62 protein-coding genes and 1 other RNA gene (1 of these 63 running past the window's edge) are annotated in these 54455 nt (G+C 49.4%); 29 read left to right on the top strand and 34 right to left on the bottom strand.

Going from position 1 to position 54455, the window contains the following annotated elements:
• A protein-coding gene (locus tag ACSHWX_RS05535; protein ID WP_435667283.1) for an NAD(P)(+) transhydrogenase (Re/Si-specific) subunit beta crosses the window boundary here: on the top strand, positions 1 to 359 show its final stretch. It extends 1045 nt beyond the left edge of the window; the window shows 359 of its 1404 coding nt (coding positions 1046-1404); its start codon lies off the left edge, out of view; the stop codon is at positions 357 to 359.
• Positions 360 to 413: 54 nt separating this feature from the next.
• Here ACSHWX_RS05535 and ACSHWX_RS05530 read toward each other — a convergent pair whose 3' ends face one another.
• Entirely contained in the window at positions 414 to 950 is a 537-nt protein-coding gene (locus ACSHWX_RS05530) for a cytochrome b (protein WP_435667196.1), read from the bottom strand.
• Between the two features lie 98 nt (positions 951 to 1048).
• Here ACSHWX_RS05530 and ACSHWX_RS05525 point away from each other — a divergent pair, with 98 nt between their 5' ends.
• From ACSHWX_RS05525 to ACSHWX_RS05510, 4 genes are all read left to right on the top strand, one after another.
• Entirely contained in the window at positions 1049 to 1501 is a 453-nt protein-coding gene (locus ACSHWX_RS05525) for a MarR family winged helix-turn-helix transcriptional regulator (RefSeq protein ID WP_435667195.1), read from the top strand.
• A gap of 93 nt (positions 1502 to 1594) precedes the next feature.
• Positions 1595 to 3238 carry a hypothetical protein gene (locus ACSHWX_RS05520; protein ID WP_435667194.1) on the top strand — a complete coding sequence of 548 codons (1644 nt, stop codon included), beginning with the start codon at positions 1595 to 1597 and terminating at the stop codon, positions 3236 to 3238.
• A 30-nt stretch (positions 3239 to 3268) separates the two neighbouring features.
• Entirely contained in the window at positions 3269 to 4081 is an 813-nt protein-coding gene (locus ACSHWX_RS05515) for an alpha/beta hydrolase (protein ID WP_435667193.1), read from the top strand.
• A gap of 65 nt (positions 4082 to 4146) precedes the next feature.
• The gene (locus ACSHWX_RS05510) at positions 4147 to 4788 is read left to right on the top strand and encodes a DsbA family oxidoreductase (RefSeq protein WP_435667192.1); all 642 of its coding nucleotides are present in this window, start codon (positions 4147 to 4149) and stop codon (positions 4786 to 4788) included.
• 82 nt (positions 4789 to 4870) lie between these two features.
• Here the strand turns inward: ACSHWX_RS05510 and rpsU are convergent, their stop codons facing one another.
• The 3 genes from rpsU to purE all read right to left on the bottom strand — a co-directional run bounded on the left by rpsU (position 4871) and on the right by purE (position 6834).
• The gene (gene rpsU / locus ACSHWX_RS05505; protein ID WP_435667191.1) at positions 4871 to 5092 is read right to left on the bottom strand and encodes a 30S ribosomal protein S21; all 222 of its coding nucleotides are present in this window, start codon (positions 5090 to 5092) and stop codon (positions 4871 to 4873) included.
• Positions 5093 to 5258: 166 nt separating this feature from the next.
• The gene (locus ACSHWX_RS05500) at positions 5259 to 6350 is read right to left on the bottom strand and encodes a 5-(carboxyamino)imidazole ribonucleotide synthase (protein WP_435667190.1); all 1092 of its coding nucleotides are present in this window, start codon (positions 6348 to 6350) and stop codon (positions 5259 to 5261) included.
• Positions 6340 to 6834 carry a 5-(carboxyamino)imidazole ribonucleotide mutase gene (purE, locus tag ACSHWX_RS05495; RefSeq protein WP_435667189.1) on the bottom strand — a complete coding sequence of 165 codons (495 nt, stop codon included), beginning with the start codon at positions 6832 to 6834 and terminating at the stop codon, positions 6340 to 6342. The genes ACSHWX_RS05500 and purE overlap by 11 nt, the downstream gene beginning before the upstream one ends.
• A gap of 91 nt (positions 6835 to 6925) precedes the next feature.
• On the opposite strand from purE, the gene ACSHWX_RS05490 reads away from it, so the two are divergent.
• Complete coding sequence (locus ACSHWX_RS05490) at positions 6926 to 7834, top strand: aminoglycoside phosphotransferase family protein (protein ID WP_435667188.1); 909 nt, start codon at positions 6926 to 6928, stop codon at positions 7832 to 7834.
• Here the strand turns inward: ACSHWX_RS05490 and ACSHWX_RS05485 are convergent.
• On the bottom strand, positions 7831 to 8046 hold the full coding sequence (locus ACSHWX_RS05485; RefSeq protein WP_435667187.1) for a YdcH family protein: 216 nt from the start codon (positions 8044 to 8046) through the stop codon (positions 7831 to 7833). The genes ACSHWX_RS05490 and ACSHWX_RS05485 overlap by 4 nt on opposite strands.
• 181 nt (positions 8047 to 8227) lie before the next feature.
• Between ACSHWX_RS05485 and ACSHWX_RS05480 the strand changes: the two genes are divergently transcribed.
• Positions 8228 to 8404, top strand: coding sequence for a YdcH family protein (locus ACSHWX_RS05480; protein WP_435667186.1), 177 nt, complete (start codon positions 8228 to 8230; stop codon positions 8402 to 8404).
• Between the two features lie 71 nt (positions 8405 to 8475).
• Here ACSHWX_RS05480 and ACSHWX_RS05475 read toward each other — a convergent pair whose 3' ends face one another.
• Positions 8476 to 9246, bottom strand: coding sequence for a sulfite exporter TauE/SafE family protein (locus tag ACSHWX_RS05475; RefSeq protein WP_435667185.1), 771 nt, complete (start codon positions 9244 to 9246; stop codon positions 8476 to 8478).
• A gap of 106 nt (positions 9247 to 9352) precedes the next feature.
• On the opposite strand from ACSHWX_RS05475, the gene ACSHWX_RS05470 reads away from it, so the two are divergent.
• Positions 9353 to 9880 (top strand): 2'-5' RNA ligase family protein, encoded by a 528-nt coding sequence (locus ACSHWX_RS05470; RefSeq protein WP_435667184.1) that lies wholly within the window; start codon positions 9353 to 9355, stop codon positions 9878 to 9880.
• Between the two features lie 111 nt (positions 9881 to 9991).
• Here the strand turns inward: ACSHWX_RS05470 and ACSHWX_RS05465 are convergent, their stop codons facing one another.
• The 3 genes from ACSHWX_RS05465 to ACSHWX_RS05455 form a co-directional block, all read right to left on the bottom strand.
• Complete coding sequence (locus ACSHWX_RS05465) at positions 9992 to 11860, bottom strand: monovalent cation:proton antiporter-2 (CPA2) family protein (protein WP_435667183.1); 1869 nt, start codon at positions 11858 to 11860, stop codon at positions 9992 to 9994.
• A gap of 129 nt (positions 11861 to 11989) precedes the next feature.
• Positions 11990 to 12721, bottom strand: coding sequence for a DUF1013 domain-containing protein (locus ACSHWX_RS05460; protein WP_435667182.1), 732 nt, complete (start codon positions 12719 to 12721; stop codon positions 11990 to 11992).
• A 117-nt stretch (positions 12722 to 12838) separates the two neighbouring features.
• Positions 12839 to 13858, bottom strand: coding sequence for an NAD(P)H-quinone oxidoreductase (locus tag ACSHWX_RS05455; RefSeq protein WP_435667181.1), 1020 nt, complete (start codon positions 13856 to 13858; stop codon positions 12839 to 12841).
• A gap of 132 nt (positions 13859 to 13990) precedes the next feature.
• Here ACSHWX_RS05455 and ACSHWX_RS05450 point away from each other — a divergent pair, with 132 nt between their 5' ends.
• From ACSHWX_RS05450 to rcdA, 5 genes are all read left to right on the top strand, one after another.
• Positions 13991 to 14173 carry a DUF1192 domain-containing protein gene (locus tag ACSHWX_RS05450; RefSeq protein WP_435667180.1) on the top strand — a complete coding sequence of 61 codons (183 nt, stop codon included), beginning with the start codon at positions 13991 to 13993 and terminating at the stop codon, positions 14171 to 14173.
• Between the two features lie 55 nt (positions 14174 to 14228).
• The gene (locus ACSHWX_RS05445; RefSeq protein WP_435667179.1) at positions 14229 to 14450 is read left to right on the top strand and encodes a hypothetical protein; all 222 of its coding nucleotides are present in this window, start codon (positions 14229 to 14231) and stop codon (positions 14448 to 14450) included.
• Positions 14451 to 14481: 31 nt separating this feature from the next.
• A complete protein-coding gene (locus ACSHWX_RS05440) occupies positions 14482 to 15357 on the top strand; it encodes an AraC family transcriptional regulator (RefSeq protein ID WP_435667178.1) in 876 nt (291 codons plus the stop codon).
• 63 nt (positions 15358 to 15420) lie between these two features.
• Positions 15421 to 16806, top strand: a complete 1386-nt coding sequence (locus ACSHWX_RS05435) for an amidase (RefSeq protein WP_435667177.1) — start codon at positions 15421 to 15423, stop codon at positions 16804 to 16806.
• Positions 16807 to 17175: 369 nt separating this feature from the next.
• Positions 17176 to 17700, top strand: a complete 525-nt coding sequence (gene rcdA / locus ACSHWX_RS05430) for a protease adaptor protein RcdA (protein WP_435667176.1) — start codon at positions 17176 to 17178, stop codon at positions 17698 to 17700.
• Positions 17701 to 17789: 89 nt separating this feature from the next.
• Here rcdA and rpmE read toward each other — a convergent pair whose 3' ends face one another.
• Positions 17790 to 18014, bottom strand: coding sequence for a 50S ribosomal protein L31 (gene rpmE / locus ACSHWX_RS05425; protein ID WP_435667175.1), 225 nt, complete (start codon positions 18012 to 18014; stop codon positions 17790 to 17792).
• A gap of 231 nt (positions 18015 to 18245) precedes the next feature.
• Here rpmE and ACSHWX_RS05420 point away from each other — a divergent pair, with 231 nt between their 5' ends.
• The gene (locus ACSHWX_RS05420; RefSeq protein WP_435667174.1) at positions 18246 to 20102 is read left to right on the top strand and encodes an ABC transporter transmembrane domain-containing protein; all 1857 of its coding nucleotides are present in this window, start codon (positions 18246 to 18248) and stop codon (positions 20100 to 20102) included.
• 579 nt (positions 20103 to 20681) lie between these two features.
• Here ACSHWX_RS05420 and maiA read toward each other — a convergent pair.
• From maiA to ACSHWX_RS05395, 5 genes are all read right to left on the bottom strand, one after another.
• Positions 20682 to 21308 carry a maleylacetoacetate isomerase gene (gene maiA, locus ACSHWX_RS05415; protein ID WP_435667173.1) on the bottom strand — a complete coding sequence of 209 codons (627 nt, stop codon included), beginning with the start codon at positions 21306 to 21308 and terminating at the stop codon, positions 20682 to 20684.
• A 22-nt stretch (positions 21309 to 21330) separates the two neighbouring features.
• Positions 21331 to 22347 (bottom strand): peptidoglycan -binding protein, encoded by a 1017-nt coding sequence (locus tag ACSHWX_RS05410; protein ID WP_435667172.1) that lies wholly within the window; start codon positions 22345 to 22347, stop codon positions 21331 to 21333.
• Between the two features lie 3 nt (positions 22348 to 22350).
• Complete coding sequence (locus ACSHWX_RS05405) at positions 22351 to 23376, bottom strand: flagellar motor protein MotA (protein ID WP_435667171.1); 1026 nt, start codon at positions 23374 to 23376, stop codon at positions 22351 to 22353.
• Positions 23377 to 23510: 134 nt separating this feature from the next.
• A complete protein-coding gene (locus tag ACSHWX_RS05400; RefSeq protein ID WP_435667170.1) occupies positions 23511 to 24287 on the bottom strand; it encodes a class I SAM-dependent methyltransferase in 777 nt (258 codons plus the stop codon).
• A gap of 60 nt (positions 24288 to 24347) precedes the next feature.
• A complete protein-coding gene (locus ACSHWX_RS05395; RefSeq protein ID WP_435667169.1) occupies positions 24348 to 24875 on the bottom strand; it encodes an MgtC/SapB family protein in 528 nt (175 codons plus the stop codon).
• Between the two features lie 140 nt (positions 24876 to 25015).
• Here ACSHWX_RS05395 and ACSHWX_RS05390 point away from each other — a divergent pair, with 140 nt between their 5' ends.
• Entirely contained in the window at positions 25016 to 25636 is a 621-nt protein-coding gene (locus ACSHWX_RS05390; protein ID WP_435667282.1) for a YdeI/OmpD-associated family protein, read from the top strand.
• A 198-nt stretch (positions 25637 to 25834) separates the two neighbouring features.
• On the top strand, positions 25835 to 26677 hold the full coding sequence (yghU, locus tag ACSHWX_RS05385) for a glutathione-dependent disulfide-bond oxidoreductase (RefSeq protein WP_435667168.1): 843 nt from the start codon (positions 25835 to 25837) through the stop codon (positions 26675 to 26677).
• Positions 26678 to 26793: 116 nt separating this feature from the next.
• Here yghU and ACSHWX_RS05380 read toward each other — a convergent pair whose 3' ends face one another.
• The 5 genes from ACSHWX_RS05380 to fba form a co-directional block, all read right to left on the bottom strand.
• Positions 26794 to 27585: an inositol monophosphatase family protein gene (locus ACSHWX_RS05380; protein ID WP_435667167.1), complete on the bottom strand. Its 792-nt coding sequence runs from the start codon at positions 27583 to 27585 to the stop codon at positions 26794 to 26796.
• 40 nt (positions 27586 to 27625) lie between these two features.
• A complete protein-coding gene (gene efp / locus ACSHWX_RS05375; RefSeq protein WP_435667166.1) occupies positions 27626 to 28189 on the bottom strand; it encodes an elongation factor P in 564 nt (187 codons plus the stop codon).
• A gap of 147 nt (positions 28190 to 28336) precedes the next feature.
• Complete coding sequence (locus ACSHWX_RS05370; protein WP_435667165.1) at positions 28337 to 29347, bottom strand: tetratricopeptide repeat protein; 1011 nt, start codon at positions 29345 to 29347, stop codon at positions 28337 to 28339.
• 4 nt (positions 29348 to 29351) lie between these two features.
• Complete coding sequence (locus tag ACSHWX_RS05365) at positions 29352 to 29960, bottom strand: thiamine phosphate synthase (RefSeq protein ID WP_435667164.1); 609 nt, start codon at positions 29958 to 29960, stop codon at positions 29352 to 29354.
• Between the two features lie 146 nt (positions 29961 to 30106).
• Entirely contained in the window at positions 30107 to 31174 is a 1068-nt protein-coding gene (fba, locus tag ACSHWX_RS05360; RefSeq protein ID WP_435667163.1) for a class II fructose-bisphosphate aldolase, read from the bottom strand.
• Positions 31175 to 31483: 309 nt separating this feature from the next.
• On the opposite strand from fba, the gene ACSHWX_RS05355 reads away from it, so the two are divergent.
• Complete coding sequence (locus ACSHWX_RS05355; RefSeq protein WP_435667162.1) at positions 31484 to 32461, top strand: NAD(P)-dependent alcohol dehydrogenase; 978 nt, start codon at positions 31484 to 31486, stop codon at positions 32459 to 32461.
• Positions 32462 to 32497: 36 nt separating this feature from the next.
• Here the strand turns inward: ACSHWX_RS05355 and ACSHWX_RS05350 are convergent, their stop codons facing one another.
• The 7 genes from ACSHWX_RS05350 to ACSHWX_RS05320 all read right to left on the bottom strand — a co-directional run bounded on the left by ACSHWX_RS05350 (position 32498) and on the right by ACSHWX_RS05320 (position 37593).
• Positions 32498 to 33226 carry a DUF4386 domain-containing protein gene (locus ACSHWX_RS05350; protein WP_435667161.1) on the bottom strand — a complete coding sequence of 243 codons (729 nt, stop codon included), beginning with the start codon at positions 33224 to 33226 and terminating at the stop codon, positions 32498 to 32500.
• Positions 33223 to 34290 (bottom strand): NAD(P)-dependent alcohol dehydrogenase, encoded by a 1068-nt coding sequence (locus ACSHWX_RS05345; RefSeq protein ID WP_435667160.1) that lies wholly within the window; start codon positions 34288 to 34290, stop codon positions 33223 to 33225. The genes ACSHWX_RS05350 and ACSHWX_RS05345 overlap by 4 nt, the downstream gene beginning before the upstream one ends.
• Positions 34291 to 34333: 43 nt before the next feature.
• The gene (locus ACSHWX_RS05340; RefSeq protein ID WP_435667159.1) at positions 34334 to 34561 is read right to left on the bottom strand and encodes a helix-turn-helix transcriptional regulator; all 228 of its coding nucleotides are present in this window, start codon (positions 34559 to 34561) and stop codon (positions 34334 to 34336) included.
• 2 nt (positions 34562 to 34563) lie between these two features.
• On the bottom strand, positions 34564 to 35010 hold the full coding sequence (locus ACSHWX_RS05335) for a hypothetical protein (RefSeq protein ID WP_435667158.1): 447 nt from the start codon (positions 35008 to 35010) through the stop codon (positions 34564 to 34566).
• Between the two features lie 221 nt (positions 35011 to 35231).
• Positions 35232 to 36194: an NAD(P)-dependent alcohol dehydrogenase gene (locus ACSHWX_RS05330; RefSeq protein ID WP_435667157.1), complete on the bottom strand. Its 963-nt coding sequence runs from the start codon at positions 36192 to 36194 to the stop codon at positions 35232 to 35234.
• A gap of 16 nt (positions 36195 to 36210) precedes the next feature.
• Positions 36211 to 37185: an NAD(P)-dependent alcohol dehydrogenase gene (locus tag ACSHWX_RS05325; protein ID WP_435667156.1), complete on the bottom strand. Its 975-nt coding sequence runs from the start codon at positions 37183 to 37185 to the stop codon at positions 36211 to 36213.
• Positions 37186 to 37248: 63 nt separating this feature from the next.
• The gene (locus tag ACSHWX_RS05320; protein ID WP_435667155.1) at positions 37249 to 37593 is read right to left on the bottom strand and encodes a winged helix-turn-helix transcriptional regulator; all 345 of its coding nucleotides are present in this window, start codon (positions 37591 to 37593) and stop codon (positions 37249 to 37251) included.
• 221 nt (positions 37594 to 37814) lie between these two features.
• Here ACSHWX_RS05320 and ACSHWX_RS05315 point away from each other — a divergent pair, with 221 nt between their 5' ends.
• Complete coding sequence (locus ACSHWX_RS05315) at positions 37815 to 38240, top strand: nuclear transport factor 2 family protein (RefSeq protein WP_435667154.1); 426 nt, start codon at positions 37815 to 37817, stop codon at positions 38238 to 38240.
• A gap of 1 nt (position 38241) precedes the next feature.
• Positions 38242 to 38451 carry a tautomerase family protein gene (locus ACSHWX_RS05310; protein ID WP_435667153.1) on the top strand — a complete coding sequence of 70 codons (210 nt, stop codon included), beginning with the start codon at positions 38242 to 38244 and terminating at the stop codon, positions 38449 to 38451.
• Positions 38452 to 38520: 69 nt separating this feature from the next.
• On the opposite strand, the gene ACSHWX_RS05305 is transcribed toward ACSHWX_RS05310, so the two are convergent.
• From ACSHWX_RS05305 to tkt, 3 genes are all read right to left on the bottom strand, one after another.
• Positions 38521 to 39720 carry a phosphoglycerate kinase gene (locus ACSHWX_RS05305; RefSeq protein WP_435667152.1) on the bottom strand — a complete coding sequence of 400 codons (1200 nt, stop codon included), beginning with the start codon at positions 39718 to 39720 and terminating at the stop codon, positions 38521 to 38523.
• Between the two features lie 119 nt (positions 39721 to 39839).
• Complete coding sequence (gene gap, locus ACSHWX_RS05300; RefSeq protein WP_435667151.1) at positions 39840 to 40847, bottom strand: type I glyceraldehyde-3-phosphate dehydrogenase; 1008 nt, start codon at positions 40845 to 40847, stop codon at positions 39840 to 39842.
• A gap of 81 nt (positions 40848 to 40928) precedes the next feature.
• Positions 40929 to 42908 (bottom strand): transketolase, encoded by a 1980-nt coding sequence (tkt, locus tag ACSHWX_RS05295; RefSeq protein ID WP_435667150.1) that lies wholly within the window; start codon positions 42906 to 42908, stop codon positions 40929 to 40931.
• A 232-nt stretch (positions 42909 to 43140) separates the two neighbouring features.
• On the opposite strand from tkt, the gene ACSHWX_RS05290 reads away from it, so the two are divergent.
• Together ACSHWX_RS05290 and ACSHWX_RS05285 are read left to right on the top strand one after the other, a co-directional pair.
• Positions 43141 to 43431, top strand: coding sequence for a DUF4164 family protein (locus ACSHWX_RS05290; RefSeq protein WP_435667149.1), 291 nt, complete (start codon positions 43141 to 43143; stop codon positions 43429 to 43431).
• 7 nt (positions 43432 to 43438) lie between these two features.
• Positions 43439 to 43831, top strand: coding sequence for a cell division protein ZapA (locus tag ACSHWX_RS05285; RefSeq protein ID WP_435667148.1), 393 nt, complete (start codon positions 43439 to 43441; stop codon positions 43829 to 43831).
• A gap of 142 nt (positions 43832 to 43973) precedes the next feature.
• Here the strand turns inward: ACSHWX_RS05285 and ACSHWX_RS05280 are convergent, their stop codons facing one another.
• Positions 43974 to 44246 (bottom strand): hypothetical protein, encoded by a 273-nt coding sequence (locus ACSHWX_RS05280; RefSeq protein ID WP_435667147.1) that lies wholly within the window; start codon positions 44244 to 44246, stop codon positions 43974 to 43976.
• A gap of 229 nt (positions 44247 to 44475) precedes the next feature.
• Positions 44476 to 45336 (bottom strand): helix-turn-helix domain-containing protein, encoded by an 861-nt coding sequence (locus ACSHWX_RS05275; protein ID WP_435667146.1) that lies wholly within the window; start codon positions 45334 to 45336, stop codon positions 44476 to 44478.
• Positions 45337 to 45448: 112 nt separating this feature from the next.
• On the opposite strand from ACSHWX_RS05275, the gene ACSHWX_RS05270 reads away from it, so the two are divergent.
• The 7 genes from ACSHWX_RS05270 (at position 45449) to ACSHWX_RS05240 (ending at position 50112) form a co-directional block, all read left to right on the top strand.
• Positions 45449 to 46381 (top strand): phytanoyl-CoA dioxygenase family protein, encoded by a 933-nt coding sequence (locus tag ACSHWX_RS05270; protein WP_435667145.1) that lies wholly within the window; start codon positions 45449 to 45451, stop codon positions 46379 to 46381.
• A gap of 129 nt (positions 46382 to 46510) precedes the next feature.
• A non-coding RNA gene (gene ssrS / locus ACSHWX_RS05265) (6S RNA) lies at positions 46511 to 46673 on the top strand.
• A 19-nt stretch (positions 46674 to 46692) separates the two neighbouring features.
• On the top strand, positions 46693 to 47286 hold the full coding sequence (locus ACSHWX_RS05260; protein WP_435667144.1) for a 5-formyltetrahydrofolate cyclo-ligase: 594 nt from the start codon (positions 46693 to 46695) through the stop codon (positions 47284 to 47286).
• Between the two features lie 3 nt (positions 47287 to 47289).
• On the top strand, positions 47290 to 48108 hold the full coding sequence (locus ACSHWX_RS05255; protein WP_435667143.1) for a TIGR00282 family metallophosphoesterase: 819 nt from the start codon (positions 47290 to 47292) through the stop codon (positions 48106 to 48108).
• Positions 48109 to 48184: 76 nt separating this feature from the next.
• Positions 48185 to 48865, top strand: a complete 681-nt coding sequence (locus tag ACSHWX_RS05250; RefSeq protein ID WP_435667142.1) for a hypothetical protein — start codon at positions 48185 to 48187, stop codon at positions 48863 to 48865.
• Positions 48862 to 49845: an ATP-binding protein gene (locus tag ACSHWX_RS05245; protein WP_435667141.1), complete on the top strand. Its 984-nt coding sequence runs from the start codon at positions 48862 to 48864 to the stop codon at positions 49843 to 49845. Before ACSHWX_RS05250 ends, ACSHWX_RS05245 begins: the two co-directional genes overlap by 4 nt.
• A 120-nt stretch (positions 49846 to 49965) precedes the next feature.
• Positions 49966 to 50112, top strand: a complete 147-nt coding sequence (locus tag ACSHWX_RS05240) for a hypothetical protein (RefSeq protein WP_435667140.1) — start codon at positions 49966 to 49968, stop codon at positions 50110 to 50112.
• A 282-nt stretch (positions 50113 to 50394) separates the two neighbouring features.
• Here ACSHWX_RS05240 and zigA read toward each other — a convergent pair whose 3' ends face one another.
• Both zigA and ACSHWX_RS05230 read right to left on the bottom strand, forming a co-directional pair.
• A complete protein-coding gene (zigA, locus tag ACSHWX_RS05235) occupies positions 50395 to 51606 on the bottom strand; it encodes a zinc metallochaperone GTPase ZigA (protein WP_435667139.1) in 1212 nt (403 codons plus the stop codon).
• 143 nt (positions 51607 to 51749) lie between these two features.
• Positions 51750 to 52736, bottom strand: a complete 987-nt coding sequence (locus ACSHWX_RS05230; RefSeq protein ID WP_435667138.1) for an alpha/beta hydrolase family protein — start codon at positions 52734 to 52736, stop codon at positions 51750 to 51752.
• 177 nt (positions 52737 to 52913) lie between these two features.
• Here ACSHWX_RS05230 and ACSHWX_RS05225 point away from each other — a divergent pair, with 177 nt between their 5' ends.
• On the top strand, positions 52914 to 53669 hold the full coding sequence (locus tag ACSHWX_RS05225; protein ID WP_435667137.1) for a PRC-barrel domain-containing protein: 756 nt from the start codon (positions 52914 to 52916) through the stop codon (positions 53667 to 53669).
• Positions 53670 to 54455 lie beyond the last annotated feature (786 nt).

Genomic DNA, 54455 nt, shown 5'->3' with positions numbered 1-54455 from the left:
CTGTTGCTGGTCGTATGCCGGGTCACATGAACGTGTTGCTAGCAGAAGCCAACGTTCCCTATGACGAAGTGTTTGAGCTTGAGGATATCAACTCTGAATTCTCTCAAGCCGACGTTGCCTTTGTTATTGGTGCGAACGATGTGACCAATCCATCTGCTAAGACAGACAAGACATCGCCGATTTACGGTATGCCGGTTTTGGATGTTGAAAATGCAGGTACGGTTCTCTTTATCAAACGGGGCATGTCTGCGGGGTATGCGGGTGTGCAGAACGAATTGTTCTTCCGCGATAACACCATGATGTTGTTTGGTGATGCGAAAAAAATGACCGAAGATATCGTGAAGGCCTTTGGCCACTAAGCTGATCTTTGGATTGAATTGGAAAAGGGCGCTCAGTGAGCGCCTTTTTTTGTGTTAGTTTTTTGGTGCAGGCCACATGCGGGCGATCAGATTATCTTTGACAATGAACTGATGATAAAGCGAACCGGCAATATGCAGCGCGAAGCTTACAATGAACAATTTTGCAAATAAGCCATGGGCCTGTGCGGGTAAAACATTGGCCATGTTCGGCCACGGCGCAGCTTGGCCCGACTGTAAAATTTCACCCAGACCAGACAGTAACATGGTGCCAATGCCTGAACCCACAAGCGCCAGCGGGACCACGTAAAGCGCAATATGAATGATCTTTGATCCCCATTTTACTGGTGCTGACCAATTTGGATCTGGAGCCGGGCGGGGATGGCGAAACGCAAAGAATGTGCGCACGAGCAGCAAAATCCCGGCAAGAATACCCAATGGTGCATGAAGTCTGATGATCGTAAACTTCACCACGTCATCGGCGCTATTGTGCATGATGACCCCGGCGATCAGCAGGGCGAGCAACAAAAACGCAAGCGTCCAATGCAATGCACGGGCAGTGCGTGAATATTCTTTAACGGCAGGGCGGCTCATTATTGTATCCTTTGGCGACATTGTTGATTGCATTTCGAATGCGATATGATAGTTTACATGTAATATATTAAATGTTCCATGTAAACTAAAAAGATCAAATGGCAGAAAAAGACTTAAAACCGCCTCATGATTCGCTGGGCCGATTGGTTTCGGCAACAGCTGCACGCGCGCAGCAATTATTGGCCATCAAGTTAGAACCCCACGACTTGTCACCTCAACAATGGATCGTATTGGGTGTGCTTTGGCGCAGAGACGGGGTTAGCGTTGGCGAACTGGCCCGCTATATGCACTCGGAAAAAGCGGCGGTTTCTCGGCTGGTTGATCGAATGGAAAAAGCGGGATGGGTCAAAAAACGGGCTTCTAGTAAAGATGCGCGTTCGATTTTGGTATTCGCTACGCAAAAGGCGCAGGAGAAATCTCATCTGAGTTCACTTTATACCGAGGTGAATGCGGTTTTGCTTCAAGGTTTTTCGACAAATGATAGCGCTCAACTGTTTGGGCTGCTCAATCGCGCCCATAAAAATGGGTTGGACTACATCAAGAATAATTGACGATTTGTTTGAAATTTGGGCGAGGGCACTGCTTGTGTCCAATGGCGAATTGAGCAAATGTAAATGCATCATTTGAATGTAAGGCGTTGAGCGATGGCAGGCGAAAAACAAGCAGTTGTTGTGGTTCACGGCATGGGCGAACAACGACCCATGGGCATGATGCGCCGTATTGTTGAAACGCTTTGGACAACCGATGAAGCAATGCTGGCGCCTGGCGATCGAAATATTGGGCCAGACGGCAATAAAAGCTGGATTGTTCCTGATTGTAAAACAGGCAGCCACGACCTTCAGCGCATCACCACCCCGGCCGCAAAAGACGGCAAACGCACTGACTTTTTTGAATTCTATTATGCTGACATTTTGGACGACGCGAAGCTGCGCAATCTTTGGCGCTGGCTTTGGCGCATTGTTACGGTGCGCCCAGCCTTTGTCGTTGATCGCATGGTCTGGCCATGGTCTGCGCTTTGTTTTTTAATCGTGCTTGTTGGTCTTGTCGCTTCCGGCGTGATGCTACTGGGTGTTGGCACGGTTTTTGATCTGTTGTGGTGGAATGTGGATGGGGGCACCGGGCGGTTTAGCGTTTGGGAAACCGGTTTTATCGGGTTTTTGAACGTGGGACTGATGGTGGGGGTCGGACGACTTATTCCCAAACTCCGCTGGATATTGCGCTGGCCGTCTTATGCGCTGTTGGCGGTATTGGTTTACTACATCCTGTTTAGTATTGGCGGGGTCGAGGTGCGTTCGGTTTTGGTTGGCGGCACCGTCCTGATTTCCCTACTCACAAGCCTATATTTTCTACCCTATTTGGGTGATGTCGCGGGCTATTTAGGCGCACATCCGGATACAGTGAAAAAGCGCCATGACGTGCGCGAACGCGGGCTAAGTTTACTGCGGGATTTAAACGCAGACCCCACCTATGACCGCATCGTTATCGTTGCCCATTCTCTGGGATCGGTGGTGGCCTATGACATCTTGCATTTATTGTGGGAGGAGCTGGGCCCAACCAACGAAAACCCGCCTGGTGAAAAAGTGCGACAGGCGCTTTACGAACATGATTTGTTTGTGCGCAATCACCAAAGCCGATATTGGAATGTGCTAACCGTTCAGGCCTATCAAAAAGTGCAGGCCAGAGTGGCAGAAGCGATCCGGCTTACGGGGCCGGTCAACAATAAGCTGGGCGAAGAGACCCAGTCTTATTGGAAAATCACTGATTTTGTCAGTTTTGGTTCTCCCTTAAGTCACGCGCAGTTTTTGCTTGCGCGGGGGGTAGAAAATTTTGAAAAGCTGAAAGAAGAGCGCTTGTTCCCCGTTGTGCCTCCGCGTCCCTACAATGAAGATTTTGGGGCGCTTTATACGCCTGACAAGCTTGAATTCAGCCCGGACTATGCAGGTATGCCGATCCCCCAAACCACGGCCGAATGGGCGCTGAAAGCACCGCGCGCTTACGCTCATCATGGCACGGTGTTTTCCTGCGTGCGCTGGACGAATATGTTTGATGAACATAACCCGCTGTTTTTTTGGCAAGGCGATGTGTTGGGCGGCCCGGTAGGTGGTTTTGAATTGTTTGGTCGTGGCGTTTTGGAGCACAAGGTGCACATCAGCTATTCAAAATATGGCGTTGATGATTTGCGTCTCGCCACCCACACTAGGTATTGGACAAACACCGCCCAATCCGGCATCGCTGACCATATTGTGAAGTTCAGAAATGCCGTTGGTCTGTTAAAGTCCAAAGACTAGCTCTGCATTTAAAGAAACAGGTTTGTTCTATTGTCTAGATTTTTCTCAATTGTTAAGTGGCTGCTTTTGGTGCTCATCGCGCTTTATGCAGCGGTCCATGTTTACTTTTTCTTCGCTCAGCGTTCCTTGCAATATTCGGTTGCGGGCACCACAAAGACCCCGATCGAGCTTGGGGTGAGCAATATTGAAATTGTGCAGATCCAAACGGGTAATGGCAAGCAATTGCTGGGATGGTATGGCGCACCCAAACCGGGCAAGCCCACGCTTATCTATTATCGAGGTAATACTGGTTCGTTCACTTTGGAGCATAAAAGATTTGCCCAGTTCATCGCGGATGGATATGGGCTGTTATCATTCGATTATCGCGGGTTTCCTGGGTCTGAGGGTGATTTAGGCCAAGACAATATTTTGCAAGACGGATTGGCGGCGTTTGATTGGGTGGCGTCACGAGATCAAAATATCGTCTTGTGGGGGCGCTCATTGGGAAGCGGGGTGGCGACCTATGTGGCCTCAAAACGTGAAGCGCAAGCATTGGTGCTTGAATCTCCTTACACCGCGACTGTGGATGTGGCGAAGGCGCGGTATCCATTCCTTCTTGTTGATATTCTCATGCTTGATAAGTTCCCGTCCCGGGAATGGATTAAGGATGTAGTAGAGCCAGTATTTATTGGCCATGGCACAGATGACCAAGTGATTGGCGTGGAGAACGGGCGGCGTCTGTTCGACCTTACGCCGAACGGGGAAACTTTGTGGATTAAGCAAGGGGGTACGCATTCCAGCCTATGGGATGATGGTATCTGGGCACAGGTGCAGCCCTTTTTTGAAAAATATAGTGCCCAATAAGCCCTGAGTTGAGGCGAGAACAGTGTTTCGATAAGGTCTTAAAAACTTAAGTAGGAGTGTGTGCTGTGACAGCGTTACGTATCGATATTTTTTCTGATCCTGTTTGCCCATGGTGCCTTGTGGGCATGCATCGGTTAAACAACGCCGTTGCGGCACTGCCAGAAGATGTTGAGGTGAGTATTTTTCACCATCCCTATTTGCTCGATGCAAATGCGGCAAAGGAGGGTGAAAATGTCGAAGAGATGTTGCGTCGTAAATACGGTAAAGACCCCGCACCGATGTGGGACCGATTGGAAGAAGAAGCCAAAAAATCTGGTTTAGAGTTGGATATGCGCAAACAAAAAATGCGTCATCCATCCCAACCCGCTCAAGTGCTGATCGCCGGGGCAGAAGCCAAGGGTACGCAACACGAAGTTTCAATGGCCATGAGCAAGGCATGCTATGTTGAGGGGCTAAATATATCGGACCCTGACGTTTTGGTCGATATCGGCACGGCAAATGGCTTCACCAAAGAAGAAGTGTTGGCGCTGGTTACTCGAGAAGATTTGCAACTCGAAGTGGAAAAAGCCGCAGCCGATGCCTCAGCGCAAGGCATTCAAGGGGTGCCATTTTTCATTATGGGCAATAAATACGGATTGTCTGGCGCGCAGCCTGACGAAGTGTTCAAGGAAGCTATTGAAACGGTGCTTAAAGAAGCTGCAGCATAATTCGGTTTGTTTTTGGACAAACAAAAACGCCGCTGAAAAAATCAGCGGCGTTTTTTAATTCTGTACGTTAAAGAGGGGCGCCTTAGCGACCACCACCTGAAACTAAACCTTCACGCTGCATGCGTTTGCGGGCCAACTTACGGGCGCGACGCACAGCTTCAGCCTTTTGACGGGCTCTCTTCTCAGAAGGTTTCTCATAGTAGTTACGTAACTTCATTTCACGAAATACACCTTCGCGTTGAAGTTTCTTTTTCAAAGCTCGAAGAGCTTGATCTACATTGTTATCGCGAACGACTACTTGCACGCGGCACACCACCTTCAAAAGAGTAAAATCAAATTTTTAATACGCAGTTGGCAAAAAGCCAACTGCGCTTCGGCTAGCAGAACCAGCCAAGCGTTGGGGGGTGAATACCAAACATGGATTGGCTTGTCCAGCGTTTGGGAGCGAAAAAACGAAGAATTGGCGGCAATTATGGGCGGTTTTTAGGAAAAATCCGATTGATATGTCCCATTTTCCGCCCCGGTCTGATTTCAGCTTTGCCGTAATTGTGAACTTGCGCGTTCGATTCTGTTGTTGCCATGCCTTCAACAATTTCATCGCCGATGAGATTTTCCATAACGGCATCGTTGTGTCGTTCGGCACTTCCCAAGTCCCAACCCGCAACCGCTCGAATGTGTTGTTCAAATTGATCAACAACACATGCTGCTTCAGTCCAGTGACCAGAATTATGGACCCGTGGTGCGATTTCATTGACGATCAATTTGTCGCCGTCTGCGTCGGGGACGACGAAAAACTCAACGCCCATCACGCCAATATAATCAAGCGCAATGATCAGTTGGGAAGCGATGGTTTTTGCAGCCTCGCCAAGTTCAGCGCTGATATTGCCGGGTACGGTGGATGTTTTTAGGATGTGGTTTTCATGTACGTTTTCTGCCGGGTCGTAAGCCGCGACGTGACCTGCTTGATCACGCGCGATGATCACCGAGATTTCTTTGTCGAACGGCACAAAGCCTTCCAAAATAGCAGGTTGCGCACCGATTGCGTTGAACGCGGTTTTTACATCATCTGCGGTTTTGAGTATCACTTGGCCCTTGCCATCATAGCCAAAACGTCGGGTTTTCAGAACTGCGGGCAATCCAATTTTTTGAGCAGCAGCCTCAAGCTCAAGCTGATTGTCCACTTTGGCAAATGGCGCAACGTTAATACCAACCGTTGAGATGAAGCGTTTTTCAACCAAACGGTCTTGTGAAATTTCAAGCGCTTTTGCTGAAGGGAAGAGGTTTGTTCCAGCTTCTGTTATTGCGGCAGCGGTTTGGGCTGGAACATTTTCAAATTCGTAAGTAACGCAATCAACTTGTTCAGCAAACCGAGTAAGCGCTGCCAAATCTTCATAGGGTGCCACTGTTTTATGCGGGGTTACGGCGAAGGCGGGGCTGTTTTGATCCTGGCAATAAATATGGGTGTTTAGCCCCAAACGATGTGCGGCAAGCGCCATCATGCGACCAAGCTGCCCGCCGCCTAAAATGCCAATGGTTGCGCCGGTTGAAAGCTTATTCTTCATCAAGTGGAAACTCGGTGACTTGGGCTGTGCGGTTTTCGCGGTAGGCGATTAACGCTTCGCGGGCCGTTTCATCTGAAAGTGCGATAACAGCTGCGGCCAAAAGGGCGGCGTTCGTTGCGCCCGCTTTGCCGATGGCCAATGTTCCTACGGGGATACCCGCTGGCATTTGCACAATTGAATAAAGGCTATCAAGGCCTTTCATGGTGCGGCTTTCCACCGGAACGCCAAATACGGGAAGATAGGTCAAAGCGGCAATCATGCCCGGCAAGTGCGCTGAGCCACCTGCGCCAGCGATGATGGTTTGAAAACCGTCATCAGCAGCAGATTTCGCGAAATCATACATGCGGTCGGGGGTGCGATGCGCAGAAATGATGCGCGCTTCATAAGGGATTTCGAGTTGATCAAGCGTCTCAGCGGCATGGCGCATTGTGGCCCAGTCAGATTGACTGCCCATGACGATGGCAATTGGCGGGTTTAAAGGCATGTTAGCCCTCTCGCATTACGTCAAAAAGGGCGTTTAGCCTACCTTGAGGCATTGAGCAAGGGGCCAGAAGTCTAATTCGGGCGAATCATTGATGCAATCAGCCAAGTTTGGCGATATTGCATCCAACGAATGCGCGGGTTATTGCATTGCTATGAACACAGCACCATTTCCTGAACCGCATATCCTAAACAGTCACAAACTGAGCAACCCCCAATTTGTGGAAAGTACGGCTTTTGGCGATATTTGGCGTGTGAAGGCGTCAGATGGCACGGCCTTGGCGCTTAAAATTTACGGTCCACGCGGCATGCGCAATGAGGCAGGGGGATTTGACTTTCTGCGCTCCCGCAATGGGCTTGGTTGCGCAAAAGTTCATTTTGCGGATCAAAAAATAGCGCTTTTGGAATGGTTGGATGGTGCGTCTTTGGGCGATGTTGCGCGAAATGGCGACGATCAATCGGCCAATACTGTATTGGTTGAAGTTGCCAACAAAATCCATTCGGTAAACCCAAAAGTTGAGTTTGAACTGCGAACTGTTGATATATGGTTTGAAGCGCTGTTGGGACTAGCCATGTCACCCAACGCCAATCCGAATGGTGTGCGTGCGATGAGACAGGCGCAACAATTGGCCAAGCTCGCTTTGGCCGAACAGGAAGCTCCTATGCCGCTGCATGGTGATTTGCATCATGAGAATGTGCGGCTTGGCACGCGCGGATATTGTGCGTTTGATGCGAAAGGTGTTGTTGGGGAAAAGGCATTTGAATTGGCGAATGCATTTCGCAATCCGCGTGGCATTCGCGAGATTGTTTATGATCGGACCAGAGTTGAAGCTTTGGCCGATTTTTGGTCGACAGCGTTTGGGGTGGAACGCTTCAAGTTGGTTCGCTGGGCGGCGGTAAGGTCGGCGCTTTCGATTGCGTGGCGCTGCAAAGATCGCACATTTGTTGGAGATGATGAGATTGAACTACTGGATATATTGCTCTCTGCTGCTGATCAGCACTAAGCAATAATGTCAGGCAATAAAATATGCTCGAGTTCGATAATTCTGTCTTTTAGCGTGAGCTTTTTCTTTTTTAGACGTTGCACCAGCATGGGGTCACTTTGCCCAGAATGGGTGAGCGCGTGGATAGCGGCGTCCAAATCTTTGTGTTCTTGACGTTTGGACGCTAATTTTAGTCCCAATCCAGCCCGTTGTTCGGGGGTAAGTGGCATCATGTGGCAATTCGCCTTTTGAATGTCTTTTGCGTCTGTTCGTTGAAAATACTCAATAATACAAATGTTTTCACAAAGATTTAATTGTAATCCCAATTCTTGCAAATGCGATCAATTTCTTGATTGGACAGTGTGACGGTTTTTTGACACACTACCAGTGTACTTACAGAGAAAGGAAGCCTTCATGACAACTACTTCCCACCTCAACGCGCTGGAGCGCCGTCATGCTACGCTTGACGATGAGATCCTCCACGAATCGCAGCGACCTGCTCAAGATGAGCTGAAAATCGGTCTGCTCAAGCGCAAAAAACTCGAACTGAAAGACGAGATATCGCGATTGCAAAATCGAACGCGACAATAGGTGAGAATAGTACTTCTTTTTAGTATCAAGTTGAGTTGGGCCACGAAGATTTTCGTGGCCTTTTATTTTGCCTATATGAAACTCAATACCCCGTCATAGATGAGCTTGAGCGCTAGGATAAACGCCAACACATATGCCATTTTGTAAAATAGGTCCGTAGAGATACGCCGAACCAAATAGACGCCCAACAACATGCCAAGAATTGCAACGGGGATGAGGGACGCTGATCGCACAAGGTTGGAGACCGACAATTGGCCCAAAAATGCGTAAGGGATTAGTTTTGTAGAATTCACCACAGAAAAGAAGACGACCGCGGTTCCGGCGTAAAGCGTTGGTTTTAAGCGCTGTGGCAACATGTATATTTGATAGGGTGGGCCGCCCGTATGGCTGACAAAGCTGGTAAAGCCAGCAAGGCTCCCCCAAAACCATCCCCAAGGCTTTGAGGGGTGAAGGCCAGCCAAGGTTTTGCGCAAAGGCAACCATTCATCAAGGCAAAATATCACGGTGATCACACCGATCATCAGTCGAACTGTGCCTTCAGAAATATATGCAAAAAACACCCAACCCAGCAAAATGCCAATTATTGCACCCGGCAGAAGAATTTTAAGGTTGGGCCAATGGACCTCTCGTCGATATGCGATAAGGCCGATCACGTCCATGGCCAACAAAACGGGCAGCAAGATGCCCACGGCTTCTCGCACAGGCATGGTGAGGGACAATAAGGGTACGCCGACAAAACTAAGTGAACTCACCAAACCAGATTTGGACAGCGCAACAAGAAAAACAGCGAGAAAACTGATCCCAATGACAAATGGGTCGATGGTGGAAAAGTCAAAGGACATGTGGGAAATTCGCTTTTGTGGAGTGGATTGGCAGCAAACTAAACCAATCTGGTTGCACCACCAAGTGTTTGATGGCTAAATCCGTCCTGATCAGAAGGGTAGTTTTATGGGTAGTTCGGTTTCGCTAGTGGCGCGCAACAAAAGCGCTAGGGCGATCACTCAATTGTGGGACGACGTATCGATGTTCGAGACGTCCCCATCCATGCCGACGCTTAAATACCCACCTCACTTCACTTTTGCGATGTTTGAAGACATTTCTGGTGCTGAAATTAAACGTCAATTGGGAGATGTGTTTTTAAAAGCGACACCGGTGCGTATTCGGTTTAGCAAAATTCGATTTTTCGATGGAGACCCCATGGTGGTGTGGACCGCACCCAGCGATATTTCACGACTGCAAGCCTTGCACCATGCAGTTCACTCCAAAGTGGACGCAGCCCTGTGCCGTGCGAATTATTTGCCCGGCAGTTGGACACCTCATTGCACATTGGCGACCCAAATCGATCCAGCAAAGCGTGATGAAGCTATTGAGTTCATCAATGCGGGGGTGGGTGAATTTGACGTGGTTTTCAACGCGATTGAGGTTATTGAGTTTTCCCCGATTGAACTCGTGCAGCAATGGCGGCTTGATCTTTAAAGCCACATTACCCGTTTCGAAAGTTCAATCAAAAGCTGGGCACAATCCGGTTGAACAGTGTCATTGGCCACGATGTTTCTCTTTTCCTCATGGCATTTGATGCATCGGTGTTTATTTTTCCGCCGTAGTTTTAGCGCCCTTGCTGGTTGCGTCAAGTTCCGCATCAAACTCGTCCAGATCTGCTTGCATGACCTGGGCGAGTAATTCTCGGGCGGATTTGACGTGGCCTATCATGGCTTCGTCGTCGCCGCGCAGCTGATAGGCTTCATGCAGCATTTCCACATCGTGTTGAGCAAATGTGGCTGCTAATTTCCTTGCTCTTGCTTGGGTATATCCAAGGGACATGAGCGCCCCAATGCCCAATTGCAATGCGGAATGAAATGTATCGCGTTCAAAAGCGTGAACGCCGATATCCATAAGGTCATGGGCGTGATTACGACCGCCAGCGCGCGCGAAAATTTTGATGTTTGGAAATTGTTTATGCACCATCGCCGCGATCTCGGAAACAATTTCTGGGTTGTGAATGGAGATGATCATAATCTCGGCTTTGTGTGCGCCGGCGGACTGAAGAACCTCTAAACGCCGCGCATCGCCGTAAAACACTTTGGCATCGAATTTTTTCATCAATTCGATCTGCTCTGGATCATGGTCAATCAAGGTTGCTTCAAACCCTTGGGCGGTTAGAAGGCGCGTTACGATTTGGCCGAACCGGCCATAGCCCAAAACAATCACGCGGTTGCGCACGCTAATATCATCATCAGCTTGGCTTGGCGTTGACTGTAGCGAACTTAAATGTGGGGTAACGATGCGGTCAAAAACAATCAGCAAAATGGGTGTGATGATCATCGACAGGGCGACGATGACATTGAGCAGGCTGGCCAAATCCGGGCTAAGTGCCCCAGCGCCTAGTGCAAACTGGAACAGCACAAATGCAAATTCACCCCCTTGAGCGAGTAGCGTTGCAAACAATAACTTATCTGCAATATGAAACTTGAAAATCGAGGCAAGGCCATAAAGAACGCCGAATTTTATGATCGCCAGTGCGGCCACAAGCAACAGGATAAGCCATGCATTGTTGAGGAAAACTGAAAACTCGATCGACATGCCCACCGAGATGAAAAATAGCCCCAAAAACAGACCTTTAAATGGATCAAGATTGCTTTCCAGTTCATGCCGGTATTCGCTGTCCGCCAAAATGACGCCGATCATAAAGGCACCAAGCGCTGGGGAAAGATTGATCCAATCCATCAACAGGGCAGCCGCCACAACAAGCAACAATGAGAGCGCGGTGAAAATTTCCCGAACGCCAGTTTTGGCGATGAAACGCAATACAGGGCGCAACATGTAACGCCCGGCTAAATACATGGAAGAAAAAACAAGTGCGACGCGAGAACCGGATTGCCAACCTGATTCTGTAACCAGGTCCGTGGCATGTGCATCGGTGGTGGTCATTGCTGCCAGTTCTGGTATCACCAAAAAGGGGATGACGGCAAGAAAAGGGATAACCGCCACATCTTGCACCAGTAAAACAGAAAATGCGGACCGGCCAACGCTGCGTTCCATGATGGAGCGTTCGTCGATGATTTTTAGTACAATGGCGGTTGAGGAGAGCGCTAAACCCAGCCCCATAACGGTGGCGGATTGCCATTGTAAGCCGACAAATATGCCAATTCCGGCGATCAATGCGGCGGTGATGATGACTTGAGGCAGGCCCAAGCCAACTAATCTGACACGCATGTTCCAAAATTCGCGGGGCTGTAGTTCCAAACCGATCAGGAACAACATCATCACAACGCCGAATTCAGAAAAATGCAAAATGGTTTCGGGGTCTGCAACCAAGCCCAATGCATAAGGGCCGATCAGAACGCCAGCCAGCAAATAGCCAAGAACGGGGCCAAGCCCAGTGACCTTTGCTAAGGGCACCACAATAACGGCAGCAGACAAAAAGATGAAACAGGCAACCAGAAAACTATGTTCCATTAGCAGTCGCCCTTTGCGCTACTAGAACAATAGTTGTTCGCCAAATAAAAAACGGACCCGCCATAATTTCCTCCGATTGAGGCAACCATGGCAGATCCGTTTTAAGATCAGCTAAATATGCGTCGCATTTTATGCGTCGTCGTCATTTTTTGTAGATGTAAGGCCAGAAAACACGCTGTCCGCGTCATATTCTGGCTCTGAATTTCGGTCATTGCCAAGAACAGAAGGTTGCGGATCCAAGAACCCTTGGTCGAAAATAGGTTTTGCCGGCACAGTTGCCATGGCTTCTTCTGCTGTGAGCAAACCAGAATCTTCGGCGCGTGCTTCTTCGGGTGGCAAATCTTTTGCAGCTTTACGCACTTCCATGTCCAATTCGACCTGGGTACATAGCCCCAAGGTTACCGGGTCAGCCGGTGTTTGATTGCTTGCGTTCCAGTGTGAGCGCTCACGAACCGATTCAATGGTTGGTTTTGTTGTGCCCACAAGACGCATGATCTGTGCGTCTTTAAGTTCTGGATGGTTGCGCACGATCCAAAGAATAGCATTTGGCTTTTCTTGGCGTTTTGAAACTGGTGTGTAGCGAGGGCCACGACGCTTAGGGACAGGCACAATTGTTTTCGGGCTTGAAAGTACCATGCGGTGTGCGCTGTCGGCTTCAGCTTTTTCAATTTCTTCTTTGGTCAATTGATCGTTCTGAATCGGGTTCACACCCTTAATGCCACCAGCAACATCACCATCGGCAATGCCTTGCACTTCTAGGGGGTGCAGGCTGCAAAACGCAGCGATCTGATCAAATGTAAGCCCTGTATTGTCCACCAACCAAACGGCTGTGGCTTTGGGCATAAGAAGTTGTGTGGCCATAATAATCTCTTTCCTCGGGTGCGAGGCTTTTGGTCACCTTGCACGCCCCTCAAAATGTAAAACTGATGGGGAATTTAGGTGTCATATAGCGCTCAATTGGTCAAAATGCAATCTTAATTAATCATTTCGCACATCGGTGTTTGCGCTGGTACGCAAAACGATTTTACCAAAATGATCGCCAGCATCCATATCCCGATGGGCCGCCGAAGCGTCTTGTAACTCATAGGTTGAAATTTTGGGTTTGATAAACTTGCCACTTTCAAGCGCGGGCCAAATTTGAGATTTCATATTGTTGGCGATGTTTTCTTTTACCTCATTGGGTTGCGCACGAAGGGTCGAGCCGAAAATGGTTAGGCGTTTTGCAACGACCAACCCCATCGTTATCGTTGCTTCGCGGCCACCCAAATTGGCCAGTTGCACTATAGTGCCTTCAATAGCAGCAGCCCGGATATTGCGATCTACATAGTCAGACCCGATAATATCAAGAATGACATTTGCGCCTTTATCTTTGGTGGCAGTTTTGGTTTTTTCAACAAAATCTTCTGTTAGATAGTTGATTGCAATATCGGCACCTACTGACCGAACATAGTCCAGTTTTTCTTCGCTCGAAGCTGTGGCGAGCACGAAACAATCTTTCAGTTTTGCCAATTGGATAGCTGCCGCGCCAATGCCGCCTGCACCACCATGGATGAGAACGGTTTGCCCGCTCTCAAGTCCCGCCCGATCAATCATGGTTTGCTGAACTGTGAACAAAGTTTCGGGCAATGCTGCGCCTTCAGTCATTGTCCAGCCGTTGGGCAGGGGCAGAACTTGACCTGCAGGAACGGCTACATATTCAGCATATCCGCCGCCATTGCACAGGGCGATCACTTGATCGCCTTCTTTTAGGTTGGTGACGCCGCGCCCAACTTTTTCAACAATGCCAGCAACTTCCAAACCGGGGAGCGGGGAGGCGTCTTTCGGGGGCGGATAAGCGCCCATACGCTGCAAAATGTCCGGGCGGTTTACCCCCGCAGCATGCACTTTGATTAAGACTTCACCCTCATATGCATAAGGCATGGGGGCTTCGACCAATTTGAGCACTTCTGGCCCACCTGGTTGCTCAATGGAAATTGCCTGCATTGTCTTTTCGGTCATGTGGAGGTCTCAATTTTTCAAGAGTTCTTTTTAAAACAAGCGTATTTTTTCAAATTGGGTGTTGCCCCAATGATGATTCTTATCACATTATTTTGCGGATCGCAGATAGAAACAACCAGGGGAGAGGTGATTATGGATGGTGATGAGGTTTCAAAATCAATGTTGCACGAGCTTGGTATGTCTCTTGATGCGATATCTGTTGATGAGTTGGCGGAAAGAATTTTACTGCTGGAACGCGAAATCGACCGTTTAAAAGCGGAAATTATCGTAAAGAACAAAAGCAAAAACGCAGCGGATGCGGTGTTTAAGTTTTGAGGTTGTGCTTGTTGATTTGCGTTGGCTCTACGCACAGACCGTTGGGGAATTGAAGATGAACACTATACCGCACACCCATAATATTGGCATGTCGCTTGAAGGCATGTCGGCTCAAGAGTTAGAAGCACGGCTGGTGATATTGTTTGATGAAATGCAGCGTGTAAAACTTGCAGCAGATGCGCAGCAAAGAGCAGAAGGCAAGCTACCGAGCAACGGTATGAACGAGGTATTTCAATCACAATTTCCCCGACTTTTAAATCCTGATTTAGGCAAATAAACGCGAGCATTCGCCCTTTTGGAACAATTGCATGTCACGGATTGAACTGCATCGCCGTCAGGTTCAGCGCGGGATGGTGATAATCGACGAGTATCTTTCCAAAGACCCGTTGACTGTACCTCGAATGGAAGATTTGGCGCGTGCGTCGGGTGCCTCCCAATACCACTTTCACCGAATATTTTTGGCGCAAACTGGCGAAAGCCCGCATGAATATTTCAATGCGCGGCGGCTGCAAATTGCCCTTTCATCTCTTCTTTCCAACAAAGAGCAAAAGCTCATCGATTTGGCGCTTTGGCTTGGTTACGAAAGCCATGCGTCTTTTACAACAGCCTTTTCAAAACGATTTGGCTTGGCTCCTCGCCAGGCTGTGCTGGACCTAGATGCGGCCGCTCGTTTGATTGAAGCCCCGAAAAAACTAGTGCGAACCAAAAAAATTGAAATTGAACATGATGTTTCAAATGAGCGTGCGTTTAACTTCTATTATCGATCCCAACGTGGGGTAACGGATGGTCAATTTTTCGCCCATGAGAATGTGGTGCAACAAATTGGTGATTTCTTGAACGCCAATGGAAATGAAGTTTTGGTGCCAACAGGTGCCTTCCCCAAATCCCCACAGGGCATGAATGATCAAATGGTCGATGGGCATTTTGGTGCCTTTAGCTTCGCTGATATTGATCAGAATTGGAGTGAACAAGTTCAGCGATTTGAGGAAGGGCGTTGGCTGAAATTTCCTCATATTGGTGAATTTCAATATCTGCATCAGACATGGAACCGCGCTTACCAATTCGTGCTCAGCCATAGTGGTTTTGAGTTGCGCGATGAATGGCCGATTGAAGTCTATTTTCAATCACCTAAAAACTATCAGCCAACAGAAAAAAGTGCCGAAGTCTGGCTACCAATCAAATAAGCAGGATTGGAAAAGCGACGCGCCGCTGCGTTTGATAATTTGCTCCCAACATAGGAGTAATTGATGACGAGCATAGAAAAACGCAGTGCAGTGGATATTCACCACCTGTTGGAAAAAGATCACACGCAACTTGAGACGGTGCTACGCGATCTATCCGATCGCTATGAGAACGAAGATGGTGATATCAACGCCTTCGCCCAGTATTTTGCAATTGAAAAGCCGTCAGGTGATGGCTGGCTCAAGGGCTTGCCGGTTAGCGTGAAGGATCAGTTTCACGTCGCAGGAAAAACAGCCCAGTTTGGCATGAGCACCTTGCCCAGAGCTGCGTCCAAACAAAACGCAACCTGCATTCAAAACCTATTGAATAGCGGCGCAACGGTTATTGGCAAAACCAATTTGCCACCGCTGGCAATGGATTTTCAGTGTTTGAGTGGCAATGGTGTACGAACCAACAATCCTCACAATTTGGAGTACACAACGGGCGGGAGCTCTGGTGGCAGCGCGGCAGCGGTCGCGTCTGGAATGAGCTTGTTGGATATTGGCGCGGACCTATCAGGTTCATTGCGTATTCCAGCGGGATTTTGCGGGGTCATGAGCCTGTTGCCAACCGAAGGTGCGTTGCCGACCGGCGGGATGCTGGTCGATCCAGCCCGCAAGCTTGCGCATTTCGCGCGACCAGGCCCGATTGCACGAACCGCGGACGATTTATGGCTTGGGTTTTGTGCCTTACGTGGTGATCAGCAAATGCCTGATGCACTTTCAGAATTGAATGCAAAAGGAAATCGCATAGCGGTTTGGGATCAACGTTTTGAAGACCCGGTAGATCAAGACACTGGCGCAATTTTTCAAAAAATCGGCGCAAAGCTGGAAGCGAGCAACTTACAAGTTGAATGTCTTTCTCAGAACATCTTCGATACGAGCTCAGCCCATCTGTTCGGCCGTATTATGGGATTTGAAACTGGCGAGCTTATGAGTTTCATTCAACGCAAACTGGCGCGGTTTTTCGGCAGGTCTGCTGAGGCGCGTTCTCCTCGGTTTTTGAAACCTGTGCAAGATGGCTACAAACATGATCGCAAAGACTATGCTGATGCATTGAGTGCGCAAAAGAAGTTGACAAGCGAACGAGCAAAACAATTGGACCATGTAGATGCAATCCTCGCGCCACTATGCCCGGTTGCGCCGTTCAAACATATTGCACCAAGTTCAGATCATAACGGGCTACGGGATTACCAACACCATTTCGATGTTGATGGACGTAAACTAAGCTATTTGGATTGCGTTACATATTACACGACGCCTGTTTCGCTGTTGGGCTTACCCGTCGTGACCATCAGAGTAGGTACTTCTAGCGCAGGCCTGCCGATCGGCGCGCAGCTTATCGGAAAGGCAGGGCAGGAGCGGGAATTGCTTGAATTGGCCAAGCTGATTGAGCGGCTTTATGAAGCCTAAAATTTGGGCCGATCAAGCCTTTGAAAAAAGACGGTTAAGAAAATGACTCTGGTTAAGGTTCCATTAAACATTCTGGGTTAATCTTTCCTTATCCAACTATTTGTTGGGTCTGACAGAGCGGTTTTCACTCTCTGTTCGACGCCTCCCTGTTAACTTCGAGAGCCGATTTATTCGGCTCTTTTTTTGATCAGTGGCGGGTTACCGAAACGTTAAGCGGTTATATCCTTCCCTCATCATTACCTGTTCATAAAACAGCCGAATTTTGTTTGTTAAGTGTTTGCATGTATGTTTGCTGTAGCAGCGAGCGAACAAATACACCAAAATGTGATCTATTGAACGCGTCACAAAAGCATAAGGACGGCAAGGACATTGACCCAATCCGATCAATCAAATGATGCTCAATCTATTGGCCCCCGCATTGTTGCGACAGGTGGCTTTGATACGCTTTATCGAGAAGGGATGAAGCTTGTTGAGGACGCGGCAGCCTATCTGGATGGTGAAGGCCGCGCGGCGAGCAAAATACTTGGTCGTGATGCATCTTTGCTTTACGCGTCCCAATCCATGCAATTAACAACACGTTTGATGCAATTGGCGAGCTGGCTTTTGCTGCAGCGCGCCGTGCGTGAAGGCGAGCTGACAGAATTGGAAGCGCAATCGGAAGATCGGCGGGTCGAACTCAGCACAAAAATGGCTGATACAGATGTGCCTATGTGGAGCGAGTTGCCACAAAGAATGCGCCAAATGATTGAAAAAGCAGATTCGTTGAACAAGCGGATCCACGCGCTTGACGCGATGGAGCGCGGCGGCGCTGCTGAACAGGCAGAACCGCAAAATCCAGTGAATTCGCACCTTGCCCGACTGCGTAGCGCATTTGACGGCCCGGCGGAAAGCTAAGCTGTAGCGGTTTTCAAATAACAATATTGAACACAAAAAACCCGGCACCAAGGCCGGGTTTTTAATTTGTTAGCAATGTGAAGCTGCGCTTAGCTGCCCAAAATGCCTTTATACTTATCTTTAAAGCGTGATACACGGCCGCCACGGTCCATCAACTCGCCAGTTCCACCTGTCCAAGCAGGATGAGTGTTTGGGTCGATGTCGAGCTGCATTGTATCGTTTTCAGAACCCCAAGTCGAACGTGTGTGGAATTCTGTGCCGTCTGTCATAACCACTTTGATCTTGTGGTAATCTGGATGAATGTCTTTTTTCATCTGGTTGCGCCTTCAATTCAAATATTGAGGATTGCCGACATAAAAGGCATAAAAAACGCCTCGTTGTCCACCTCATGGAAAACAGTTGGGCGGTTTCTAACCCAACTTGGATCAAACTGCAAGCGCCGTGATGCCGGATTGGACGATTCATGCAATAAGCGAACATGCCTATTGAGTTCGGTGCCTCGAATACCTATTTTAGCGCTGTAATTTGCGATTGGGATTTCAAATATGTCGGATATGTCCAGCAACCAGGCTAAGGACACGCGTTCGCGTGCGGATAAGTCGCGCGTTGATAATAAGTCACGCCTTGATAAGATTATTCTTAGGTCTGACAGGGAAAGCGGTACGAGTTCTACGCAGCCGTTAAGGGCGCTGTTGCCATTTGTGCTGAAATATCCAATTCGACTTACCTTTACGGCCCTGTTTTTGCTTGTCGCAGCGTTCGCGGCATTAGCGATTCCCTATTTTGCGGGCAGCATAATTGACGAGGGGTTTGTCACGCAAAACCTTGATGTTGTAAACTCCTACTCACTCGGCATTATCGCGATTGCCGGCATTTTGGCTGTTGCGTCTGCTGCGCGATTCTATTTCATATCGGTCATTGGCATGCGGGTGATCACCGACATTCGACGTGCTGTTTTTTCGCATTTGATGAATATGGATGTGGTGTTTTTTGACACCAACCGCACTGGTGAATTGATCTCCAGGATCACATCAGACGTTGGCATTGTGCGTGGTGCGCTCGATAGCGCCCTGCCGGTGGTATTGCGCTCCGGGGTCATGTTGGCTGGCTCGGTGATTATGATGTTTGTCACCTCCATTTATTTGGCTGGTGCGGTTGTTATCATCATCCCCGTTTTGGTTTTCCCTGTTGTTTGGTTGGGCAAATATATCCGTGGTCTTTCGCGTAAACAGCAAGACAAAATTGCTGACCTTGCAGCGCTGGCCAGCGAGACATTTGGCGCAATTAAGACCATCAAAGCCTTCACCCGCGAAGGTCAACGCAATCAAGAATATGGCGAATATGCTGAAGCAAGCTATCAGTCAGAAGTGTCACGTCTGTTGGTTCGCGCTGGGATGATCGCTTTTGTGATTTTCCTTACAGCTACGGGCATTGTTGGCCTTATTTGGTTGGGCACTCAATTGGTGTCCGCCGGTCAGATCACTGTTGGTGAACTCAGCCAGTTCCTCATCTATGCGATGTTGGCAACTGGAACATTGACCGGTATTTCTGAAATTCTGGGCACGTTGCAAACCGTTGCGGGTGCAACTGAGCGGATTACTGAAATTCTTGGTACGGAGCCAAGCATTGATGCAGCACAATCCCCTGTTCCATTGCCTGTTCCAAGCCCGGCAACTATTGCGTTTGATGATGTGCATTTTCAGTATATGACGCGCGATGATGAAAGTGTTTTGAACGGCATTAGCTTTGATGTGAAATCGGGTGAAACCGTTGCACTGGTCGGCCCATCCGGCGCGGGAAAATCGACGGTATTTTCCTTGTTGCAACGTTTTTACGACGTCACCGGCGGGCAATTGCGGGTTGACGGCGTTGATGTGCGCGATGCCGACTTTAACGAACTGCGCAAACGGTTCGCCTATGTGGAACAAGACGCGATCATGTTCTCTGGCACCATTGCGGATAACATCCGGTTCGGTAAACCCGATGCCAGCGACGAGGACGTGCGCGAGGCCGCGAAAGTAGCGATGGTCGATGACTTCGTGCTACGCCTTCAACACGGGTATGAGAGCATTGTCGGCGAACGTGGCGTGATGTTGTCCGGTGGGCAAAAACAACGCGTGGCGATTGCCCGTGCATTGCTTAAAGACGCACCGATTTTATTGCTTGATGAAGCCACAAGTGCATTGGACGCTGAAAGCGAAACCAAGGTGCAACAAGCCCTTGAACGCTTGATGGTTGGCCGCACAACCCTTGTTGTGGCGCATCGTTTAGCGACGATTAAAAACGCTGATCGTATTTTGGTGTTGGAAGACGGCAAGGTCATCGATCAGGGCACCCACGATCAGTTGATCGAAAAGGGCGGTCGTTACGCTGAATTGGCGAGATTGCAGTTTCAGCAGTAGGTGACTTTTCGCTAGACCCCCCATCGAGTGCGGGGTGGCGCGTGTGGAATAGCTTGGTGAATTGTCGAGTTATTTCCTTGGCGAAAATGGTTCCGTTAGCCATATCATCAGCCTATCAGCCTATCAGCCTATCAGCTTATCAGCTTATCAGATGGTCGCTATATCCGTCACATCGCCCCCCGCACCATCCCGGCCTTGAGCCGGGATCAAACCACATTGGTTGATGAATCTACAATGATTTTAGGAAGGTTCAGTCACGCGTATGCGTTCAACAAAGCCACTACAGAGCCACTCGCCGTTATATTGGGAGTTCAACTCAAGTGCTGGCGGCGGTTGGCCATCTTTCGATTTGTAGCAATATCGCCCGATTAAAAGCCGAAGCCGTCATTCCCGCGCAGGCGGGAATCCAGTTGTGAGTTTCTGCTTGTTTGAAATTGAATGGCTTATGTTGGCGCTCGCTCCGGTCTGGATCCCCGCCTACGCGGGGATGACGGATGGGGTCTAAACACGCCCGCTTTTTAATGTTGCAAGCCCATCATGGACCCTCGGGTCGAGCCCGAGGGTGACGAAGGTAGGTGGTCATTCGTTCGGTTTGAACCCCGGATAGTCGGTTTGATTTTCTGGTCTAGCATTGACGAATGCTTCAAGCTTGATGCAGTTTGCTTCCACCTCCAAAAGCAGGGGATAGGGAGCAAGATCGACGCCAAAGCGTCGAGCATTTGCCAGTTGGGGGATCAAATGTAGATCGGCCCAACCTGGCTCGTCCCCAAAACAGAAATCTGTTTTTAGGTTTCGTTGTCGTACGGTTTGTTCTAGAGCGTGGAACCCAACATCATGCCAATGCTGAACCCAATTTTTTGCAGGACCTTTGCCGACCATTTTTTGAATGCGCATTTGAGTTAGGGCGTGCATTTCTGATGAGATGTGGTTCGCAAAGGCCCTAGCTTGTGCTTTGACTATTGGATCGCTCGGCAAGAAGGACCTTTTCGGAAACATTTCCTCCAAGTACTCTAAAATTGCAGAAGATTGGGCAATGAATTCCCCCCCGACTTCGAGGGTCGGCAGTAAACCTTGGGGATTGATGCGCAAATATTCCTGCTTGGTAAGACCACTTATCGGCACATATTCGCAATTTATGCCTTTTAGATTTAAGCCGATGCGCACACGTTCGCCCGCGGAGTTCTGCCATCTGGAATATAGGCGCATTGAGCCTCCGTTGATCTAAAATTTAATCCGTCAGCTTAAACTCAATCCGCCGATTGCGGCGATAGGCTGCGTCGGTGTCGCCGGTGTCGATGGGTTGAAACTCACCAAATCCGGCGGCGACCAAGCGGGTGGGGGAAATGCCTTGTTCGACCAAATATTTCGCCACGGAGATCGCCCGGCTGGCGGAAAGTTCCCAGTTTGAAGGGAAGCGGGGGGTGTTAATAGGACGTTTGTCCGTGTGCCCGTCAATCCGCAAAACCCAAGGGATTTCGGGCGGGATTTGGGTTTCAAGTTGTTTGATGGCGTTGGCCAGGGCGGTGAGGTCGTCTAAACCTGCGTCGGCAATTTCCGCGTCACCCGCGCTGAACAGCACTTCGGACTGAAACACAAACCGGTCGCCCACGATGCGGATGTCATCGCGCCCAGCAAGGATTTCACGCAACTGGCCAAAAAAGTCCGACCGATATCTGGACAGGTCTTGCACACGTTGGGCCAATGCCAAATTGAGGCGTCGGCCTAAATCGGCGATGCGGGTGCGGCTTTCGCTGTCACGTAGTTCGGATGAACCTAGAGCGGCCTCAAGCGCGGCGATTTGCGAGCGCAGGGCGGATAATTGTTGGTTAAGCAACGCCACCTGCGCGGCGGCCTCTGCGCTGATTTCTTTTTGTGAGGTTAGGTCGGTGGCCAATTGGGCGATTTGGCTATCTTTTTCATCGGTGCCAGAGCCTAAGCCTGATAATTGTTGCAACAGGCTATCGCGCTGGCTCTCGGTGCCTGCAAGGGTTGCTGAAAGTGAAGCGATAGTGCTTTCAAAATCTTCAGAACTGGCGCGTTCTAGTTGCAACAACTCGGTAAGTTCAGCGATTTGACTGTTCAGTCTTGTGAGCGCGCTGTCTTTGCCCAAAATCTCTTGGCTGAGGAAAAACTGGGCCAGCATGAACACGGACAGCAGGAAAATAATGACCAGCAATAGACTAGCCATCGCATCCACGAAGCCGGGCCAATAGTCTTGTCTTGCCTGCCGTCTTGCGCGCGCCATGGACTATTTGCCCTCTTTGTCGTCGCCAGATTTTTGGCTGTTGTCTTGCTCAACAGAGTTGAGCAGCGCGTCCACAAGTTCACGCATTTTATGGTTGTTTGCGGCTTGGTCCGTAATGTGGGTGCGCAAATCATCTTGTTGTTGGCGGATGATTTTGGTCAATCCGTCCAACCCATGGGCCAGTTCGGCCATGGCGCGTATGGCATTTTGCGACGAGGATGAGTTTTGCATTGTCGCGCCCAACTGGGCGACCATTTCCTGCATGCCAGCGCCATCGGCGCCCATTTGATCCACCTGCATTTGGGTCATGGGGTGGTCAAGTTCGGTCATGGAGGACATCCAGTCTTCCAAATCTGTATAAAATGCGTTTTGCGCTTGGCCCGCTTGAAGGTCTAAAAAGCCCAAAATCAATGACCCCGAAAGGCCGAATAAAGACGAGGCGAACGCCGTGCCCATGCCGGACAAGGGGGCTTCAAGGCCGTTTTTAAGGTTGGAAAACAAATTGCCGCTGTCCCCGGCGGTGATGTCGAGGGACTTGATTACGTCACCAACAGACCCAACGGTTTGCAACAGGCCGTAGAACGTACCCAGAAGGCCAAGAAACACCAAAAGGCTGGTTAGATAACGCGACGTGTCTTTTGCTTCGTCTAGCCGATTCCCCACCGAATCAAGAATGGAGCGCAAGGATGAGGGGGTGATAATGGTTTCACCCAAATTGTCGCGCAAAATCACCGCGACCGGCAATAGCATGGCAGGCTGGCGGATATTGGCGTCAATATTGCCTGATTGCAGCGAATTGACCCATCTCACTTCGGGGTATAGGCGCATGACTTGCAAGAAGCTCAACACGATGCCAATCGCCAAAGCACCCAAAATAACCATGTTAATAAAGGGGTTAGCCCAAAACGCTTCGATCAGTTGCGGCGCGATGATAACAGCAACCATGCCGACAATAATCAGGAAGATGATCATCTTCACAAGATATACGGTTGGACTTGCAAGATGATATGGATCGTATGACTGCGCCATTAACGATATTTCCCTCGGATCGATTGCTCCCAGCTTATGATTCTAGTCATCGCAATTGGGCATGACAATATCTAAATCAAATTGATGTGGTATTGTTGTGACGCGGGGGCCGGTCCATTTTTATCTAGGCCAGTTTATGTGGCTATTTGAGACGTTGTTAACTTGGTGCAACTTCTAAAGGTCAAATTGCCGCTCTCATCAGCATAATTCGCTAAAAGCTCGCCCAGCTCAGCATCGAACCGTTCACGCCTATCTCCCAGTTTTGAAATGGTAAATGTGTCGCGTGAATGTTGGCAGAGAATAAAATCATCGATCGATTGTACAATTGGATCTGAGATCAGTTCAAATTCATCGTTGACCTCGACATATTCCAAATACTTGTCCCAAAATCCACTTCCACCATTTTTAATAAACGGCTTTTCGGTCATTATAGGCACCCACTTTTCCAAAAAGGAGTGCCAATCATTTTTCCAGGGTGCGTTGTGAGGTTGATCCCCTTCGATAACGGCAAAGAGGTGGTTTGGTTTTGCGTGCTTTAGCAATTTGGGGAACAGGGTCGCGTGATCCATCCAATGGATGCTCAGGGCGGCGACGATGACATCATAGGAAGCTGAAAGATTTGCCGTTTCCGCATAGTCCTCAGTCCAGGTGAGGTTTTTGGCCTTGCCGTTTTCCAATGTTTTGCCCAACGCGATCATGCGCGCTGAAGGATCAATTGCTGTAACGTTTTGGAAGCGTGTCGTCAGCGGCCGAGCGATTTTGCCATGTCCGCACCCTAAATCGAGCACGTTTTGTGTCGAGGGTGCATGTTCAACCAGCAAATCAAACAGCTTGGCCGGATAGGGTGGGCGCTTGAGATAGAGATCTACGACTTCCGCGTCTTTGAATGATTTGCCAATTGGTAGGGGCATGTTGTACTCAGTTTCGTCAATTAATGGCGGTCGGGTTTATTGATTGAAAACGTAATATAATCAGTCTTTTGCGTCGTCATCTAGATTATCGGTCTTGCCGTCTGGATCAGCCGAAACCTTTCGATCCCGTTTCACAAAAATCGGCACGACAGCCAGAACAAACAGAACAACAATTGTCGACAGAACGGCGGTTGCTTCCACGCCCAAACCTGCTGCGATGCCAATGCCTGCTGCAGCCCAAATACTAGCGGCTGTTGTTAACCCTTGGGTTTTGCGCGTTGACGTGCCAACAATGATGGCGCCCGCACCTAGAAAACCAATGCCTTGAATGGCGCCTTGTATAACGCGGGAAAGATCATCCAGTGACATCCCCGCCTGGGTCGGTCCAATGGTGAAAATGGCGGCACCAACAGCGACCAGCATATGGGTCCGCACCCCGGCGCTAATGGATTTGCGTTCGCGCTCATACCCCAAAATTCCACCAAGTATTGCGGCGATCAATACGCGAACGGTAATTTTGGTCACCGTCTCAATGTCCGGAATATCAGAAAACTCAGCCACCACTGTCGACCATATTTCTTGCCACATTTTGCGCCAGCTTTCTTTGTTTTTGATTTGTATTTACATTGATAGTGGAAAGAGAGTGGCACGGAAAGCCATCTGTCTGAACAAAAATGATAGGCTCGTTTAGGCTGTTCAAATGCTTTGAGGTGGAGACAAAAGATATGATGATCACCAAGATTGAAGACTATTTTTCCAAGGGCTGCGGTCGCTGCGAACGTTTTGACACACCGGATTGTTCGACCAGAAAGTGGATTGATGGTCTAACAGATCTCCGTCGAATTTGTTTGGCTGCTGGTCTTGAGGAAACGGTCAAGTGGGGGCACCCGTGCTACGTGCATGAGGGGCGAAACATCGTGATCATTGGTGCCTTTCGGCTTGATTTTCGGCTGACATTCTTCAACGCGTCGCTGATGAAAGATACTGAAGCGGTGCTTGAACGAAGAGGGCCGAATACCAAACACCCTGACATGATGTGCTTTACGTCTAACGAACAAGTCAAAGAGATGGAGCAGATCATGAGCGCCTATCTTGGCGAGGCAATTGACTATGCGAAAAACGATGTCAGGCCCGTCAAAGACAATAGCGAACCAGATTTGCCGGTTGAACTGGTAGAGGCGCTCGACGATGATCCGGAACTGGCAGAAGCATTTTACGGGTTGACCGTTGGTCGTCGAAAAAGTTATGCGATCAACCTTAATTCGGCGAAGCAGTCAGCGACCCGCCTGAAACGCATCGCAAAATTTCGCGATAAAATCATCGCGGGAAAAGGCGCTTTAGAGCGTTGATTGCGTAGCAACAACCATCCTTTTAACAACCAAATTTCCCCGCATCTGTTTCGCATAAGTAGAGGCAGGCGATGGTGAGACGCTTCAGCTTTTCAATCAAACTTTGAATGCATTTGCATCAATTATTCTTGAGTTGCTTTGCAATGCCGAGTTAGAGCAATGTGCGGACATGAACTCCATACTCTAAAAGGAAAAATGATGACATATACACCAGCAAAAGTGTGGAAATGGGATGCCGAAAACGGCGGCAAATTTGCGAGCACAAACCGACCGATTGCCGGATCGACCCATGAGAAGACGCTCAAAACAGGTAAGCATCCGCTTCAACTCTATTCGTTGGCAACGCCCAATGGGGTGAAAGTCACGGTGATGCTGGAGGAGCTTTTAGCTCTTGGTCATACGGGTGCGGAATATGATGCATGGCTGATCGATATTCAGGAAGGCGACCAATTTGGCAGTGGTTTTGTTGACATAAACCCGAACTCCAAAATTCCTGCATTGCTTGACACAACAACCGGCTCTCGCGTTTTTGAAAGCGGCGCTATTTTGCTGTATTTGGCTGAGAAGTTTGGTGCTTTGTTGCCTAAAGACTTGGCCGCACGCACAGAATGTCTGAATTGGTTGTTCTGGCTTCAAGGCTCAGCGCCTTATCTTGGCGGCGGTTTCGGGCATTTTTATGCCTATGCGCCTGAAAAATTTGAATACCCGATCAACCGATTTGCAATGGAAGCGAAGCGCCAACTTGATGTTCTTGATCGCAACTTGGCTGATCGCGCATATCTTGCTGGTGACGAATATACAATCGCTGATATTGCCACTGCGCCTTGGTATGGGGCTTTGGTCAAGGGGCAAGTTTATGACGCTGCGGAATTCTTAGACGTTAAAAGCTACAAGAACTTAAATCGTTGGGCAGATGAAATCTTTGATCGCCCCGCATTTAAACGCGGTAAAATGGTCAATCGCAGTTGGGGTGAAGCAGATGAGCAACTTCCAGAGCGACATGATGCGAGCGATTTTAATACGACGCCAAAGCAGAGCTAATCTATTGGGGCAAGTTTTACCCCATTGGTTCAACACAACATTAAACTGATGTTTGCGCACAAAAAAGCCTCGACGGAAATGTCGAGGCTTTTAATTTTTGTCCAGTTCAATCTGGCTTATGCGGCTTTTAGCGCTTTAAGCATTTTGCCATGTATTTTTTCATTGCCAACCAAAACAGAACCGCTTTCTGGCTTTAGTTCTTTGCCATCAATGTCTGTCGCGGTGCCACCGGCTTCTCGGATCATCAGTATGCCCACAGCGATATCCCATGGCATAAGGCCCGTTTCCCACATGACGTCGAACCGACCAGCGGCAACATAGGCCATATCAAGTGCAGCAGAACCTGTGCGACGAATGCCTGCAACTGTTGGGTTGATTTTTGCGACTTGCGCGATTGTTCTTGTGTCTTCAGCCGTGCGGCCTGTATGTTTGATGCCGGTTACAGCAACACAATCGGCCAAGTGCGTTCGGCCAGCGACCCGCAATCGGCGGTTATTAACATAAGCGCCAGAGCCGCGTTCAGCTGAGAATAGTTCTTCGGTGATCGGGTTGTAAGTTACCCCAGCCACCATCACACCATTTCGTTCCAAACCGATTGAAACGGCAAACATCGGGATGGAGTGCAAGAAGTTGGTTGTGCCGTCCAAAGGGTCAACGATCCAGCGGTGTTGCCCGTCGGTACCTTCGATTGCGCCGCGTTCTTCCATTAGAAAACTGTAAGATGGGCGCGACCGGTGTAGCTCTTCAAAAATCACTTCTTCTGCGCGTTGATCAGCAGCAGAAACGAAATCTGCGGGGCCTTTGCGCGCAACTTGCAAGTTTTCAATTTCACCGAAATCGCGTTTGAGCGAACGGGCAGCCTTGCGTGCTGCTGCGGTCATGATGGTCAAAAGGGCAGATTGTGCCATGACGTTTTAGCCTTAATTTAGTGCGGTTTGGGTCTAGACCCTATTCTGCGCGTTTTGAATAGGTGACTTCTGTGGTGTCGATGACGATTTTTTCGCCTTCGCCAACAAAAGGTGGCACCATGACTTTTACGCCATTTTCCAACACAGCTGGTTTGAATGAGTTTGCGGCGGTCTGGCCTTTAACAACGGGCTCAGTTTCTTTAACTTCCAACGTCACGAATTGGGGAAGTTTCACGCCAAGGGCTTTGCCTTCATAGCTTTCAACTTCAACCATCATGCCGTCTTGCAAAAATGAAGCACGGTCGCCGACAAAGTCAGCTTGCAACTCAAGTTGCTCATAGCTTTCCATATCCATGAACACTAAATCTTCGCCTTGGGCATAAAGAAACTGATATTCTTTTTGCTCAAGCTGAACGCGTTCAACGGTTTCTGCTGCGCGGAAACGTTGGTTGAGCTTGGTGCCAGACACGATGTCTTTAAGTTCAACCTGCGCAAACGCGCCGCCTTTGCCCGGCTTTACACTTTGTGTTTTTACCGCAACCCACAGGCTGTCTTTATGCAAAATAACATTGCCAGGGCGAATTTCGTTGCCGTTCAGTTTCATCTTTAGTGGTCTTTCCGGATTGGTCTTTCGGTGATCGTTGTTTTCGCTCAACCGCCTGGTATTTACTGTTGGGGTGCCTTTTGCCCCAATATTGGCCTTTGTGCAAGGCTATTGGGCCTTTGCCACCCATGCAATCTAATGGTTTGCTTAATTTGCGGCCGCAGGGTTTGCCCAGATACGGGCAAGTTCTTCGCCCTTTTTCACGTCGCTTGCAGATAAATCCGCAAGCATTTGGTTCAGCGTTTCATCGCTCAGCCCCTGGCTGCGGGCAAGGGCGCGCCACTTAGCGGCTTCGACGAGGTTCTTTTCAACGCCGCTGCCCGTTGCCAAAGCGCGGCCCAATCGGGCCTGCCCCACTGGATTGCCGGCTTCAGCGGCTTTTTGATACCAAACAGCGCCGAGTGCTAAATCTTGCGGCACACCTTGGCCTTGCGTCAAAAAGGTTGCATATTCAACCATCGCGGCGATGTTGCCATTGGCTGCCGCAAGGCCAATGTAATAAACGCCATCATCAAGGTTGGGTTGCACACCTGCTCCGGCAATTAGAATGTTGCCATAATCATATTGGGCTTCGGCAATGTTGGCGTCGGCAGCTTCTTTAAATAATTGAGCGGCGGTACTTAGGTCGGGTTCGATGAACCGACCTTCAACGTACAGTTGAGCAAGATTATACTTGGCGGCGGTAATGCCCCCATCTGCGGCTTTCTTGGTTAGCTCCGCGGCTTTTTTGCGGTTCTTGGGTACGCCCAAACCTTGCTGGTAAAGCAATGCCAGTTGAAAGGTGGCGTTCAGATCGCCATTTTTGTCCGCCAATGCATACCAAGAAGATGCGCGCGCATGGTTTAGGCCCACACCCAAGCCGTTTGCATATAGTTCTGCAATTAGGGTTTGCGCTGCGGCATCGTCATTTTGTGCTCGGGGTAATGCGAGGGAGAGGGCAGTGAGATAAGCCCCGCGTTGAAAAGCGCCATAGGCTTCGTCAACTTGCTGGCGTGGGCCCAACACGGACCGTGCAATTTCGGCTGCTTGCTCAGCTTGCTGTGCTTGGTTTGTACTAACCGCTGCTTGAGCGAAAATTGGGGTTGATGGCACCAGTCCCAGCGCTGCGCTAAGAAGTGAAATTTTGATCAGTCTTGTGATGCCTATTGTTTTGAACATGGGACTATTCAACACCTATTGCCGCTATTGCCGCATTTGGGTTTTCGCTTGTCCAAACCTGTTCCCGCACAGCCCGAAATTCGCAGCTTGCGTCCATGTCGGCGTTTTCTAGATTGAATACGACAGCCGGAATTTCAAACGTTTCAGCCCACCAATTGGCAAGCTGTTCAGACGTGAATTCATCATCTGATTTGGCGGCGGCTAGGTGCCCGAAGAACACATAGTCGATGCCAAGCTCGCCTTTGGTCATTGCGTCATGCTTGGTGTGGATACCGCCTGCTCCAACGATTGCGTTGGGCTTTAGGCTTTTCACTGCCTGAATGATGGTTTCAGGTGCGCCAGTCATGTGAACACCGTCAGCGCCCAATTTGCGCACAGCTTCTGGCATATTGTCCAGCAATGCCGCACAGTTTGCGCTTTGCGCAATCGGGATCAAAGCTTGCGCTATTTCGATGTAATCCGCGTCATCACGATCACCGCGTTGGATCAGCAACGCCGCTACATCATTGTCCGCAAGCGCATCTTTTAGCGTTGAAGAAAATTCAATCCCGATATCGGGCGGGGTAATGAGAAAGATTTGAGCGCGCATATGAACCTTTGAATTTGTGCCCATATAATGGGCTATCTCTAATTGCCTGCAATTTGGGCGGAAAATAGGTCATGTGCAAGTTTTTGCAATAGTTAAACGAAAACGGCGCATAGACTTGTCTACTGACTTGCCCATACGCCGTAAAAATTTCAACAGATTTGTTGGCTCGATTAGCTGACTTGAGGATCAAGCTGACCAGCAGCATAGCGGTTGGCCATATCTGCCAGCGGAATAATTTTGCCAACTTTTGAAGCTTGGCCTGCTGTGTTGAATTGCTCGAGCCGCTCAATGCACAATTTGGTCATGGCATCGCGGGCAGGCTTTAGATATTTGCGCGGATCGAACTCGCCCGGATTTTCTTGCAATACCCGACGGATTTGGCCCGTCATGGCCATACGGTTATCGGTATCGATATTGATTTTGCGCACGCCGTTTTTGATGCCGCGTTGGATTTCTTCAACGGGAACGCCCCAAGTTTGTGGCATTTCGCCTCCAAACTGGTTGATGATGTCCTGCAATTCTTGCGGTACGGAGGAGGATCCATGCATCACCAAATGGGTGCCGGGCAAACGACGGTGAATTTCTTCGATCACATGCATCGCTAAAATGTCGCCATCTGGTTTGCGGGTAAATTTATAGGCGCCGTGGGATGTGCCCATGGCGATTGCGAGCGCGTCAACTTTGGTTTCCTTGACGAATTTTACCGCTTCGTCGGGGTTGGTCAAAAGTTGTTCTGTTGAGAGTTTACCCTCAGCGCCATGCCCGTCTTCCAGGTCGCCCATGCCCGTTTCAAGGCTGCCTAAAACGCCCAGTTCACCTTCAACCGAAATGCCACCAAGATGGGCATTGTTGGTCACGGCTTGGGTAACGCCGACATTGTAGTCCCAATCAGCTGGTGTTTTGCCGTCTTCTTCAAGCGAGCCATCCATCATCACGGAGGTAAAACCAGATTGGATCGCGGTCATGCAGGTCGCTGGGCCATTGCCATGGTCAAGGTGGATGCAAACTGGAATGTGGGGGTAAATTTCAACAATCGCGTCCATCATGCGCTTTAACATCACATCGTGTGCGTAGGACCGCGCGCCGCGTGAAGCTTGAATGATAACCGGACTGTCTGTTTTGTCCGCTGCCTCGGCAATGGCCAATGCTTGTTCCATATTGTTGATGTTGAACGCAGGAACGCCATAACTGTGCTCTGCAGCATGGTCGAGCAATTGACGAAGGGTGATGCGGGCCATTTGAATTCTCTCCAAAATGCATGTGATTTTGTCCGATTTCTGGCCCCTGTGCTCTTTATTGTCGAGTTAGACTTTGGGGTGATGGTGGTATTGTTTTGGTATCGATATACTGGTTTAGTTATTTGAAATATATAACTATTTCAGCTTGATCGTGCGGTAACCATAGCTGTGGAATAAGACACCCCTCTTGCTCGTGTGTGCGATTGGCGCGTTTTCAAGGACTTGATTTGGAATTTTTGCACCCAATTTTTGTATGGCAACACGGCAATTGACAGATTGTCGCAGGGCTTAAAATGTGAGGGCATTGGGATGAATGATAAGATGCAGGCCATAACAAGTCGTACCTATGGCGGACCTGAAGTGATGAAACTCGAACAGGTTGAACGTCCTGAACCGAGACTAAATCAGGTCTTGGTCAAAGTCGCCGCCACCTCCATTAATCCCTATGATTGGCATTTTTTGCGCGGCAGCCCGTTTTTAATTCGCCTCGCTGAAAGTGGTCTTTTTGCGCCAAAAAATATTGTATTAGGTGCTGATGTTTCTGGCACGATTGAAGCGGTTGGGAAAAACGTTACCGCGTTCAAACCGGGTGACGAAGTATTTGGCGATATCGGTGTTGGTGGGTTTGCCCAATATGCCGTTTGCGCGCCCAATAGGCTCAGCTTAAAACCCCAAAATGTTTCATTTGCAGACGCAGGCGTTGTTGGCATTGCAGGGCTGACCGCCTTGCAAGCATTGCGCGATTGGGGGCAGGTCAAGCCGGGGCAGAAGGTTTTGATCAACGGCGCTTCTGGTGGCGTTGGCACTTATGCTGTGCAAATCGCCAAGCAGCTGGGTGCTGAAGTTACCGGGGCGTGCAGCACCGCCAATGTCGAACTGGTGCGCAGCTTGGGCGCAGACCATGTGATTGACTATAAGAAAACCGATTTCACCCAAGAGCCAACAAAATATGATGTGATCATTGATTTGGCTGCCAATCGCTCAATCGGCGATATTAAACGCGCTATGCTGCCCAAAAGTGTTTGGGTTCTTGTTGGGTTGAACATTAAAAACATGCTCATGGTGGGGTTGTTTGGTCGTTGGTTATTCACTGAGTCTGGGAAAAATGCGGTGCTTAAAATTGCCGAAGTGTTGCCGGAGGATTTAAAAACCCTTGGCAACATGCTGGCCGAAGGCGATGTTAGACCGGTCATTGACCGTTCATATGCGCTAAAGGACACGCCAATCGGTGTGGAATATGTTGAAACCATGCGGGCCAAAGGCAAAGTGGCCATCACCGTCGCATAAATGAAAAGCCCGCCAACGCGGCGGGCTTTGTTTTTACTATTGCGCTAAGGTTTTCTCGCGCCAGCGGTTTTGGTTTACGCCTTTGATCAGCAGCCAAAGGCCAAATCCCAGTTCTCCGACACCAGAAACGCCGAGCAGAATATTGTTGGTCATCGCGTAGGCTGAATTATCCATCAGCCCATAAATGCGGCCAAAACTGTCAAATCCATATCCGATACATCCGATCATCAGCGCAATGCCGATAAATCGCGGCAGATATGTGGAACGAAACACCGCATAGCCCACAAGCAGAAGGTGAAGTGCAAAGAGAAATTGCCAAGCAACGGTGCCCATCATGTGCGTTTCAAAGAAGAACAGTATAAGCGTATCAATTTGCTCGGGGGTAAAAGTTGAAAGGTAACTCGCACCGCTGGCAAGCTCCGCCATCATCAAATGGGGAATAATATTGATGGCGATGATTACGGTCATGGCCAACCGCGCGAATGCCAACATCAACGCAATTGTCGGGCTCGACGGTTTGAGCAACATAAACAGCAGGGCGGTTAGAACGATCTCGGTCAACACAATGACGACCTGTGACAGCATTCCAATTTGAAACAGACCAAGATTGCTTTTTAGGTTTAGGGCGGTTGTTGTTGCATCGCCAGCCACCACAATTTGTTCCGGCACAATCAGCAAACCAATGGGTGCTGAAATAACAAGTAAGAGAAAACAAATACCTGCGGCAAATGTAAAGGGGCGTGGGTTGTTTATGAAATAGGTCATTTTTCGTTCCAGACTTGAGGTAATAGGATGATGCAACCGGCTTGGGTGTTGGTGTCATAAAGCGCTGCAGCTTCAATCGCTTTGTTCATGGGAAAGCGTTTCGAGATAACGGGTTTAAGGCCGCCTGAGGCGAGAAGTGTGCCAATCATTTGCAGTTTTTCGGCAGAACCTGGCGCAAGCACGCATAATTGTTGTTTGCCGCCTTTGCCTTTTGTTTGGCGCTGTTTGAGCAAATGGGAAATATAAAACATCGCCAGCAAATGCTTGCCCTTAGCGGTAAGAACGGGTTCAACTTTGCGCCATGATAAAAAACCCGCGCAGTCGATAATAACATCATACTTTTTGCCCTGCTGGGTGAAGTCCGTTGTGCGATAGTCGATCGCTTCGTCTGCCCCAAGCGCCAGCACCAGTTCTTTGTTTTGCGCTGAACATGTGCCCACAACCGTTGCGCCCTTGTGCTTGGCCAATTGAAGCGCAACGCGCCCGATGCCACCCGAAGCGCCGTTGATTAACACGTGGTCACCCGGTTGAATGTTGGCGGTTTGCACAAAGTGCAATGCGGTTTGAGCATTTGATCCACCAATCGCCGCCGCATCCTCAAAGGACACTTCGCCCGGGCAATGGGTGATCGGAGCCGTTTCAGGCAAGCAGACAAATTCCGCATGGGCGCCAAATTGCATATCGGTGAACCCGAACACGCGATCTCCTAGTTTGTATTTTGAAACCCCCTGACCAACCTGCTCAACAGTTCCGGAAAACTCACCACCCAAAATGCGGTTTTTAGGTTTGAAAATGCCCATCAGGATTTTGGCGGGTATTTGCATCAATGGCCATGGTGTTTTCCCCGTGCGGGCAATGGCATCGCCGTTACTATAGTGGGAGGCTTCAACCTTGATCAGGACTTCGTTGTCCTTTGGTTCGGGAATTGGCACATCGCGGATTTGAAGAACTTCCGGGCCGCCGAAATTTTCATAGTAAAGGGCTTTCATGGTTTTCATTTTTGTATCGGTTACATTGGGCATAGCGGTATCGCTTTCAGGCTTGATAGGTTCAAGTGAATTCAAAGGTTTATCGATTTGTGAGGGGCGTTTTACGCCCGGCTTTGTTTTACTTTTTTGGCGGCGTGTAGCTGAACACTTGCTCCAGTGGCGTTTCAAATGCGTTGGCTATTAGAAACGCCAGTTCCAGCGAAGGGGAGTATTTTGCTGCCTCAATTGCGACAATGGTTTGTCGGGAAACGCCAACAGCTTCGGCCAATGCTTTTTGGCTCATTTCATCATTGTCGAACCGAAGCCGTCGAATGTTGTTTTCTAGCTTACCTTTGGGTTTTGCCATGATTAAAAACCTCTTCGGTAAAGAACCATGCGCGTACTGCCTTCGACCAAGCTGGCGATGAACATGGCGTAGACGCTAGCGATCAGGACGTAAGCCATTGGCGCACCAAACGCTAACCAAATGATGGAGCCGACAAAGAAGGTGGAAAAGACAATGAAGCCGACTTTCATGCCAACAAGATCAATCAGCTTGTCCCGTTCGTCTGCAGCATCCATTGCGGTTTCTCTTGAGACTATGCCGCTAATGATCGCTACGAGGATGCTAACCACAATGTTTACGATGATTGAGCCAGCAATCATTTTCAAGGTGGCCCAGCCGATGGCAGAACCTGCATCAGGACCATCAAAAATACCAGCTTGGTATTGGTCATACATGTGGAAGGAATAGACCACCATCACAATGAAACCGGTGACCAGATAAGTTACAATATTGCGTTCGTGAAAGGACATGTTTGCCTCGTGCCTAAGTCGTGAATTTATTACACATCGTCGTGTTTGTTAGACACTATGTATGAAATAACAATCATGATGTCAAATATTTTTTACACATAGACAAGCGAAGGCGACACCAAGGTTAATGAAAGCGTTGGAAAATGGTCATGGGTGCGCACACCATGTGTTCCAATTTGCCTGAAAATTTGACAGGTAATTTATTGATTTAAATGGATTTTCTAGGTCAAGCTAATCACAACTTTACCACGCGCGTTTTGCGCGCCCACATATTGCATGGCATCTGGGGTCTGGTTGAAATCGAATATTTGATCGATGGATACATCAATTTTTTTGGTCACGACCAATTGGGCCAGTGCGTCCAAATCGTGGCGATTGACGGTCCACATCAAAATTTTGAACTGTTGGCCATCGGCGGTGTTTTTGCGTGATGCCAGAAGGGTTGCCAGAATTGAGCGCATTTTGCCGCCCATCATCACAAAGGTGCCGGTGGGGGTTAAAACATTGCGATAGGCACTGGGCATCCGATTGGCCACCGCGTCAATGATCACATCAAATTTTTGGTCCAGTTTGGTATAATCGACTTGTTTATAATCATAGACCTGATCCGCACCAAACGACTTCATGGCGTCAAACTTGTCTGCGCGATCAATCGCCGTTGCGTGTACGCCGTCTAGTTTTGCGATTTGGATGGCGAACATGCCCGCGCCACCGCCGCCACCATTGATCAACACCTTGTCGCCTGGCTTTACGTTGCCAAATGTGCGTACGCCCTGATAGCCCAATAGACCTGCTTGGGGAAGCGTCGCCGCTTTTTCAAAGGAGAGCTGATTGGGTTTTTTCGTAAAATGCTTTGCTTCGCCGGTTACGAATTGGGCAAGTCCGCCCCATCCGCTATCCGATACGTCGCCAAACACGTCATCGCCGATTTGAAAATCCGTGACATCACTTCCAATTGCTTCAACCGTGCCGGAAAGGTCTGCACCCAAAATCGAGTAGGGCGGTTTGAACGGACCAATCAGCCGCATAATCAGTTTGCCGGTTAAAATGTCCCAGTCCCAACTGTTGAGTGATACGAACCTGACCTTGACCAAAATTTCATTTGGTTTCGGGCTGGGCTTTTCCAGCTCTTTGAGTTGCAAAACATTTGCCCCACCATATTTATTGCACACAAAAGCAAGCATAAAAGCTGATCGTCCCCTATCCAATTTGGATGACAACAGAGCCCGTTTTTCGGCCCGTGTCTACGCGGGCATGGGCATTTTGGAAATCTGTAAAAGCATAAGTGCTATCGATTAAGGGCGTGAATTTTCCCTTTTCCGCCATATCGGCGAGGGTGGTTAAATCCTGAGCTCGTTCAGGGGCACTGCCGGTGAATATTTGATGATCATCTTCTTTCTTCAAAACCAACATGGAAAGCATTTCACTCAACGTGGGGATAAGCGATAAAAGCCGTCCCTTAGGGCGAAGTGAGTTTTTCACACGGGGATAAAACGCGTTGCCCACGCAATCCATGATGATGTCATATCGTTTGCCGTTGGTCGCAAAGTCTTCGCTTTTGTAGTCGATCAGGAAATCTGCGCCCAACTGTTGTATTGCTGTATGATTTTTGGCGCTGCATATAGCGGTGACTTGCGCTCCAAAATATTTCGCCACTTGCACGGCAGCGGACCCGACTGCGCCAGATGCGCCATTGATCAGCACGCGATCGCCAGCCGCGATTTTTGCTTTGTCATAAAGAAAATATAGGGCGGTTGTGCCGCCAAACGGAATGGCAGCGGCCTGATCAAAAGACAAGTTTTCCGGTTTATGGGCAATGGGGAAATCTTGGGGCAAAGTGAGATATTCAGCGTGGCCACCAAATTTGCCGTTGGTAATGGCAAATATCTCGTCGCCCACTTTAAGCCTGTTCACCTGCGCCCCAACGGCCTCAATTGTACCTGAAAGTTCTTGTCCTAAAATTTGGGTGCGGGGTTTAAAAAAGCCAAATGCCGGACGACCAAAAAGCCCAAATCCTTTTGGCATGGAAAGGGTCCGCATACGCCATTCCGCAGACGTGATGGTGGACGCTGCAACTTTGATTAGGACTTCGTCGTCTTTGGGTTCAGGCTTGGGCACATCCTCGATTTGCAAAACCTGGGGGCCACCATATTGATGGTGTGTTATCGCTTGCATCGTTTTTTTGGCTCCACCTCATTCAACTCAGTTGGGCACAAGTGGGGATCATCCCCGCGCCATTCAAGCATCGGCCTTGAGTTTGTGGCCCACATTCACAATCGCTTCGATGGCAGGCACCAGCTCGGCGCCTAATTCTGTCAGTTGATATTGCACGGATGGCGGTGAGGTGGGTTGTACCTGGCGGGTTATAACGCCGCGTGATTGAAGGTCTTTTAGTCTTGCTGAGAGCACTTTGGCTGAGATTGGGGGGATATCCACCCGTAACTCATTGAACCGACGTGGGCCGCCGCGCAAATGCCAGATCACATTGGGTGCCCATGCGCCAGAAATCATCGCCATGCATTCAGTTAAAGCGCAGCCTACAGGTGGTTTCGGGCTTTTGTTTTTGGTGACCTTTAATGCCATCTTTCCCCACGTCTTTCATGTTTTTAACCGCTGACTGCACCATCAACGGCTGCCAAGCCAGCACGCTTTATGGACAATTTATCTGCCCACTTACCGCGCGGTAACCTCAATCAATAAGTTACTGATAGAAACTAGGTTGTCAATTGATATCGAGGTGATAGCTTTCCCATCACAAGCCGGTTGAAGCTTGCACTAAAAGCAAATTGAGATGGAGTTTAAAAATGTCGACCAACACGAATATGGATGTTTCAAGTCGCAGTTTGGATTGGGCGGAAGGTAAAAAATTTGAGGAAGTCAGCACATTGCTGCGCACTTATTTTGATGGGCTCTATCATTGTGACGTTGAGATTTTTAAAGCTCTATTTCACCCGAACGCCATCTATGCAACTGCTGATGAAACCCCGTTGCTGCATCGCCAAATGGACGAATATTTCAAAGTGATTGCCACCCGACAATCCCCCGCATCCCGAGGCGAAGCTAGAAATGACCATATCGACGGCGTTGAATTTGCAGGCGAAAACACTGCATTTGCAAGGGTGCGTTGTTCTATTGGAGCCAATGATTTTATCGACTTTTTGACCCTTGTGCGGGTTGAGGGGACATGGAAAATCATGTCCAAAATCTTTCATATCAATAAAGGAAACTAAAATGCCCTATGTGAACATCAAGGTTACGGATGAAGGCGTTACGCGGGAGCAAAAGGCCGAGTTGATCAAGGGCGTCACCGACGTTTTGGTGCGCGTGCTCAACAAAGATCCTGAGACAACGTTCATCGTTATTGACGAAGTTGATCTGGCAAACTGGGGCATGGGCGGGTTGCAAGCAGATACTTATCGGGCGCAGTTGGCGCACAAGTGATCTATGCAATTGAATGCAAAAACCCCGGCGCCTTGGCACCGGGGTTTGTTATCTTAAAGACTGAGGTGTCTAATTTTTAAGCGCTTCAACGCCGGGCAATGGTTTGCCTTCCATCCATTCAAGGAACGCACCGCCAGCGGTCGAAACGTACGAGAAGTCATTGACCACTTTGGCCTTGGCCAGCGCCGCCACGGTGTCGCCGCCGCCAGCAACAGAAACCAGTTTGCCATCGTTGGTGCGTTTGGCTGCATAATGGGCTATTGCGATAGTGCCTTTGCCAAACGGGTCGAGTTCAAATGCACCCAATGGGCCGTTCCAAATTAGAGTTTTTGCCTCATCAATCGCGCCTTTAATGCGCTCAATTGAACGGTCGCCTACATCTAGCATCATGCCGGTCTGGTCCATGGCTTCAACGCCATAGGTGCGGTTTGGTGCGCCTGCCTCAAAGTGCCACGCGACCACCCCGTCGATGGGCAAAATGATCGCGCAATTGGCGTCCGCTGCCTTGTCGTATATCCGGCGGGCAGTTTCGGCCAAGTCTTTTTCGCAAAGTGATTTGCCTATATCAATGCCTTGGGCGTGCAAGAAGGTGTTGGCCATGCCGCCGCCGATCACCAAGGCTTCAACTTTGGTGACCAGGTTTTCAAGTAGGTCAATTTTGGTGGACACTTTTGCGCCACCCACAATCGCAATCACTGGTTTTTGGGGTTGGCCTAAGCCTTTTTGCAATGCTGATAACTCAGTTTCCATGGCACGACCTGCGCCGCTTGGAAGCTTATGAGCGATTGCGGCTGTCGACGCGTGGGCGCGGTGCGCGGCAGAGAACGCGTCGTTTAAATAGATGTCGCCAAGGCTCGCCATCCGAGTGGCCAATTCATCGTCATTGGCTTCTTCGCCGGGGTGAAAGCGGGTGTTTTCCATCACATAGATGGTGCCTTTTGCGCCTGCATCCAACTTGGATTTAGCGGCAGAAACATCGCTCCAATCGGTTTCAACAAACTCAACCGGCTGGCCGAAAGCATTTTTGATGGTGTTCACAATAAAGCGCAGGGAAAACTCAGGGTTCACTTTGCCTTTCGGTCGGCCAAAATGGGACAACAGAACCGGGGTGCCGCCATGTTCGATAATGTGGCTCATGGTGGGGCCAAGCCGCACAATGCGGGTATTGTCCGTCACTTTACCGTCTGCCACCGGCACATTGAGGTCAACACGCACCAACACGCGTTTGCCGTTAAAGTCGAAATCTTCGAGTTTTTTGAAATCGCTCATAGCACAATCCGTTCTCTTCCCCTCATTCGGGGGCGCAACTATTATTGACACTTTATCTATAGCTCAAAAATAAGGGGCCCCAAAGAGCCCCTTACAAATTCTTGGTTCGCTAAATGGAATTAAAGCGTTTTGCCAACAACCACGGCCACGTCGGCCATGCGGTTGGAGAAGCCCCATTCATTGTCGTACCAGCTCATCACAGAGACGAAGTTGCCGCCCATGACTTTGGTTTGCTCAGAAGCAAAGTTTGATGAATGTGGGTCATGGTTGAAGTCGATTGAAACTTTTGCTTCTGTATCGAAATCAAGCACGCCTTTTAACTCGCCTTCAGCCGCCGCTTTCACTAAAGCGTTTACTTCTTCAACAGATGTGTCGCGCTCAGCGATGAATTTCAAATCCACAACGGAAACGTTTGGTGTTGGCACACGCACTGACATGCCGTCCAATTTGCCGTTCAATTCTGGCAACACAAGACCAACAGCTTTTGCAGCGCCGGTTGAGGTTGGGATCATGGACATGGCCGCAGCACGGGCCCGGTACAAGTCTTTGTGCATTGTGTCCAAAGTTGGCTGATCGCCAGTGTATGAGTGAATGGTGTTCATCATACCTTTTTCAATGCCGATTTCGCGGTGCAAAATTTTGGCCAACGGCGCGAGGCAGTTGGTTGTGCAAGATGCGTTTGAAATCACTAGATGCTCGGCTGTGATGTCTTCGTGGTTCACGCCATAAACAGTGGTGATATCAGCATTTGCGCCGGGTGCAGAAATCAACACGCGTTTCGCGCCTGCGTCCAAATGGAACTGAGCTTTGTCACGGGCAGTGAAAATGCCGGTACATTCCATGGCGATATCGATATCCAACTCGCCCCAAGGCAATTCTTTTGGATCGCGGATCGCATAGACCTTCATTGGGCCACGGCCAACATCAATAGTGTCGCCGTCAACGGTCACGGTGCCCGGGAACTTGCCATGCACGCTGTCATAGCGGATCAAATGCGCGTTTGTTTCAACTGGACCTAAATCGTTGATCGCCACAACTTCAATATCGGTACGACCTGATTCAATAATTGCCCGCAAGATATTGCGTCCAATGCGACCAAAACCGTTAATTGCTACCCGTACTGCCATGTTTCATCTCCAAAGGGGTGAGAATAAGAGGGTGAGATTTGAAGAGGGGGCCAAACAAGCCCCCTCGATTTATTGCGTAACTTAGAGTTGAGACTTAGCGGCTTCAACCACGACTTTCGCCGTAATGCCAAAATGCTCGAATAATTCCGGGCCCGGGGCAGAAGCGCCAAATGTCGACATGCCGACAAATTTGCCGTTTTGGCCGATATATTTTTGCCAACCCATCTCAATGCCAGCTTCCACTGCCACGTAAGATTTGGCCGAACCGATAATTTCTTTGCGATAATCAGCGTCTTGTTTTTCAAACAGTTCCATACACGGAACAGAAACGACCCGAACAGAATGCTTGTCTTTTTCAAGCGCTTTCGCCGCATCCATTGCAACTGAAACTTCAGAGCCTGATGCAAACAGCACCACTTCGGCATCACTGTCGCCATAAAGCGAATATGCGCCTTTTGCGCAGCGGTTCTTCTCGTCAAAGCTGGTGCGCAATGCAGGAAGTCCTTGGCGGGTTAGCGCCAAAATGGATGGTGTTTTTTTCGATTTAAGAGAGATTTCCCAACATTCCAAAGTCTCTGTCGCATCCGCTGGGCGGAAAACGTTGAGGTTTGGAATGGCGCGAAGGGCGGCCAAATGTTCCACCGGTTGGTGGGTCGGGCCATCTTCGCCTAGACCAATCGAATCGTGTGTCATCACATAGATCGAACGAATGCCCATCAAGGCTGACAAGCGGATGGCTGGGCGGCAATAGTCTGTAAAGACCATGAATGTGCCGCCATAAGGAGCAAGACCGCCATGCAGTGCAATGCCGTTCATTGCAGCCGCCATGCCATGCTCGCGAATGCCGTAATAAACGTAAGAGCCGGAACGATCATCCGCGGTGAACGCAACCTGATCGCCAGATTTTGTGTTGTTGGAGCCGGTTAGATCGGCAGAACCACCAAACATTTCTGGCAAGACGGAATTGATGACATTCAATGATTTTTGCGATGCAACGCGCGTCGCCCATTTGGGCTTTTCGTCCGCGATTTCGCGTTTGAAATTCGCAATTGCCTTTTTGAAGCCGGTTGGCAAACCGCCAGTTTCGCGACGGTCAAAGTTAGCTTTAAACTCTGCGCCTTTGCCTTCTAAACGTTCTTCCCAAGCAATGCGGTGTTTGGTGGAGCGAAGTCCGGCCAAACGCCATTCGTCCATTACAGCATCAGGAACGAAAAATGGTTCGTGGTCCCAGCCAAGCGCCTTGCGCGCGCCAGCGATTTCGTCGTCACCAAGCGGCGCGCCGTGTGCAGCTGAGGTGCCCGCTTTTGTTGGCGCGCCAAAACCAATAACCGTTTTTGCAGCAATTAGGGTTGGCTTGTCGCTTTTTTGCGCTTCAAGCAACACCGCTTCAATCGCGTCTTGATCATGTCCATCAACGCTTAGGGTGTTCCAACCGGAAGCACGGAAACGCGCATGTTGGTCTGTACTGTCAGAAAGGGAAACCGCGCCATCAATGGTGATGTCATTGTCGTCCCAAATCACGATCAGTTTATTCAGCTTTAAGTGGCCAGCAAGCGCAATTGCTTCTTGGCTAATGCCTTCCATCAAGCAACCATCGCCAGCAATGGCGTAGGTGTAATGGTCAACAAGTTCAGCGCCGTAATCGGCTGCTAGTTTTGCTTCTGCCATTGCCATGCCCACGGCGTTGCCAATGCCCTGACCCAGTGGGCCGGTTGTTGTTTCGATGCCTGACGCGTGGCCATATTCTGGGTGACCAGCTGTTTTTGCGCCCAACTGGCGGAAATTTTTGATGTCTTCCATCGACATATCTTCATAGCCGAGCAGGTGCAGCGCGGAATAAAGCAACATCGAGCCGTGACCCGCTGACAAAACAAATCGATCACGATCTGGCCAGTTTGGCGCTTTGGGGTCAAATTTCATGATTTTTGTGAACAGCACGGTGGCAATATCGGCTGCCCCCATCGGCATACCAGGATGGCCGATATTTGCTTTTTGCACGGCATCCATTGTCAATGCCCGGATTGCATTGGCCATTTCACTTGTTTTGGCTTGATCAGTCATCAAATTCCTGCCCGAATTGAATTGCCCGTTTAACGGGATATATTGGCGACATGTGTTGGCGATGTCTTATCAGGTCCGCTTTTTGAGTCAATTCCCTCATTTTCGCCAAGTTTATTGTGATTTGCTGGTTGCAATTGGGGTAACTGATCAGGTTATCTGCATATATAACAGAGAATCAAAATGAAGTTGGCGTTGGGGGAGCCTGCGCGAAGAGGGACGTCTGGCTGATTTTATGACTGAAAAAAAATACGATTTGCAGGGAGCGAACGCGCGTTTGGACGACGCGCTTGATCGCTTGGAGCTGCAATTGCGCGAAACAAGACAACAATTAGGTGCCACACATGATTTGGAAATCAAGGTGCAGCATTTGGCCAAAGAGCGCACGCGATTGGCGGCTGAATTGGAAAAAACCAGTTCGCGCGCCAGTGAAATAGAATCTTCGGCAAAACAAGTTTCGCGACGCATAATGGGCGCAATGGAAAAAGTACAGCTGGCGCTGAACGGCGAAAATGAGGCCGGGTAGATTTTAAATGGCAGAAATTAACGTTGAAATTGATGGCCGAAAATACCGCATGGCATGTGAAGATGGGCAAGAGGGGCACGTGCGCGACCTTGCCACCCGTTTTTCCAACTATGTTGAAGGCCTAAAGGGCGAGTTTGGCGAAGCGGGTGATACACGGTTGACCGTTATGGCGGCCCTTACAGTGATGGACGATCTGTCAGCCGCCCAAAAAGAATTGATGAGCGCAAAGAATGCGCTGGATCAGTTGGCCCTAAAATCAAACAAGCTCGTTGAAGAACGTGATGGTTTAGAAGAAGATTTCGCCAAACAAATCATCATGGTTTCTGAACGTGTAGAACTTCTCGCGGCGCAATTGGCCAATGCAACTCAAACAGATCAAAACGCTGCAGACGCTGACTAACGCACGCCAAACGTTGCGCGATATTGGCGCGGGGTGGCGCCCCTTAGTCTTTTGAAATGTCGGTTGAAGTTGGCCAGCGAATTGGGCGAACAGCCATTCGACGGTGATTGGCCCAATATCTGCTTTGAGCGTAAGCTAACATTCAATCATTCGTTAGAAGCAACACGACGCCAGCTGGGTCAGAGGTCCAATGACCGTTTACGTTATCCAGAGACTCGAGCTCATCACGCTTTGGGCTCTCAAGTGTTTCCAATGCTTTGTCGGGATCGTCAGTGAAAAGTTCCAACCAGACATCGACCTGGCTCTGTTTTTCGACCCTGTCGATCCATAAGGTCATATCCCCAAACGCAAAAGCAACGCTGTTTGCCTGTTCCTTTGTTGGTGTCAGGCCAACGCGATCTCTATAAAAGGTCACTGTTTCTTCCCACTTGTGCAATGGGACTTTGATTGCAATATTTTTTCCCGGTTGGATCATCTGTCGGTCCTCAGTTGAAGCGTTTTCTCAGAACCGATGCTAGCATATCTGAGCTCTGAGAGTGTCATATTTGAACTTGACATAAATTGCCTTATTTTATCTTTGCGGAACTTCTGGCGGCGCAATTGGCCAATGCAACTCAAACAGATCAAAACGCTGTAGACGCTGACTAACGCACGCCAAACGTTGCGCGATATTGGCGTGGGGTGACGCCCCTTAGTCTTTTGAAATGTCGGTTGAAGTTGGCCAGCGAATTATACCCAACATTGTGGGCAATTGTTTGTACTGGCGCGCTGGTTGTCGCCAATTGAGCGCTCGCGTCGCCAATCCGTAAATTGATCAGATAGTCGCTAATCGTTGTTTTCGTGTGTTTTTGAAACAGCCGATCCAGCCCGGATAGGCTAAGCGCGGCGATCTGAGCCAATTGTTTCATTCGCAATGGTTGCGCATAATTTTCGTGGATATGGCTTAAAACCCGGTCTAGCTGGGCGCTGGAATTGGTCCCATGGTTTGAAACTTGGCTTGTCGCCAATATTTGCATGTTGGCGTCCTCACTTAAGAGCAGCATGATTTCCAAGAAACTGAGCATTGAGCCTTGAGAGGTTTTTTGAAAGACCTGCTCAAATATCGGGCGCACCTTACCGCTGACATCAGATGAAAACTTAATGCCGTTTTGCATCTTGTCCGCAAGTTTTAGGATTGGCTTTAGCTCCGGTGTTGAGGTCGCAATTTGCTCGAGCCATTGCTTTTCAAACCAAATCACAAGGGCGGTAAAGGGGATATCATTGTCGATGCGGGTTTTTGCAACCCAGCTATGGGGCAAGTTTGGGCCGACAAGAACTAGATCTCCGTCCTCAAAATCCTGAGCGCTATCGCCGACAAAGCGTTGTCCAGTGCAATTGAAGGTGAGTGTAAGTTCCAGTTCTGGATGATGATGCCAGACAAAGGGAATGCCGTTCTCTAAACGCCGATTGAGTTTATAGATCGAACTACCGGCTTTGCGCGGCACATTCTCCAAAAATGGTTGCATATCGATCAATCTCTGAAAACTAACGCGTGAATAGTATCAGAATTTGACGGAATTGCACAACATGGGCCGATCTGGCCGCTTACTCTTTATGTAAGAAACGAGGAGGGTGATGATGCACGATACCAATGTGAAAGATAGCCATGCGAGTTATAAAGGCAGCACGGCGTTGCACAAGATTAAGAAGAAACTTGATTTGCGGGTTTTATCCCAAGAGGATTGGAAGCACTGGACCACAAAGGGTTATGTGATTGTCCGCCAGGCTGTGCCGCAGGCCAACGTTGAGCGTTTGGTTGATCTGTTGTGGGAATTTGATGAGAAGGACCCTAACGATCCTTCGACGTGGTACGCCCCTCAACGCCGCGAGCACAAGATGAAAGAGCTCAACAACGCAGGCATGTTGGAGATCTACAATCATCAATATCTTTGGGATAATCGGATGGAGAAACGGATCTATGACGTCTTTGTTGATATCTGGGACCGCGAAGATCTTTGGGTGGTGATTGACCGCGCCAATCTAAACCCGCCCAAAAAGGTCAAAGGCAATCCAAACGGCTTTATCCATTGGGATGTTGATACGTCGCTCGATCCATTGCCGATAAGCGTACAGGCGGTGCTTAGCCTTAAAAAACAGGACAGTGAAACTGGTGGGTTCCAATGTGTGCCTTATCTGTTTGAGCATTTTGACGAATGGAAGAAAACTCAACCTGAGGATCGTGATCCCAAGCACCCAGATATGACCGGCATCGATATCGACAATATCAGTCTGGAGCCCGGTGATCTGTTGATTTTCAACGCGCTGTTGGCCCATGGCGTTCGCCCCAACCATTCGGACGATAAAGTGCGCATGGCGCAATATATTTCAATGTACCCGGCAGACTTTGACAATGTTGAAGAGCGGGAGGAACGTGTCCGTCTTTGGAAAGAACAAGAATGCCCTAAACGCGATTCATTTCCCGGTGATCCAAGAGATTGGGAAAAGAAAAACTCAGAACGGGCGGTTCTTAATGAACATGGCGAAAAATTACTTGGTCTGCGTCGCTGGTAGGCGACTTGGTGATGCTTTTGGTGCCACGCGGTTTGCTCAAAGCTGCGTGGTTGTTCGCCAATTGGCTGCAATCTTTGTACGGGGTACAAGTTTTCCCTTTAAACCCATCGTTTTTAGCCCTATATGTGGCCTTCGCTGCCCGGTTCGTGCCGGATATTTTGCATTCCCGGGGCCTTAACAATCCTTTAGGGAGCTGTCCCTGTTTAGACTCGTGGGTTTTTACATACGGCGCCCACCTACGTAAGTAGGTTCCCAGGATCAATACTATTCCGACGGCCAGGGCGGCACCTTAATTTACTGTAGCAAAATTGATGGCCGCATTGACCGACCTTGCCCAACAAAAACAAACTTTACGTGAGCTTGCGCACCAAAAACGCGCCGCTTTGTCACCCAGCTACCGCGAACAAGCCGCAAAAACCGCTGCTGAAACATTTGTTGCGGCCGTGCCGATTAACCCCGGGCAAGTGGTTTCTCTTTATTGGGCTATTCGCGATGAATTGAGTACAGAACCTTTGCTGGTCCACTTGATGGAGGTGGGACATCAGGTTTGTTTGCCGGTGGTTTTAGGCCGCCATCAGCCACTTGAATTCCGCTTGTGGCAAGAAGGCTTGCCGCTGGCGCCATCCGGCTTTGGCACGCTTGCGCCGCCCAAAGGCGCGCAGGTTGTGGTGCCTGATGTGATGGTGTTGCCGATGTTGGGTTTTGACAAGTGGGGCAATCGTTTAGGGTATGGCGCGGGCCATTATGACCGAACCATAGATGGCATTGACAAAAAACTGAACCTTGTTGGCTATGCATTTGAAACACAGGAGGTGGATGTGATGCCGGTGGAGCCTCACGATGAGCCTTGTGACATGGTGGTGACGGAAGCTGGCGTAAGACGCTTTGGTCTGCGGAAAGGTTAGTTGATGCGGATATTGTTTTTAGGCGACGTGATGGGCCGTTGTGGCCGAGAAGGCGTGTCGCGCTATTTGCCCGATCTACGGCGCGACTATCAATTCGACTTCGTCATTGTAAACGGCGAAAATGCCTCCCATGGCCGTGGTCTTACGGAAAAGCATTATCGGGATTTACTCGAAGCTGGTGCCGATGTGGTCACGCTTGGCGACCACGCTTTTGATCAACGCGAAACACTTGGTGTTATTGCACGCGAAGAAACCTTGCTGCGCCCGATCAACATGACCAACAGTGCGCCAGGCCGTGGTTCAATGATGTATGAAAGCCAAGGCGGACAACGCGTGTTGGTGATCAACGCGCTAGGCCGCGTGTTCATGAACCCGATCAATGATCCATTTGCCGCCGTCGATGAAGCGCTAAATGGCTGCCCAATGGGCGATGTGGCAGACGCCGCAATCGTAGATTTTCACGCCGAAGCCACATCTGAAATGCAAGGCATGGGCCATTTTTGCGATGGCCGGGCTTCCCTTGTTGTTGGCACCCACACTCACATCCCAACCGCTGATCACCGTGTCCTAGCTGGGGGCACCGCCATCATGTCAGACGCTGGCATGTGCGGCGATTATGACAGCGTGATCGGCATGCAAGCCGAAGAACCCGTTAACCGGTTCACCACCGGCATCCCCAAAGAACGCTTCACCCCCGCTGAGGGCAACCCCAGCGTGTGCGGCGTCGCGATTGAAACCAATGGTGCAGGCTTGTGTACCTATGTGGCGCCGGTGCGGGTAGGTGGTAGTATTTCTGAGGCATTGCCTGAATATGACTGCTAGACTGCGTCACTTTTTAAACACTGTTGACAAACCGCTTATTGTTTAACAACTTGTGAAAAACATAGTTGTGAAGTTAATGTTAATACCGTTTAGACGCTATAGACTTAGCGAGCTTGAAAAAGATCAAGGGATTGCTGGATATACTACGGCAATCGTAGGTAATAGAAAAAGAGTTCGAGTTGCCGTCATTGATGACCAGCCATTTTTTCAACTAGAAAATCTCAATACTCATGGATTTGATATTGCCTTCGTGGGTAACCCGAAGTCACTTTCACATCTCGAAGCATTTGAAGTGGTTGCTTGCGATCTACGTGGAGTTGGAGACACCCTCAATGGAAAGTTGCAGGGCGCTGCGATAATACAGGAGTTGCGGCGTACATTCCCTACAAAGTACCTAATTGCATACTCTGGGTCATTTGCGCGCTCTGCAATGGTAAATTTGGCACTAGACGTTAGTGATACGAGTATTTCAAAGAGTGCAGACTTGGATTCATGGATGAAAATACTTGATGATGCTGTTGTTTGTGTATTGGATCCTATTGCGAAGTGGCATCGCCTTAGAGATGGTTTGATAAAGGGTGGCGCAAATCAGGATGCACTGGAGCTGGCGGAAGATGCCTATGTGAGGTCAATTCTGCTCAAAGATCCCAAGAAGATTAGGAAGCTGGCAGATTCAAATTCAATAAGCGCGGATGCTAAGTCTTTGCTTCTGGGAGTTGTTTCCTCAGCAATTTGGGGGGCTCTAGCAGCTTTATGACGCAATTTATTGATCTTGTTTGTAGAAATATGCTCACGGGCGCCGACTCAGAGTTCAGTACTATTACAGACGGCGGTGTGAAAACAAAACTATTCGACATGTTGGAAACGGGGATCGTAGATTCGAAGCTTTATTACCGCACTGAGCTTGAGAATTTTGTATTTGTCGCCTACCGAAAAGTTACATTTGTGGATGGCGAAGGAAAAACTCGTTCTGCTATCTATCAAGATCATCAGATTGACGTAATTGTTAAAGATATATTCGAGTTTTTAACTCGTCAGACACTGGAATTTATCGATTACGCTCATGACATTCAATATCTTATCGGTGCACTGAATGGGATATCGGTAACAAGGCATTATGAGAAAGACAATGCTCCGGTTTTGGAACAAAAGCTTGAGGAAGTGAATCTTGTTAGCATATTGATTTCAGCGAAAAGTGCCTTTTTTCGATACTTGACTGAAGATACTGATAAACTCCGAAAAGAGGAGGTGAGTATAACAGGTAAAGTATTCAAGATTTCAAAAGGTGTGAAATTTTTAGGTAAGTCTAAAGGCAAGGTTGCCACTGCCGACTTCAACAGCAATTCACAAAGTTTCGTTCTAATGGTGAACATATTCGAGTTCATCCCATATATTTTGGTAGAGAATGCGATAAAATATGGGCCGATGGATGTAGAAATTGACTTCGATATCAAAGAAACAGTTGATGCAATAAATGTTGAAATCTCCTCCCTTGGGCCGCAACTTGATGCGGGAGAACCGATCTCAATCTTTGGACGTGGGATTCGTGGCCGCGTGGTTTCAGAAATGGGAATTCAGGGTCATGGCATGGGCTTGTATCAAGCTCAAAAAGCAGCAATGAGTCTTTTCGGTGGTACAGTATCAGCCCGGCAAAATGGTACGCCGATTGAGATTAACGGTACACCCTATTTTGACACGGTATTTTGTATACGAGTGCCTAGAAATGACGTGAACTAGTCTAATTCTTATCCCCGCTCCAAAACCTTATGCCAGAATACGTCCACTTTCTTTTGAAGCCATGCAGGGTGCCGACGGGTATCGGATGGTGAGGGAACTTGCTGATGGGCGTTCGTCTGCATGGGACGAACAATTGGCGGGGGTGCCGGGGTAGCAGACGAAGTCTGCGACGGCGGTACGAAAAAAATTCGGGATGCCGAGGTCGGGAGCGAAAGCGACCAACGGCGGCGCGAAACCCTTAAAAAGAAAGAGATGGCCGGACGATAAGACGTTTATCGTTTGCATCGATCTTGACCTGTCCAGCCTGACACCGAAGGCAGCTTGGAAGTCGTTTGGCGGGAACTGTTTCTTGCCTGTGCCTGTTGGCACTCATCAAAGGTCCAAGGTGACCAAACAGTTTTGATGGAACGCAGAGCAAGGGGATAAAAGGGTTTAGCACCTCGGGGCCCTTCAGTTTTCAGGTAAAAGCCATTTGCGCGAGGCGTTTAACGTCTCATTTTATTTCTACCCAAGACGAGACCTTAAATGCCAACCGAACCGGCCGCCCGTTTAGGCGCTGCGCAGTTGTGAATTCCATTTCGGGAACGGATCGACAAGCCGCTGTCGGCGGTTCGTATCGGTGGCATATTTTTCGGGCAAAAGCGCATCATCAAGCATTTTGGTGATGGCGGCTTTGTCGAAATCTGTGCCAATGAACACCAATTCCTGGCGTCGATCGCCAAACGGTTCTTCCCAGTTTTTCTTTAAGATCGCAATGGTTTCGGGATCGTCGGGCCAGCGATTTTTAGGAACTGCCGACCACCAAAGACCTAAGGGTTTAACGCTGGAAATGGCACCGGCCAAGGAATATTCGATCAGCCATTCGGGGCGGGTTGCGACCCAAAAATGTCCCTTGGCCCGCAACACGCCATCAAGAGGTTTTTGCAGGATTTGGTTGATTTTGCTTGGGTCAAACGGGCGTCTTGCGCGATAAACAAATGAGCTAACCCCATATTCCTCGGTTTCAGGGACATGGTTTTCAAACCCATATAGCTCTTTGGCCCACATCGGGTGTTCCTGCGCTTTGTCAAAATCGAACATGCCGGTATCAAAAATGTCGCTTTGGTCGACATGGCCGAAGTCAGTTTTGATGATTTTCGCATCAGGGTTTAGCGCTTTGATGATTTTTATCGACTGAGCGGTTTTTTCCGGCCCTGCTTCACTTGTTTTGTTCAGGACGACGATATTGGCGAATTCTATTTGGTCTACCAACAAGTCAACAAGCGTTCTGTCATCTTCCTCACCCAAGCTTTCGCCTCTGTCTTTAATGAAATCGTGGCTTTGATAGTCTTTGGTTAGGTTGATGGCATCCACCACCGTGATCATGGTATCAAGCCGGGCCACGTCGCCTAGACTTTGGCCCGCGTCATCACGAAAATCAAAAGTTGCGGCAACAGGCATCGGCTCTGCAATGCCGGTAGATTCGATAAGCAAATAGTCAAATTTGCCTTCATCAGCCAGACGCGCAACCTCTTCCAGCAAATCGTCACGCAAAGTGCAGCAAATGCATCCATTGGTCATCTCAACCAGCTTTTCGTCCACCCGCGACAGGTCCGCGCCCCCATCCCGAACCAGATCGGCATCAATGTTGACTTCACTCATATCGTTCACAATCACGGCCACACGACGACCCTCGCGATTGTTCAAAACATGGTTTAGTAAAGTGGTTTTTCCGGCTCCGAGAAAACCTGACAAAACGGTGACGGGTAGGCGATTTGGCATTTTGGAAATCCCATTGTAATGTAATAACATTACATTGATACTGACTTTGGGGTGATCTTGTCAATGGATGATGTTGGGAACACCTAGATCATTTGTTCCGGGTATCGAGATTTGTGGGGTTATTTTGCCGTTATAATCGTCGTCTATTTGAAGAATTCCACACACTTATCTGCCACATGATCATGTATGAATTCTCGCTCCACACCGGGTTCGTCCATGAACAATTCTGGCGCTGCGCGTAATCCTTCATTCGTACCTTCTGGCAAAAAGGTATAATGACCAACACCCCCCTTGATAACCTCTAGCTTGCTGCTTGTTACGTTTTCAGACAAAAACGCACAGCATGGGTTGATTGGAGCGACCGTGTCAGCGTCTCCGCCGAATATGTGAATTGGTTTGGTAATTTTGGATAAGCTGTTTAGATCAAAGCCTAACACTGACCGACCTGGGGCGATCACTGAGGCTTTTACAAATCTGGGGTCTGAAAAGTCATCGCGCCTCGCATCCCAAGACTTGCGAAATGTTGGGTTTGTTTGAAGCTTTGGCAGTTGGTCAACCAAGTCAGGAAATTCTCGTGGCCCACGAATTGCACTTTTCTCAGGGTTATCTGGCTCAAATTGGGAATAGGCAACCCGTGCGCCCATCAACAGCATGGCTGTGTACGCTCCGGCTGAAAAGCCGGCGACGTTTGCGCTCGTGCTGATGTCTCCACCAATAGCTTGGCGCCATGATGGTTCGCTCAGCAATGCACTTAGATCGCGGGCGCGTTCCCAAAGGCACAAAAACCCTTCCGCTCGATATTCTTTTTCTTCACCAGTGTGGCCGTGGTGGTTGACCGCGAGCGCGACAAATCCCCGTTTTGCCAATCTATGGGCAAGCCATTCTAAGGCGTGGGTGCTTGCCCCACTGCCGTGGGAAAGAAGAACAAGCGGGAGTGGTTTGTCGAAGGTGGCGATGGCGGCGTTTCGAACAACCGGTTGGGTGACAAACCATGGTGAGTTTAGCTCAGTTTGAGGAGCTTGCTCGGATGTTGGATACCATGCTGCCCAAGACAATGGCCGCGCGCTTTTACCGTCCCAGCTTTTCCGCGTCTTATCAAAACAAATGCTTTCTTGAAATCCCACAGGCATTTTTGGCAATATTCCTTAAATTACGGCTGTTGAGGGCGGGCTGTTTGCAACATCGGCACGCCCATATCCCTCGTCATCCTCATGCTCGACACACGGCTCCATGGAACAAATCCTCGCCTCACAACGTTAACCTTTCACACATCGTAGCTCAAGGCGATGAACTTTAAGGAGAGAGAAATGACCAGCAAGCTATTGACGACAACAGCCCTTGTTGCCCTTTTATCAAGTTCAACGATTGCATTTAGCCAGACAAGTGCGAGCACTGAAGTCCAGGCCGACACAAGCGCGGAAACCACAGTGGAAACCCCAGCAGCTTCTGTTGATGCGAATGTAAATGTTGACGCGAATGCGGATGCGAACGCAGGTACCGACAATAACGGTTCTAGCACATCTACGACTCAAACGGACGCGAACGCTGGCACCAATTCAAACGCTGCCACCGACAATAGTGCTGGCACCTCTGCTGGTTCTGAGACAGATGCGACCACATCCACTGGAACGGACGCAACTGTGACGACCGAAACGAATGCGGCCACGCAGTCTAATTCAACGCAATCATCTGATGACAGCGCGAATTCAAACTCGGATGCTTCGAGCGAGGGTAATTCTACGACGAACACCCAAGTCTCCTCAGATTCTGATGTCATGTTGAGCCAGGACTGGATTGGCAAGCCAATCTATTCTTCTGCTTCCGCAGATGCAGAAGTTTATGGCGACGTGAACGATGTTGTTGCTGGTGAAAGTGGCGTTTTGAAATGGGTAATTGTTGGCGTTGGCGGTTTCCTTGGAATGGGTGAAAAGAACGTTGCGATTTCGATTGATTATGTCAATTGGGCCGAAACCGATGATGGCCGACGCGTTCTGGTGACCTCAGTGTCAAAAGCTGAGCTTGAAGCAGCTGAACCGTTTGATCGCGATAAAATGGCGAAGTAAATTCAGGCAGATCTGAATTAAATAATTTATGGCAGGCCCTTGCTAAAGTGCCTGCCATTTTGTTGTTGACGTCCTGCCTGGATTCCCGCCTTCGCGGGACGGGTGGTGGGCGTTGTGCGGTGGTGCTTCGTGCTTTGCTTCGTTTGGCTGTGCAGGGGTTTGTTCTGCGATGGTGAAAATGCAGGGGTGGTGGCATTTCGTCGATCCCCGCATCAAGTGCGGGACGGTGCGAGGGGCGGATTACCCCCCACCCTCATGGTGAGCCTGTCGAACCATGAATGTAGTGTACGTTGGTCCATCCTTCGACAAGCTCAGGATGAGGCTTGGGGAGCGAGAGCCACCCAGCTCCCATCATCGTCATCTCTGCGTATGCGGGACCGAGGCAAGACTATGCCCAGATTGTCAGAGTTTATGTTCTCGAACATCCTGCCTGGATTCCCGCCTTCGCGGGAATGACGGGTGGTGGTCGTTGTGCGGTCACGTTTCGCGCTTTGCTTCGTTTGGCTGTGCAGCGGCTTGTTCTGCGATGGTGAAAATGCTGGGGTGGCGGTATTTCGTCGATCCCCGCATCAATTGCGGGACGGTGCGAGAGGGCGATTATTCCCCACCCTCATGGTGAGCCTGTCGAACCATGAATGTAGCGCACTATGGTTTCGTCCTTCGACAAGCTCAGGATGAGGCGTGAGGAGCGAGTGCCATCAGTCCGCATCATCGTCATCCACGGCAAAATTTGGCGTTCACGCCACGCAAGTTGACTCAAGGGCCTCATATGCCTCTCAGCAAGTT

It is taken from the genome of Maritalea sp. (assembly GCF_051251695.1).
Classification (GTDB): domain Bacteria; phylum Pseudomonadota; class Alphaproteobacteria; order Rhizobiales; family Devosiaceae; genus Maritalea.
This window is presented reverse-complemented; position numbering and strand designations above follow the sequence as displayed.

What these genes read in the sequence shown, in the direction of transcription:
- ACSHWX_RS05530 (WP_435667196.1), bottom strand. Translation starts at nt 950, where the DNA reads ATGAGCCGCCCTGCCGTTAAAGAATATTCACGCACTGCCCGTGCATTG.
- ACSHWX_RS05525 (WP_435667195.1), top strand. Translation starts at nt 1,049, where the DNA reads ATGGCAGAAAAAGACTTAAAACCGCCTCATGATTCGCTGGGCCGATTG.
- ACSHWX_RS05520 (WP_435667194.1), top strand. Translation starts at nt 1,595, where the DNA reads ATGGCAGGCGAAAAACAAGCAGTTGTTGTGGTTCACGGCATGGGCGAA.
- ACSHWX_RS05500 (WP_435667190.1), bottom strand. Translation starts at nt 6,350, where the DNA reads ATGAAGAATAAGCTTTCAACCGGCGCAACCATTGGCATTTTAGGCGGC.
- purE (WP_435667189.1), bottom strand. Translation starts at nt 6,834, where the DNA reads ATGCCTTTAAACCCGCCAATTGCCATCGTCATGGGCAGTCAATCTGAC.
- ACSHWX_RS05490 (WP_435667188.1), top strand. Translation starts at nt 6,926, where the DNA reads ATGCAATCAGCCAAGTTTGGCGATATTGCATCCAACGAATGCGCGGGT.
- ACSHWX_RS05485 (WP_435667187.1), bottom strand. Translation starts at nt 8,046, where the DNA reads ATGATGCCACTTACCCCCGAACAACGGGCTGGATTGGGACTAAAATTA.
- ACSHWX_RS05480 (WP_435667186.1), top strand. Translation starts at nt 8,228, where the DNA reads ATGACAACTACTTCCCACCTCAACGCGCTGGAGCGCCGTCATGCTACG.
- ACSHWX_RS05475 (WP_435667185.1), bottom strand. Translation starts at nt 9,246, where the DNA reads ATGTCCTTTGACTTTTCCACCATCGACCCATTTGTCATTGGGATCAGT.
- ACSHWX_RS05470 (WP_435667184.1), top strand. Translation starts at nt 9,353, where the DNA reads ATGGGTAGTTCGGTTTCGCTAGTGGCGCGCAACAAAAGCGCTAGGGCG.
- ACSHWX_RS05465 (WP_435667183.1), bottom strand. Translation starts at nt 11,860, where the DNA reads ATGGAACATAGTTTTCTGGTTGCCTGTTTCATCTTTTTGTCTGCTGCC.
- ACSHWX_RS05460 (WP_435667182.1), bottom strand. Translation starts at nt 12,721, where the DNA reads ATGGCCACACAACTTCTTATGCCCAAAGCCACAGCCGTTTGGTTGGTG.
- ACSHWX_RS05455 (WP_435667181.1), bottom strand. Translation starts at nt 13,858, where the DNA reads ATGACCGAAAAGACAATGCAGGCAATTTCCATTGAGCAACCAGGTGGG.
- ACSHWX_RS05450 (WP_435667180.1), top strand. Translation starts at nt 13,991, where the DNA reads ATGGATGGTGATGAGGTTTCAAAATCAATGTTGCACGAGCTTGGTATG.
- ACSHWX_RS05445 (WP_435667179.1), top strand. Translation starts at nt 14,229, where the DNA reads ATGAACACTATACCGCACACCCATAATATTGGCATGTCGCTTGAAGGC.
- ACSHWX_RS05440 (WP_435667178.1), top strand. Translation starts at nt 14,482, where the DNA reads ATGTCACGGATTGAACTGCATCGCCGTCAGGTTCAGCGCGGGATGGTG.
- ACSHWX_RS05435 (WP_435667177.1), top strand. Translation starts at nt 15,421, where the DNA reads ATGACGAGCATAGAAAAACGCAGTGCAGTGGATATTCACCACCTGTTG.
- rpmE (WP_435667175.1), bottom strand. Translation starts at nt 18,014, where the DNA reads ATGAAAAAAGACATTCATCCAGATTACCACAAGATCAAAGTGGTTATG.
- ACSHWX_RS05420 (WP_435667174.1), top strand. Translation starts at nt 18,246, where the DNA reads ATGTCGGATATGTCCAGCAACCAGGCTAAGGACACGCGTTCGCGTGCG.
- maiA (WP_435667173.1), bottom strand. Translation starts at nt 21,308, where the DNA reads ATGCGCCTATATTCCAGATGGCAGAACTCCGCGGGCGAACGTGTGCGC.
- ACSHWX_RS05410 (WP_435667172.1), bottom strand. Translation starts at nt 22,347, where the DNA reads ATGGCGCGCGCAAGACGGCAGGCAAGACAAGACTATTGGCCCGGCTTC.
- ACSHWX_RS05405 (WP_435667171.1), bottom strand. Translation starts at nt 23,376, where the DNA reads ATGGCGCAGTCATACGATCCATATCATCTTGCAAGTCCAACCGTATAT.
- ACSHWX_RS05400 (WP_435667170.1), bottom strand. Translation starts at nt 24,287, where the DNA reads ATGCCCCTACCAATTGGCAAATCATTCAAAGACGCGGAAGTCGTAGAT.
- ACSHWX_RS05395 (WP_435667169.1), bottom strand. Translation starts at nt 24,875, where the DNA reads ATGTGGCAAGAAATATGGTCGACAGTGGTGGCTGAGTTTTCTGATATT.
- ACSHWX_RS05390 (WP_435667282.1), top strand. Translation starts at nt 25,016, where the DNA reads ATGATCACCAAGATTGAAGACTATTTTTCCAAGGGCTGCGGTCGCTGC.
- yghU (WP_435667168.1), top strand. Translation starts at nt 25,835, where the DNA reads ATGACATATACACCAGCAAAAGTGTGGAAATGGGATGCCGAAAACGGC.
- ACSHWX_RS05380 (WP_435667167.1), bottom strand. Translation starts at nt 27,585, where the DNA reads ATGGCACAATCTGCCCTTTTGACCATCATGACCGCAGCAGCACGCAAG.
- efp (WP_435667166.1), bottom strand. Translation starts at nt 28,189, where the DNA reads ATGAAACTGAACGGCAACGAAATTCGCCCTGGCAATGTTATTTTGCAT.
- ACSHWX_RS05370 (WP_435667165.1), bottom strand. Translation starts at nt 29,347, where the DNA reads ATGTTCAAAACAATAGGCATCACAAGACTGATCAAAATTTCACTTCTT.
- ACSHWX_RS05365 (WP_435667164.1), bottom strand. Translation starts at nt 29,960, where the DNA reads ATGGGCACAAATTCAAAGGTTCATATGCGCGCTCAAATCTTTCTCATT.
- fba (WP_435667163.1), bottom strand. Translation starts at nt 31,174, where the DNA reads ATGGCCCGCATCACCCTTCGTCAATTGCTCGACCATGCTGCAGAGCAC.
- ACSHWX_RS05355 (WP_435667162.1), top strand. Translation starts at nt 31,484, where the DNA reads ATGAATGATAAGATGCAGGCCATAACAAGTCGTACCTATGGCGGACCT.
- ACSHWX_RS05350 (WP_435667161.1), bottom strand. Translation starts at nt 33,226, where the DNA reads ATGACCTATTTCATAAACAACCCACGCCCCTTTACATTTGCCGCAGGT.
- ACSHWX_RS05340 (WP_435667159.1), bottom strand. Translation starts at nt 34,561, where the DNA reads ATGGCAAAACCCAAAGGTAAGCTAGAAAACAACATTCGACGGCTTCGG.
- ACSHWX_RS05335 (WP_435667158.1), bottom strand. Translation starts at nt 35,010, where the DNA reads ATGTCCTTTCACGAACGCAATATTGTAACTTATCTGGTCACCGGTTTC.
- ACSHWX_RS05330 (WP_435667157.1), bottom strand. Translation starts at nt 36,194, where the DNA reads ATGCTTGCTTTTGTGTGCAATAAATATGGTGGGGCAAATGTTTTGCAA.
- ACSHWX_RS05325 (WP_435667156.1), bottom strand. Translation starts at nt 37,185, where the DNA reads ATGCAAGCGATAACACACCATCAATATGGTGGCCCCCAGGTTTTGCAA.
- ACSHWX_RS05320 (WP_435667155.1), bottom strand. Translation starts at nt 37,593, where the DNA reads ATGGCATTAAAGGTCACCAAAAACAAAAGCCCGAAACCACCTGTAGGC.
- ACSHWX_RS05315 (WP_435667154.1), top strand. Translation starts at nt 37,815, where the DNA reads ATGTCGACCAACACGAATATGGATGTTTCAAGTCGCAGTTTGGATTGG.
- ACSHWX_RS05310 (WP_435667153.1), top strand. Translation starts at nt 38,242, where the DNA reads ATGCCCTATGTGAACATCAAGGTTACGGATGAAGGCGTTACGCGGGAG.
- ACSHWX_RS05305 (WP_435667152.1), bottom strand. Translation starts at nt 39,720, where the DNA reads ATGAGCGATTTCAAAAAACTCGAAGATTTCGACTTTAACGGCAAACGC.
- gap (WP_435667151.1), bottom strand. Translation starts at nt 40,847, where the DNA reads ATGGCAGTACGGGTAGCAATTAACGGTTTTGGTCGCATTGGACGCAAT.
- tkt (WP_435667150.1), bottom strand. Translation starts at nt 42,908, where the DNA reads ATGACTGATCAAGCCAAAACAAGTGAAATGGCCAATGCAATCCGGGCA.
- ACSHWX_RS05290 (WP_435667149.1), top strand. Translation starts at nt 43,141, where the DNA reads ATGACTGAAAAAAAATACGATTTGCAGGGAGCGAACGCGCGTTTGGAC.
- ACSHWX_RS05285 (WP_435667148.1), top strand. Translation starts at nt 43,439, where the DNA reads ATGGCAGAAATTAACGTTGAAATTGATGGCCGAAAATACCGCATGGCA.
- ACSHWX_RS05275 (WP_435667146.1), bottom strand. Translation starts at nt 45,336, where the DNA reads ATGCAACCATTTTTGGAGAATGTGCCGCGCAAAGCCGGTAGTTCGATC.
- ACSHWX_RS05270 (WP_435667145.1), top strand. Translation starts at nt 45,449, where the DNA reads ATGCACGATACCAATGTGAAAGATAGCCATGCGAGTTATAAAGGCAGC.
- ACSHWX_RS05260 (WP_435667144.1), top strand. Translation starts at nt 46,693, where the DNA reads ATGGCCGCATTGACCGACCTTGCCCAACAAAAACAAACTTTACGTGAG.
- ACSHWX_RS05255 (WP_435667143.1), top strand. Translation starts at nt 47,290, where the DNA reads ATGCGGATATTGTTTTTAGGCGACGTGATGGGCCGTTGTGGCCGAGAA.
- ACSHWX_RS05250 (WP_435667142.1), top strand. Translation starts at nt 48,185, where the DNA reads ATGTTAATACCGTTTAGACGCTATAGACTTAGCGAGCTTGAAAAAGAT.
- ACSHWX_RS05245 (WP_435667141.1), top strand. Translation starts at nt 48,862, where the DNA reads ATGACGCAATTTATTGATCTTGTTTGTAGAAATATGCTCACGGGCGCC.
- ACSHWX_RS05240 (WP_435667140.1), top strand. Translation starts at nt 49,966, where the DNA reads ATGGGACGAACAATTGGCGGGGGTGCCGGGGTAGCAGACGAAGTCTGC.
- zigA (WP_435667139.1), bottom strand. Translation starts at nt 51,606, where the DNA reads ATGCCAAATCGCCTACCCGTCACCGTTTTGTCAGGTTTTCTCGGAGCC.
- ACSHWX_RS05230 (WP_435667138.1), bottom strand. Translation starts at nt 52,736, where the DNA reads ATGCCTGTGGGATTTCAAGAAAGCATTTGTTTTGATAAGACGCGGAAA.
- ACSHWX_RS05225 (WP_435667137.1), top strand. Translation starts at nt 52,914, where the DNA reads ATGACCAGCAAGCTATTGACGACAACAGCCCTTGTTGCCCTTTTATCA.